This window comes from Legionella santicrucis, from assembly GCF_001468135.1.
Lineage (GTDB): Bacteria > Pseudomonadota > Gammaproteobacteria > Legionellales > Legionellaceae > Legionella > Legionella santicrucis.
In genome coordinates this window covers 363,775-413,903 of record NZ_LNYU01000085.1, presented here as the reverse complement: position 1 = coordinate 413,903, position 50,129 = coordinate 363,775, and the positions used below count along the sequence as shown (strand labels likewise).

Below are 50,129 nucleotides of genomic sequence, written 5' to 3'. Positions count from 1 at the left end.
TGTTCTCTATTGATGGGGCGAGTTCAGTTGGCGCCTGCAGCATCAGCGGGAATCTAGTTTCGTTTGCAAACACAGGTACCTGTATTATTGATGCCAATCAGGCCGGCAATTCAGATTATAATGCAGCGCTGCAAGTCCAACAAATCATTACGGTAAATAAAGCAGACCAAACCATCACCTTTACCAGTACACCGTCTCCCAATGCCACTATAGGGGGGACGTATACCGTAACGGCAACTGGTGGTGCATCCGGAAATCCTGTAGTTTTTTCTATTGATGCAGGAAGTACGAGTGGTGCTTGCAACATCACTGGAAATCTAGTATCATTTACTGGGGCAGGCTCTTGTATTGTTGATGCCAATCAGGCCGGTAATTCGAACTACAATGCTGCCACACAAGCACAACAAATCATTACCGTAAATAAGATAGACCAAACCATAACGTTTACTAGTACGCCTACAGATCCTGCAGTAGGTGGAACCTATACTGTATCTGCAACTGGCGGTGCTTCAGGTAATCCAGTGGTTTTTTCGATTGATGCAAGTAGTTCAAGCGGAGCCTGTAGTATTAATGGAACTTTAGTCTCGTTTACCGGTGTTGGTACTTGTATTATCGATGCCAATCAAGCTGGCAACGCGCAATACAATGCTGCTGCGCAAGAACAACAAATTATTAATCTAGAAATACTTCCCGCTCCATACGCTCCTAGTGCTGTAATGGTAGTTCCCGGCGCTGGACAAGTTACTGTCAGTTGGTCAGCGCCAGCTTATACAGGTGGCTCTCCTATTACTGGCTACACAGTTACTTATGGGCTAACTGGATCACCAACGAACTACAATCTTGTAGCAAACAATTGTAATCCAACTTCTGCTTTAAGTTGTGTAGTTACTGGATTAAGCAATAATACGGAATATTCTTTTAAAGTCACAGCCAGTAGCAACCATGGAACAGCTGCTTATTTAGCAGGTTATTCCAGCTCGGTCATCCCAATAAATGGATTAGCCATAAATCCATCGACATTAGCTCTTTCCAGTTTAGGAAGCGGTGGTATAGCAAGAGTTATTACGCTGACTAATACTTCTAACTCACCTATTACGCTAAGTGCCGTACCTGCAACCTATGCGGATTTTACTCCTAATCTGCCAAATGATGTAACGATTGGAACAACATGTACCACCAGTACACCATTAAATGCCAATGGAGGTTTTTGTACTATCACTATCACACCTGGTACCACTGCCTCCAATAATAATGCGAGTACTCCTTGTACCGGAGGAACTGCTCCGGTTGCGAGCTCTTTTCAAGTTTTGCCCAGTTATTCCATCAATGCGATCGTATTGGGCTATGGATGTCAATATCAAGGAGGCTATCTTTTTTCAGTGGATGACTCGACCTCTTCAACGGCAAATATTGGCGGATCGGTGGCTGCAATTACTCCTCAATCCAACATCGAATGGTCTTTAACTTTAGATAGTATCTGGGGGATTGATGATAGCTCTCTTTCCGCAACACCTTCTCCCAATGATGCATCATTATATCCTGCTACTTTGTCTTTGGGGCAAACAAACTGTAATGGCTCTAATGATGGAGCATGTAATAGCAATAATATATTAGATTTTCCCAACTATGGAACAGGGATCAACTATGCTGCTGGGGTTTGTTATCAATCCATTGACTCAGCTGGAAACTCCCCATGTCAATTCGGAAACAGTTGTTTCTCAGATTGGTATTTGCCTTCCATTTGTGAAATGGATGATCAATTTATCTATCCAGATAGCCAATCGTGCCTTTTAACACAAAGCATGCAAAGCAACATCAATACACTCTTACAATTCGATAACTTTTGGAGCTCTACAGAGTATTCACTCCTTCCTCAGGAAGGAGCTTTTGTGGAACATTTCAATCCGGGTGCTAGTTCAGGCACTTCCTCTCCTTTTTTCAAAACCTCTTTTACGATTGGAGTTTGGTGTGTAAGACGCTTAACCCTCTAATGAGGAAGGTTATACCCAATGCTAATGAGTTTTCAGTTTTTAGATGCCAATAACCTGAAAATTTTTTGTCAGCAGCGTGCTTAATTTATCGTTGTATTGTGCAATATTATCAAAAAACTGCATGGCCTCAGTCCTGAACCCAGCAAACTTTTCATAATATTTATTGTACAAAATTGTTCTGCGCATAAACTTCCACAATCGTTCGATCAAGTTTAAATTAGGTGAGTATGGTGGCATAAAAGTAGTTTGATTCTTGATGTAGCTAAGTACTGACAAATTAATGAATTTTTTTAAAGCTCTGTGTCAAAATAGTTTAAGAGGACACCGATAGAAATTTTTGCAGCAAGCGCATGTTTAATTGGATAAAATGGCGGCGTAATATTACATAAGTTCTAACTTCTCAGAAAAATTTTGCCCATTCTTGGCATTGGACAGAAACAACTTCTTGAAAAGATTGGGTATGGTTTAAAATATTTTTTAAATTCTTCGCATCATTATTTTTATTTTTTACTACTTCGATTAGCAATTCAATAAATTCGTTATTTTGCAATTGTTGCGTATATTTTTTTATTTTTTTTATAGTGGATAATATATCTTCGCTAATTCGTTTCTTAGATCTAGATCCATCAATTAAATGCCCATTGAATCCATATCGGCTTGCCTGAAAATGATTATAATTATATAAAAAATATAAATCTTGATTAATTTTTATGGGGCGCTCTTTTAAAAGATAAAGAGATAAGGATTGAAGATAAGCCGCTATTAATACTACTTTTTCTAATGTTAAAGGGGTATCGCATACTCTAATTTCTACCGTTCCAAACTCAGGTTGTATTCTAATATCCCACAAAAAGTCATTAATACTTTTTATAATCCCTAATTCATATCTTTCATAAAAATATCGAGAAAATCCGTTCCAATTTTTTAAAAGAGGCATTGCTCCACTGAAAGGAAAAGCTTTAAACACAGTAGATCTTGAAGAGACAAATCCTGTATCAATGCCCTGATAAAAGGGTGAGGACGCTGAAATGGCGATAAAGTGAGGAACATAGCGACTAAGCGCATGAGCTAGATAAAGAGCATCTTCTGGATTATTACATCCTATATGCATATGTTGACCAAATACAGTGGCTCTTTTTGCAAGAAATTCGTATTTTTTTGCAAAACGCGTATATTCTTTTTTTTAAAAAAAATATTTTGAGTCGTCCATTTTTGAAAAGGGTGAACTCCTCCGCCACAGAAAAAAACGTTCAACTGTGAGCCTGTCTGCAATAAAAAATCATATAATTGATGTAAATCCTGATACAGCTCTTTAATCTCATGGTGAACTGAAGAGTTAATTTCAATCATACTTTGCGTCAATTCAGGTTTAATTTTTTGTTGATAATTACTTTTTTGAATATTTTTTAAGACATCGTTTGCACGAGAGACTAGAGAAAAAGAGTCAGGATCAATAATTTGAAACTCTAATTCAACTCCGATTGTGACTTCTGAGGATTTATTAAAGTCTAATTGTTTCATCATTGCCCCTCAAAAGAGAATGAAATTAACTCCTGAAAAATCTTTGTTACTATTTATTGCTTTTATTCAGTTTAGAAGAGAAATAAGTTAATAAATTTAAAAGAATAATTATTTTTGAAAATATGTTAACTAATTTACCAGATATTTTAGCTATTCTAATTATTATTTCCTAAAATAATTTATATACCTATTTTGAGTAAAGAAAATGTGCAGATTTGTTGCCTATATAGGGAAAGAAAATATTTTATTATCTGATCTTGTAATTAAACCAAAAAACTCCCTTGTAAAACAAAGTCTTATTTCTCAAGAATCACATACGGTGACCAATGGGGATGGTTTTGGAGTTGGATGGTATACTTCATTTGATAAAAACCCGGCATTATTTACTTCGCTATTTCCTGCATGGAATGATAAAAATCTTTCTTATTTGGCAAAAAAAACAAAATCATCGCTTTTTTTTGCTCATGTTCGAGCAGCAAGTACAGGAGGTATTTCTCAATTTAATTGTCATCCTTTTATCTATAAAAATTGGTTATTCATGCATAATGGTTGGATTCCCTATTTTGAAAAAATAAGACGTCAAATTCATCATTTGTTGGAGGATGATATTTATAACTGGATAAAAGGAACAACTGATTCAGAATTGATATTTGCTTTATTTTTGCAATTGTCAAAACAAAGAAAAATTAAAAATTCTCAGGATATACATACAGTATTATTGGAAACTTTGACTCTTATTAATAAATTAGTAAAAACAAATTATCCAAAAGCCGTGTGCTACTTTAATATTTGTATTACTAATGGAAAACATGTAGTAGCATTTCGTTATTGCACTTCTGCTCAGGCTAAACCAGAAACTATGTATTTTTGTAGGGATAAAGATTCTATTTCAGAATATGTCATAATCGCATCCGAAAAGCTTTCTACAAAAGGGTTTGAATGGAAAATCATTCCTCGGAATCATAGTTTATTGATTGAATCTGATTTTCATCTTTCTTTACAAGAAATTTGAACAGTATTTTTTTGCAAAACTGAATATTGCGCATTATGCACTGATTATAAAAAATAAATCTAAATTATTCCATAAAGGAAAACTTTTCCCGATTTAAATAGGCGAATTCAATTATTCTGTATCTATGCTCTGCCTATTTCCAGGACTCGCTCAAGTTTATCCAGTGTTTTTGTATTTGTACAAACAAAAAATGGATTCCGAGTTTCGCATCTTGCTCTCTCCCCAGGAAAAAATTTAGTGCTGTCGGGGTGAAGTAAACAGCTTTGGCATCCTTCACTACAGCAGTTCCCGTCGTTTACTCAATAAAAGAGGCATGTAATAGCAAGTCTAAAAACCATAGATATAAGGAAGCTATCATCCTGAACAAGCAAGTTGTCGTTTGTACCTGTTGGAATCAGCAAAAGCTCTTTAACTAAACTAGAATATAATTGTATCTATATTTCTTTCTGGAGAAAATTATGAGGGAGAAGCACATTGTTTTAATGGAGCAACAAGCATGTGAGTACTTTGCATTAAGTGGAAAAGAGATGAGTGATCGAGACTTACATACAGAATTTACTGCACTAACTAATAAACTAGCAGATGATTATACACAATATGAAACGATATTATCATTTGCAGAGGCAGCTGTTGTTGGGGATGATGAATTTTCAAAAGAATCACCTTATTCACTACATAATTCCGAAAATAAAGAGCGAGAAGAAGTACCACATCTTAAAACTGCTATAAGTATAGGCCAAAAAATGATTAAGAAAAAAGAATTAAAAGAGGCGTACTTAAAAGCCGCTAAAGAAGGAAATCAATTGGAAGCTGAAAACAATAGAAGAGAATATAACCATGTTTCAGAGGAGTTGTCAGAATTACTCGAAAAAAATCCAGAAGCGGAAAAAATAAGGCAAAAGTATGCTCTAAAGGAAATGGTGAGTTTTGCTAGAGGTAATAATCTAGATATAAAAAAACTTAAACCACTGCCCAAAGTCGGTTCAAAAGAACTAAGGGAGCTAAGAGAAAAAAATATGAGTGAGATTGTCAAACTTCAAGATAAGGATTTGATAAAAATTGAAGGCGCAAGGGTATTTGTAGGTGGTCTTTGTACTGGTAATCAAATAATTCCTGAGCATTATTTTGTTGAGTTATATTATGGCAAAGATGATCCAAGAAACATGACCTTAGATACATTTATCAATCAACGCGCTCCTGTGATTGTATCAAAAGCAGTATTGCCTGGGGAGCCACATCATCCTGGATGTGAAGGAAGTCCATCTTCTGCTGAAAATGTGGTGCTTGTGGAAGTAGATGGCTTAACCCAAGGACAATTAGACATAATTACTAGAAAAAAAAGAGAGTTTGATGTAATTGAAGCAGCAAAACATTATCATCAAGAAAATTATAAAAAAAATTCAAGGTATGATAAAGACATTGACCCGACAAAACCGCAATTTATTTTAAACTGGGATAATCGTAAACATCCTAAAAGATTAACAGAGGAGGAGCAATTAAAGATCGCAAAACAATTAGAATCTCCTAAAGTCGAAGAGACGGCACTAAGAATAAAAGCTCGCAAATTGGAAAAATTAAAAGATGGCTTTAAAGATTATATTAATACGCTTAACAATAGAGACAGTAATTATTCTTATGGAAAAGTGGAATCACTTTTCAGTTATGTGGGACTATCCGGATACAGTAAGACTCAAAAGTTAGACGCTATAGAACATCTAATTAATCAATTTGAATATGAAGATGCAGAACCATTAAATAAAACTGATATAGGTGCTTTAACTTCAGGAACTCTTGGTAAAGTAGTGGAGACTTTGTTAAGCGATAAGGAACTTGGAGCTGATTTAAAAGATAAATTAAATCTAAAAAGTGGCCCAAATTTATCGATCTAGAGTTTGGTTCAACTTAGCACTGGATATGGTCAAAAAGTAAGGGTATAAAAACGAAGATCAATTTGAACTGTATAATAGCCATTCTCAGATTCACAGTTGAATACGGATTTAGCATTCGATTGTGAATCGATTCATAATTGCGATGATATAGGCATTTAGTTGAAAAGGTAGATTAATTTGAATTTGTTTAGGCCTACTCTGATATAATTGCTTGAAAAATTGAGAGTTTCCGGAGTTGATGGAAGTGCGAAGTTTAATCAATCAAAAGAAAAACTCGCATAAATGGAATTTTCAAGAAAAGTAGTGAATACCGTTAAAAATTGTTTAACTTAATCTATTTTTTAACGGTATTCACTACTTTTTTTCACCGCGCTTAAACCAGCCGCGGTTTACATAGAGTTGATGCGACAAGTGGGGATTCATCCGCGAATAGTAGTTCAATATCCTGGACCGCATTTTGGCTGATTTCATCAACGATTTTACGATACCTGCTTTTTTCGCAGCATCGGTAAGATGGGATTCAATCACAGGCGCTTTCTTTGCAAGACGGCCTGGTTTGTTTCGAGTCGCTAATCCTACCACTCCATTTTCTATATAACGGTGGGGCCACAACCTGATTGTATGTTCATTCCGGCTTAGATGTTTTGCTATTTCTGAGACAGAGTTGCCTTCATTAGATAGTAATACATAATGCGCTCGCTCACCTATCTTTGAGCTTTGATTCAGTCGCAAACGATTTAGCACCGCTTTTCCTTCTTCGCTGAGGAATATCCTTACCATCTTTTTCATTGGAGTTAAAATGGGTGCAAAAATAAATTATATCCACTGTTTTTTCTAGATATTTAATTAGACCTGCTTAAATGGTATTATCGCTTAGACTATTCATAAGCCAAATTAATATATTTTTGCGCGCGATCGCAAAAATATAACCCATATCATTTAATTCATGAGCATATTGTGCTAATTTATTTATATTTTATAGGCAATAACTGGCATAGTGAAGGATAAAAACATGGTTAAATCAGTTCATGTTCTAATAGTCGGTGGTGGTATCTCGGGATTGACTTTGGCTAATTTATTAATCCATGGTAATAAAAATGTTAAGTTTCATATAACCTTATTCGAATCTCGGCCATTTTGCGATAGTAATGAGCAAAGTATTGGTGGAGGAATAGGCATTTGGCCACCAAGCCAGACTGTCTTAAAGAATATACCCAACTATCAAAATTTTATAGAACAATTTGGTTATATCATGCCATTTCCGAGCTACCGAAATGCAGATGGCAAAATATTGGCACGAGCAAATGAAGATTTTGGCGACCGATTCCCTGTCCAATGTTTAAACCGTGATGATTTAATCAATATGCTGTCAGCAGGTTTAAAAAATCGAGATGATGTTGAAATCATAACGTCACAAAAAATTAGCGGATACGAAAGAGACAATGATCAAATTGTGGTTAATGTTGATGGTACTAAGTATAAAGGTGATTTACTCGTCGCTTGTGATGGTATTCATTCAAAAATCAGAAATTGTCTGATGTCTGAATTAGAACTACCTCCAGTCCTCGAGACCGATCTTGGTTATACATATTTTCGGGCAAATACTCAACTTCCTGCAGATACCCAACATAAATGGTGGTCCCAAGCATTCGAAACATGGGGAAACGGCACTTCTAAAAAGTATGGAAATCATGAAATTCGCTTTGGTTATGTTCCACTAAAACCACCAAATGCCTTCTGGTTTATTGCTGTTAAAACACAAAAAGATCACAAATATTTATCGCCAATTAACGGTGTTCAGGTAGTTAATGAGGATACCAAGGAATTTCTGAAAGAGTTGGTTAAAGAATGGAAACCTATTCGAACAGATTCTGGTGAGATTGTAGTTGATTATGAAGAATTAATTAATTCGACGTACAAAATACTAAGAACAGATATTGCTAAAATTCAAGGAGTTGAACAATTTCCTTGGACATCACAAGACAACCGAGTGGTGTTGATGGGGGATGCTGCTCATGCTACTGCACCAAATATTGCTCAGGGAGCTGGTTTATGTATCGAAGATGCGGCGTGCTTGGCTTCTAAGCTCAACCGAGTTGATTATTTAGAAGGCATATCTGAGTACGAGCAAGAACGAAAACCACGTGCTAAAACAGTGCAAAATGTTGCGGATTTGATTGCGTCTGTAGGACAAGTTCAAAATCCGCTACTTAAAATGATAAGAAATGGGGTAATGCGGGCTGCAAGTAGTATTTTTCCTTCGCTACAGCGAAGTATATTTGAATATTTTGTATCGTTCAGCTTAGGTGGCTCAACGAAGTTAAGATATTGGCAGGCCCCTCGCTTATCAATAACTGATGATGCGCCATCTTCTGTATTCGGCAGCGTTTTTCCTAAACTCAATCAACTGGATAATCATGTAAAAGAGTTTAAAACTTCAAGTATTGGTGGTAGTGGTACAGGTGTTGTTACCGTAGAAAAGCCTTCATCTTTTGCAAAGATACTGGGCGCTTTTGCAGGTTTTCCCCGTAATATGAATCAGCAACCATTTTATGCACAAGTAGTCAATTTATCTAAAGACGTACAACGTTGGAGTAGGGCATTTGGCTATAACACTCCTCAACAGAAAACCTATTCAACCACACACTCGGTTTATCGCGGGTTTAACCAACAAATGTATTTAAGTGAGGGTATCGGTGGTTTTCTAGATAAAGCGTTTCGATTTATTTACCAAATAAAACTTCAATCCGATAAATCATTAAAATATGAATCTCAAGGTTTGACATTCTTTGATTCATTCCAAATACCATTACCGACGTTTTTATTACCCAAATCAGAGTGGATCGAAAAACCAACAGAAGATGGGTGGAAATTTGATGGCAAAATTTCTTTTCCTATGATTGGTACGTTATTGCATTATTATGGTCACTTCCAAATTGACAAAAAGGATGTTGCAAAGGATAAAAGGATTATTATAGCAGGTGGTTCCGGAATGATTGGCCAAGAGGTTTGTTTGGAGTTTATCAGAAAGGGATATGACGTCTATTGCTTAAGTCGTTCTGCACAGACACAACTCAACATTGATGGAGTCAAAGTCAGATCTATTAATGATGATTGGTCTGATTTAATTGACAAAAATACAATTATATTAAATTTAAGCGGATCAAATCCGGGTGCTAATAGATGGACTTCTTCAGTAAAATCAGATATAGCCGAATCACGTTTTCAAGTAATTGACACCATAATTCAGAATATAGATAGAGCTCGCGAAAAACCATTAAAATACCTACAAGCCTCAGCAGCAGGATTTTATGGAAGTGCTGGCGATACGATTTTGACTGAAGGCAGTGAGCCCGTTTTGGGTAGCGATCCTGGAACAAAATTCAGAGTAGACGTATGTAAAGAAATCGAAGAAAGAGCAAATAAAGCAAATTGTAACGTGGTTAATTTAAGACTTGGACATGTTCTCTCTAATACAGGTGGTCTTTTGCCTTATTATCGCCTCTCTGGTTTTTTCGGTGCAGGTCGATTTGGTTCGGGTAATCAATTTGTTCCCTTTGTACATATCAAAGACGTTGCGAAAGCTATTGAATTTATTGCTAACAACGACACGCTTATTGATGGCTCAATAAATATAACTGCTCCACAACCCTGTAGTAATTCTGAAATGCTGAGAGAGTTGCGATTAATTAAGTGGGCGCCCGGGGTGCCTCTACCTGAATCTGTATTAAAATTACTAATCGGCGAATCCTCTGTTATCTTAACAGATTCTGAACGAGTACAGCCGAAAAGATTACTCGAGAGCGGATTCCAATTTGATTACAATACCATAAATGAATCCTTGCATGGATTGCAGTAGGAGTGCTTTTTACCACGTTGCATGGGGTTAATTTACTCTAATGGTCAAACTAATAATAGACGCTGAGTCAGCAAGTGTTCGTGATACATGTCATTTCTTTGGGCATCAGGATAAAAGCTAGTTGTCATTGAACGAAAGTGAAGCAATCCAGCAACCTAGGCCTAAAGAGCATGTGCTCTAAAGACTGCTGTAGTTACTGGGGCGATGTGCTGCATGAGGATGGGGTTCACAATAGAGAACCCATCTTTCGTATATAAATTATAGTGTTTTATAGTTATCTTGGTGTATAAAGCGAGCCTTCATGAGCTGAGTCGATTGTTGCCTTTTTGATATGATCTCGGAAATAATCGCGCACTGCCAATAAGCGTTCCGTTTCCTCTCGAGTGGGCTTCAATACCGTAGCTGCTTCAAAATCTGTAACGTATTTTTCAACTCTTGCTAGCGCCTTGGCTTGTAACTTCGGGTTATATCCATACATCTCAAACTGTCCTTGAATTTCAGCTAAGGTTATATTTCTACATCCTCCAGAAACAGGACCTTTGCACGTGATGGCAGGAGGAGACCAAATAGGCTTATCATATATATAGGCATATACATTTTTGAGTAAAGAATCATACTGTGTCTCAAATAAGCCAAAAAAAGTTGGTTTAAATTTTGATTTTAAATGATCTTGATAGGTTGCTTTCATTTACAATTCTCCTAACATATTAAAAATATTTTTTGGAATCTAGTTGTTTCTGTATGGAATAGATGAGAAAGGAGGATTATAAAATTAAATTAATTAGTTCATTATTATGCTTAAAAGAATAATATTCATACATTAAATTCCATTATAGAATAAAGTCGAGTTAGGTTTACCTAGAGTAAGCGTGTGTGATGATTAACCTTTATTATTAGATATTTCCCACTTTAACGATCCTTTCGCAATGGAGCCTTTGTCTGTGCAAAAAGTTAAGAAATTTTTTCTAATATTTTCGAAAAATTAATAGTAGTTTCCAATAAATTAGTTTTGCGGTGAGATTTACAATCTATTTTTCTAGGCTTATGATATTTGTAACAATAATCAAAAAATACATTATTATGACACCGAAGCGCAATAAGGACAGGAGTAGGCGGACCCAAAAGAGAGCTTTTTTAAGATGTTTGCTCTAATTGATTGTAATAATTTTTATGCAAGCTGCGAACGTTTGTTTCGTCCTGATTTAAAAGACACCCCCATTGTGGTGTTGTCCAATAATGATGGATGTTGTATTGCACGTTCAAATGAAGCCAAAGCGTTAGGGATTGCCATGGGCGAGCCTTATTTTAAAATTAAAGACCGTTGTGTACAGTATGGCATCAAAGCTTTTTCTTCCAATTACACATTGTATGGCAATATCAGTCATCGTGTGATGTGTACGATTGAAGAAACTTGGCCCCATGTAGAGGTTTACTCCATTGATGAGGCTTTTTTGGATTTAAGCAGTTTATCCACCAGTCTTCATGAAGGTTTTTGTCAGGAATTACAAAAGAAAATTTTAAGGTATACGGGAATATCTACATCCATTGGCATTGGAGCGACAAAAACATTAGCAAAAGTGGCCAATCATTTATGTAAAAAGGTGTTTAAAGTCCCTGTGTTTCACATCTCTTCAAATCGAGAACAATTGCTTCAGCAAGTTTCAGTAGGTGATGTTTGGGGAGTAGGGCGGCAATGGGAAAAGAGGTTAATGACACGAGGAATCCACACTGCCTACGATTTGGCAATGACCAATCCTCATCTTTTGAAAAAAGATTTTAATGTTATTTTGATGCGTACTGCCATGGAGCTTCAAGGAATTTCTTGTGGGGGCTTAGAGGAGGTAGAGCTGAAACAAAACATTATGTCTTCAAAAAGCTTTGGTCAGATACAAACCCAATTTTCTTTTATTGCTGAATCGGTGAGTAGTCATTGTGCTAGGGTGGTGGAGAAAATGCGGTATCAACATTTGGTTTGCCAGCGTATAGAGGTTTTTGTTCATACGAATCGATTTCGGAAGGATTTAGCGCAGCATTTCCAATCGATAGAATTTAAATTCATTAATCCAACTGATGATTTACAATTAATTACTACAATTGCCAAGCGATGCTTAAGGCGTATTTTTAAACTGGGGTATTATTATAAAAAAGCAGGAGTGTGTCTTAAAGACTTAACTCCCAAAGATCTACGTCAATTAGATTTGTTTCATCAGCCTAGTGACGAACAACTTCATCACACTGAACAGTTAATGAGTGTTTTTGACCAAATCAATCAAAAATACGGTCGTAGTACGATTCGTTTGGCTGCTGAAGGCTATTCCAAGCCTTGGGCCATGTGTGCAGAGCTTAAATCACCGGCCTATACTACCCGATGGTCGGAGCTGCCAAAAGTTCGAGTGTATTAATATGATGTTAATTATTAGGTGAGTTGATCGTTAATTATCAACACGCCCTAACATTAATGCGGCAATGCGATCTAGAAGCCAATTTCTTGGGTTTAATAGCATTCAAACGAGACTATAAGTTCATTAACCTGGGCCAGTATATTCATTTCCCTTATCAATCTCTTCAATTTTATCTTTTCCAACTCCAGTATCTTTTAATTCTCTAAGTCCCTCCCTAATATCCTGGTTTTTAGCAAATTTAGTTGTATCATATTTATAGGGTTCAGCCCCAATAAGTTTCAAGAAGCCATTAATTGCTGGCGCTATAAAATTCCAGAAAGTTGGCTCACGAGATACTCCTTTTATATTTTGCACTATAATTTGGTGACAATTATCATTAAAAGTACTTACACGTTGGTTATAATCATGGCTATCTTTTTTTATATGTTTCGTGTCTGCCAAAAAAGCTTTTAGTTCTCGCTCAAAACCTTCTGCTATTTGTTGTGCATAATAGGCAGTATTTTTACCGTCATCAAATCCGTTTTTTGTGTCATATGATTCTATTTTATTCAAAAGTTTGGCAATGGCCCTAACTGATGCTGCATGATCTGGTACTTTTTTTCTATTAATAAGTCCCTCAGTCTTTTCGTGAAGAGCCGCTTTTATTGCTATTTTTCGCGCTAATTTGTTAACTTGGCCTTCACCTTCATATATATGTACCATATTCATTCTCCTCTGGTATCATTAGCTCTATTTATTATAGCGCAAAATACCATCCAAATGATTTAAATGAAATCTGGTTGTTTCAAAATGATTCTTATATAAATTCTCCAGAGCATGTATGTTCAATTGGGAATCAATCGAAAATTCAAAAAACATCATAAAATAGATTGGTCGTATCCTAATAAAACCAAAAATATCAAAATTTCTATTGCTATACCTGTATGCAAGGGGATGGTTTTTCACATAAAAAGGGGACTCTGCCAAAGAATTTTTATGCAGTGTATTGTGGCAAATCAATTTTAATGTCTGTTTCCCATGTTAATCTCAAAGCATTCATTATCGCCAATATATCAATAATTTCCTGAAGGATGGCTCCTGTTACAGGTGGAACATAGCCCAGTGCAGCAAAAAACATTCCAATGATGCTTAAGAACATACCACCCACAGCACTTTGTAAAACAATTTTCCTTGTATTCAGACTAAGATGGATAAGTTCATCGACCTTATTAAAGGTATTTTCCATAATAACTGCACCCGCAGCTTCTGCAGTAACATTACTGAACTCCCCAAATGCAATGCCAACTGTTGCAGCAGTCAAAGCCGGAGCATCATTAATACCATCCCCCATGAACACAGTAGGCGCTTTTTCTACCTCTTGACGAACGATGGTCAATTTTTGTTCTGGGGTTTGTGAGGCATGAATTTCAGTTACACGTAATTGCTGTCCAAGATAAGTAACTTCTGATTCCCTGTCTCCAGAAATTATCATAACCTTGTTAAATTGATGGGCCGGTTTTAAATGTCCTATAAAAGGCTTACTTTCGGGTCGAGCTTCGTCGTGAAAGTGAAGTGTTGCCACAATGTTATCATCAATAAGTACAATACACTCAAGGCCTTCTTTCTCATCAGATAACATGGACGTGAATTGCGGGTGTGTATTTAATAATTTTTTTCTACCGGTTATGTGTATTATATGATTATTAATCATCCCTACTAATCCCTGACCAGGGATTTCAGAAATATTGGATGATTGAAGTAGTACAAGATGTTTTTTTTCAGCAGCATCTAAAATAGCCGAAGAAAGAGGATGCTTTGAATAACGCTCAAGGCTTGCGGTATATTGAAGCACATACTCTTTGGTGTAATGAGAGGTGGTCGTTATCTCTGTGAGTACTGGTTTGCCATAGGTTAACGTTCCCGTTTTATCAAAAATTGCAGTTTTACATACAGGCAATTGTTCAAGCACTGTCGGATCTTTAATAATAATAGATTTTCTAGCCGCTTTTGATATGGCACTGATAATTGTAATAGGAATTGCAATAAGCAGAGGACATGGAGTTGCTATGACTAAAACAGCCAAGAATCTTGTTGCATCTCCAGTAAAATACCAGGCTGCAATTGAAAATATTAACGCAATAGGTCCAAATAACATACCTATCTGATCACCAAGTCGCCTTATTAAAGGACGCTTCTGTTCTGCCTCCTCTAAAACTTTTACGATTGAGGTATAGCGGGAGTCAGAGACTAGACGCGTAGTTTTTATCACTAATACTGATTCGCCATTTATCGCTCCGGACAAAACAAAAGCTCCGGGAGCTTTTGATATTTGATAAGGTTCTCCTGTAAGATAGGATTCATCCATGGATCCATGACCTTCAATAACGATGCCATCAATAGGGCATGTCTCATGCGGATAAATTGCAATTTCGTCATGGAGGCGAATATTGTTTAAGGGAATATCTTCGATATGATTATTTATTTTACGATGTGTTATGGAAGGCATACGCTCAGCAAGCGTTAATAATACCGAAGATGCTTTTTTCATAGCATAACGTTCTAACGATTGGCCACTCGAAAGCATCAAAATAATTATTGCCGATGCGAGATACTCATGTAAGATGACACCACTGATGAGTGCTAATGCAGCTAATAAATCAGCACCAAAATTTCCATTGAATAATTTGAAGATAATTTGTGCTAATAATGGGATTCCACAGATTGTTAATAACAAGAATAAAGGGATGTTAGCATAAGCGGGACTAACGATTTGTAAAATGAGGTATAGCCCCAAACCTGCTAGTGCAAAATAGGTGATGAATAATGGCCATTGTTTTTTTATATTCACAATTACTCTATTTTTTCCTTACTATAGTACTATTTTGGACTAGTTGTTATAATTCAGCCACAAAGATGTCTAATTCTTAAGATGGTCGCCAGTCTATCGTTTTATCTTTCTGATAGAATTCACTAGAATCCATTGTATTAGTGAGTTCTAGAAATTGTTTGTAGCCTATTTGAAAACCATTTTCTGCTAAGCCACATCCGTTTTTATTCATATTTCTAATTTTTTCAAGTGAATCTTCAAATGCTGCGAGTATGAGTTTCGCGGTATTTGAGCTAATGCCAGTTTTAGATCCAGAAAATGGGGATTCTTTTTTTCGAGCATAAACAGCAAGATGTTGAATAATATCAAAATTACCAACATGATAAGCATCCGATAAAAGTTGCAAAACAGCAATTTTAGTGTCACGAAATTGATCTTGAAAATAAAATCTAATTGATTTATTCCGGTCTCTTTTTGCACGCTGCAATTGTTGATCAATACTTTCTTTAAGTGCTCTATCAAATTCAAATTGTTGTAAACATTTACTTTGAGAAAACGCGACTTTATGCTGTAAATCTTGTTCTTTTTCTAATTGAACATAAATTTCAGAAGGTCTTCCTGGTTTTAAAAGACCTAATTTAGGTAAGAAGACTAACTCTCTGGATATAACAGAATCATTTAAACGAACCCAGCAACCTAATGCATTGCTTAGTTTTATTTGTGCCTGTTGGCGATGATATATTCCTTCATGGGTATGGCGAGTGCCAAAGAAAAAATCACTTCCCCAAAATATACGCACATCTTGGTGCTCTTGAATAAAACGACGAGCCCAATAAATAGGATTGTTTTTATCATGGGTTGCGTCGGCTTTATCATAATGTCGCGCATGGCTAAAGAAAACATTCAATCGACCTAAATTATCTCTACCTGTAATGGCCAACCCCATGCATCCAGTAAGTCCTGCAGTCCAAATCATCTTAATTGGGCTATTTTCAATGTTATGTAAGATACAAAAGGGGCCTTGGCCAGGTTCATTGCCATTGAGTCCAAGGACGCCATTTATGTTTGTTTCCAATGCCTCTGATTTTCCAGAAAAGTGGGTTATTTGACTTAAATCCACCTCTTTTCCCCAATGCCGACCACATTGTGAGAGGTTGCCTATATTACTTAACAAATCTTCTACCATGGCTCATCTCATAAAATTTTCTGTGTTATCTGTTTAAATCGCATATATTATAAGTTTTTTTGTATTTATTGTCTAATATTTGATCATTTAGATATTGTGGCGATCTAAGTGGTTGATTTATGTTATATGAAATTTTGACTGTATTAAATTGAAAATTTGAGACAAGTGTTGGGTTTAGTGTACCCAACATCAAAGAGGGGACGGTACTTATATGCTAGGTTGAATTTTGTTATTCCTTAGTGCTTTGTATTAAGATGAGACAAAATAATTCAAACTTCTTAATTTGATAATATTGGCACTAAAGCACTAGAAAATGAATAGGGTGTTCTTGGACCTTTATCATCGGAAGCTTTGCTATCTTCATTGATGCTCCAAGTCATCGCACCGCCAAATGAGGGTAATCCCTTAATGTTTTGATATTCATTGGCTATTTCATTGTAGGTTCCATGTTCTAACGCGCCACGCCCTGCGCTTTCGCTCGAATTCGCAGGCTCTCCTACCATGATTTTTGTTTTAGATCCTTTAGGCAACAATTTTTCTAAGCATGGGGCAATTTTGCTAATAAACGTAGGGTATGTTTCATCGCCCACATTTTGCCATTGTACAACACATTGGTTGTCAACTGTAAATCCAGGCGTGTTATATGCTTGTGCAAATATATAATCAAAGAGATTATTACTTATTGCATCGTTATACACTGTTTCAGATCCAGTGTTAACAAATTGTATTGCTGTTCCAGAGGAACCTTGTACTGGGTTTATTTGAGGTGCGCTAGTTATTATCAGTTTATTGTTAAGGAGTTTTATTTGTTTTATTAAAGCAGATAAATACTGTTGTCGCTCGGTTGAATTTCCAGGAAAATCAGTTGTTGAGATATGTTCTAAGTCAAAATCTATGCCATCTAAATTTAGACTTTCTAGATAGTGTACTATGCTCTGTGCAAGTGTCTCACTATTCGTTGTTCCAGGTTTAAAGGTGTTATTAGCGCCACCAAAAGAAAGTAAAACTTTTACACCTTTGCTGTGAGCAAATGCAACACTATTTGTAAAGTTTGGTATCCAATCGGGTGGTTCAGGCCACCATCGTACAGATGGTAAAAAACAACCATCAGGCATAGTTGGACCACAGTTTAAATTCATGCCTATTTGATCGCCATCAATAGTGCCAAATGCGATGACAATTACATTATAGTTATTAGCGATTGCCTCTTCTATGCCTATCTTCCCCCAAGATTCTAAATAGCCTACCATGCTGTATTTAAGTGGAACCGTTGTTTGAGCTGATAATCGCTCAGCAAATTTTTCGGCATGCTGTATTTCTTCTTTCTGTGCATTTTGTGTGGCAATATAATTATTTTGAGCGGAGGCAGTTCTAGGTATCAAAAGTGTGGGCAGGATAAAATCCAACAAAACTATGGGTAATACTTTAATAATTAACTTGTTCATAACTAACTCCTGGGATGATAGTTATTTGGACAATTTCTTTTATATTTATATTACTATAGCTTGTTTTCTTAGCTTCCCCTTATTTTTCTTCATTTTTTTCTAACTTGTGGCCGTCTAGAAATCGTTCGCTACGCTCATTATCTTGTTTCTCTATCTGCTTTTCTTTTTTGGTCCTTCCGAATTTAATGCGATTTTCAGACGCTTTTTTTTCATTTTCTAAACGATTTTTAGCCTTTCTTTTTTTATTAAGATTAATTACGTTCATCATAGTATGCTCTGTTATGTAATGTTGTTTATACTATAGCGCATAATACGTGCGTAAATCATCTAAATAAACAAATACATCAAAAGTGTCTCATCGATATAAATATTGTTGTCAGGATCATGTTATCTAATTCATAAAGAGAAAAAAAAGTTATTACCATCCTCATTCTTTAAACACTGTTATGTAGCATTGTTTGTTCATGAGAATCGGGCTCAGCCATAATTTTACGTATTTGTGGATCTTTATATAAATTAGAGCGGATAGTTGCAAAGGTAGTTGAGGTAGGGTTATTAAATATAGATCTCAATGAGTGAACATGGATATTTTCATCTGGCTCAGGTTCCATTTTAGAAATTCTCTTAATTTCAATGATGCTTTTTACAATATTCATTTCGTTATTATGATCTATTCTTCTAAGAATAGTTCTTAACTCATTAATATAGCGAGAAGAAGTTTTATCTTCATTCTTAAATAATGGATCAGATGATAAATTAAAAACAGCATCTATATTGGCGCGCCGATCCAGAGGGTCAATTTTCATCACATTAAGATGAACTCTTGATAAAGAGGTGTTACATTCAGCGGGCTGACTTAAGCTTTTTATGTATTTTAGACCATCAACAAAAGCCATATGTGTTGCATTATATAACTTTAGTGATTTGTTTAATTTGAGGCAAAGCTCAGAAGAGGATAACTTAAGCTGCTCTCCTTTATTGGGATCAAAAAATGAATACGTATTATCCTGGTTTTTTTTTATTAGCATGGAGTGTCCTTCCATTTTTCCATAAGATTTAGTAAAAACCATAAATTTTATATAACAACCAACCTCAAGTTCATCTAATTTTTTGGTGAATAAGGTGGCATCTAGCTGTTTACTATCCTTACTTACATCCGATGAAGAAAAAAGAGAGTAAGGGTATTGATTTAATAGGTAGGCTTTTATTTTTGCAAGATTGCTGCTGGTATCCAAAATATGGCTGCTTAGCACCCAGTCAGTGTTCAATTGATAGAGTCCTGCCAATAAATGAATGTCATTTAAATTTTGGGGCAAGATTCTATTAAAGTCACCTAAGGATTCACTCTGAGAGGATATCCCCATTAAATCTTCCTTAATAATATAATTACAAATTAACTCACAAAGACCTGAAAATCTTAGTCGAGCATTATTAAGCGCTCGATAATTATTATCTTCTTTCAGTTTTGCAATAAAGTCACCCTGATTATAATATTTTTTTATTGGTGCGGCAGGTGAGGTGGGATTACTCCCTGGTGCTTTTGTATCATAAATGGAAATAATTTTTTGAGTTAAAAAATCTAAAACATGTTTAATGGATTCTACACTTTCTTCATTTAGTGATTCATCCTCATCCGCATTTTTTTCTAGAAAGTCACGTAATTTATTAAATAAATCAATTTTGCTTTCTTCAAGAGATGCGGTATTTATGTAATTTGTTACAGCGGATAATAGTCGTGGCTTAAGTTCATGCAAAAGAGGGATTGCTTTAATATAAACATCTGTAAAATATAATAAATTTTGCTCTGGGCTTGTATTTATGGTTAACTCATCTCCTAATTTGAATTTAATAAGTTCTAGCGAGGCGTTATAAATAGTTTCAAGTTGAGTGGGATTCCATATTTTTTCATCTTTATTATAAAATTCTTGTTGCATTTCTCTTAGCACTCTAAGCATGCCATGAAGATCATTTTGGGATTCTGCATTTTTTAATAAAATAAGATAGGCGTTTTTTATTCGTTGATTTCTTTTTAATAATTTCTCTATTTCTACGACACTGTTATCTGAAATTTTTTCTTTGTCAAAATCAATCGAAGTAATGCTGATATTATGTTGCAAACAGTCACATAGACACTGAGCTGAATCAAAATTGTTTTCGGTTAAATCAAGATGAACCAGTGTATTATTTTGTTGAAGTGCCTCGCTCAAATGCTTTAAACCTTTATTACCTATTTGATTTCTTCGTAAAACTAAAGTCGTTAGGGAGTTATTACTTGGAATGACACCCGCTAAATTCTGAAGAGCCTCGTCGCCCATGTGATTAGCGGTTAAGTTTAAGTATTTAATAGAGAAATTATTTTTAATTATTTCAGTAGCTAGGGGGTATGTGTCAGAGTTAAGCCCATTAGAGGATAAATTCACATAAGTTAAGGAAGGATGACTATTTAAAACTTCAGCTAAAGACTGTAATCTTCCAGGAGCAGAAGTGTCTAATGCACAAGACGATAAATTTAATTGCATTAAATTTTTATTCTTTTGTAAACCATCCGTTAAGTATTCTAAATTATAACTACCCAAATCGTTCTTGCTCAGGTTTAATTTTTTTAAAGACGTACTCTCATTCAAAAGCTGAGATAAACCCGTATAAAATTGTAAAGAACAATCTCTAACGTTAAGTTCTTGGATGGATTCATGTGTGCTTAATATCTCGAATAAATAGTTTGTAATTCCTCCAATATAACAACCTTCTAGATCTAATGTTTTTAGACCTCTATTTTCCTGAAGGGCAAGGGCAATTGTATTTATTCCTACATCATCAATAGCAGTATAACTTAAATCGATTTCTTTTAATGCTGGGTTAGATTTTAAGATGCTCGCAATATAAGGGGCTTCTGCATTTCCAATATAATTATTTCTTAAACTCAAAGTTTTTAAATGTGTATTTTGAGATATAGCAGCTGTTAATAGTTTTATAAATTCACCAGTTACTTTTTTTTGAGGTAATTTTTGGCACCATAAATATTGTATTTGGGAGTTGTTCGCTAACGTTGGTATAACCAATTGCCATACAGAAAAATCCTTTTCCAGATTGGATAAATCAAGAGTGCAGTTCGTCTTTTGCAAACTTTGTGCTATTGGAGCTTCATAAAAATAGTATGAATAATAGCTTTGTATGAGAGAGTCAAAAAGCAATATTTGTGCAGTAAACATGGAGTTCTCAATGTATCAATCTAATATAAAGTATAGAGGAATCTAATTGCTTTTATCGTGGTGAGTGGATTAATAAGCTAGATGCAAGCAAATGGCTCGATACTGTGTTGATGGGGAAAATCTATGGCATGAATCATAACGACTTAGAGTCAAAAATAGATTTTTTTGATTTATTATATTGGCAACGTAGTTGCTGAACATTATTTCAAATATTCACTTGTTATTATATTTCGACTTAAGTTACTATAGCTTTTGCAATGGTATCGGTATGCAATCACTATTCTCGCTCCTTCCCGAGTGGTTGCCAAAGCCAATATCTGCCGAAGGATCCTGATACCTTAGGAGGATCCAATGCAGATACAAAGTACTCATGTTCAAAAAATCCAAAACGAGCTCGAACTCAAAATTGATGACTACCCTGGGGGTATCGCAATTTGGGGAGCCCTACCTGCGCTGATTGATACTAGCCATCAATCATTTGACAGAGGTGTACATGTTCATGCTCGTCGCAGGGATGGCCAGAAGAAAGTAATCGATCAAACCTATGGTGTTGTACATTGCTATTATCAAAACCATTATTTTACTATCACGGAGCTTGATGCTGTGGCATTTACCATGGCCTCTATTTTCAATATTAAATTACTTGCTTTACAGTGTGAGTGGTGCAAGTCTGACATCATCGCCCATGGTTTAAATTCGGTTATCCCAAGTCATCAGCATGGATGCCAAAATTGTGGCCATACCAACTATACAATTGATTATTGTATTGCCAACCCCCTAGTGAAACTGAAATTTTTACTAAACGATCTGGCTATACAAAGAGAAGTGCTCATACCTAATCGGGTTATTAATCTTGATTTACGCTGGTTTGAAGAAGGATTTCAAATCTGGGGCTCTAATCCTGCAATTATTTGGACTTCTCCAAAACCCGAAGAAAGTGCTCTGCATGTCCACGGCTTTGAGCAGGGAAATAAACGTGTCGTTGATAATACTTATGGTGAAGTGATCTTGCATGGCGAATCATTAAATATTCAAATGATTCGTGTCTTACAAATACAAATGAATCTAAAGCTCATTTATTCACAACTGGATACTATTCATTGTCCTCGTTGTAATGAACCTATATTTGACACCGCTCTAAAAGCTGTGATCCCAAGTACTGAAAAGTTTTGTACTCAATGTGAATATAAATTTGCAACTCATAAATGTATAAGCAATCCATACTACTACCTATTGGAGGCATTCAATGAAGCATATTCTTAAAGCTGGTGCGATCATAATGCGAGATAAAAAATTATTAGCAGTGCATAAAGCGGGAAAGCCTTATAATGAACTCATCGTCCCAGGTGGTAAAGTCGAAAATGGGGAGTCCTTTGAGGATTCGCTCAAACGTGAACTAGCTGAAGAATTGTCTATTAACTTAACTCATGCAATACCATTTCAAACCTACCGGGCTAAAGCTATCTATGAGCCATGTTTAGTAACCATGATCACCTATTTTGTGCGTTATGAAGGACAGTGCTTCCCCTCCTCTGAAATTGATCGTTTGGAATGGATTGATAGCACTACAAAACGATTTAAACTCGCTTCAATTTTAGGTATGCAATTATTACCGAGTTTAAAACGATTAGATTTTATAGGATAAACAATATGACAACAGCTTGTCCTTTTGGATACGAATTACAACGATATTGGGATAAACGATTTGACTATTTTTCAAAATTTTCCAGCGGGATCCAAATGGATGCTGAAGCTTTGCACACCGTTGTACCCGAATTGATTGCACGACAACATGCATCATTGATCCCTGGTGACAGGATACTCGATGCTTTTGCAGGTGTGGGTGGTGCCAGTATTGCCTTTGCTTGCGAAGGTAAACAGATTATTGCAGTGGAATACAATCAACAGCGATTAAATATGCTCATTCATAATGCAAAGATTTATGGTGTTGCATCACAAATTACCCCTTTGTGTGCTAGTATATTTGACATTATTGAGTCATTGCAATTCAACAGCGTCTACCTTGATCCGCCTTGGGGTTGGCCTAGTCGAAATAAATCCCATTGCTATGCGCTTAGTGATTTTCCTATCGATATTCGTGCGTTATTATCTCTTTGTCGTTCTGAATGCATACCCGTTTTTTTACGTACACCAAAACACTTTAGTGTACCTACAAATGAAGGGGGATGGCTTTTTCAGCATGTTCATACAGATTGCTTCGATAAACGGGTGATCTCTTTGTTGTTTAAAGTAAACACTATAGTCAGTTAGTTTCTTTTAGGAATTTTCCTATCATTACTTGTGTTTTTAAATGAATTCTGAAAAGAAACAAGCTTGAGAACATAAAAAGGGTAGGTCTTTTCTTTTTCCATTTTACTAAATTGCAGAATAGCGTAGATTACTAAGGCAAAAAGAAAGACCTGATCCCCGTGATTTGTGACTTCGTGGCACACTGAAAATTCAGATATACCTATCTCTCTGCTTTGTGATCAAACTACAAAATAATAACAAGATGTAATTTTAAGATTTAATTTTTTTATTCTGAGCTATCAAGAAAAATGATAATTGATATGATAAATTAGTAAATTGATAAAAGACAACTTGTATGAATGCATTATATGATTCACTCCTTCATACCAGTCAAAACAATTGCTAAAATAATCTGAATTAATATGCACATGAAAATACATTTTCGTGTGCATGATTTTCCCTGCAGGAAATTTAAATAATTAAAACCTTAGCTCCAGGATTAGCTTTTACCCAGTTAGCCACATACTCGATATAGTTATTTTTGCCAACAGCAATGCATCCACGCGTTGAGTATGGTAAGTTGTTTAACCAACTAAATGCACTAGATGATTGAGTGGGCCCATGGATCCCTACATCTCTACCTGTATATCCTGCAGCTGCTTGCTTTGTAGTCGGATAGAGAATTGGAATAAAGACTTTAAATTGATTGGATTTTCTTGGATGAGCTAATCCATATAAACCAATTGGAGTTTTATTATCACCAGCATGTTTTTTACCGATGCCTTTGTATCCGAGAGCTACTTTAAAAGTCTTAATTACAGTGCCGTTTTTACAAATGCTCAAAATTCGCTTTGTGGTGTGTACATTAATTCCGCTTGATAAAGGACAAGTTGTCGTACCAGCGAATAAAACGACAGGAAAAAAAATAGAGATCATTAAATAAATTGCTTTTATTTTCATACGAGTAGATTAATATTGTTAAATTTGGACAATAATTATTCCATAGTATTATATTTATTCATAGAGTTTATAGGCTAAATTTTTCACAACAGTAGTAGCGAGAAAACTTTATTGGAGTTAACTTTTTGATTTTAAACAATACACCGAGAGGGATTTGCGATCAAAAATGAACAATAGTATGACTTATCAGTTCTGGATGAAGTCGCCTTGGCATTTTTTGCTGTTGTACTTAAAAGATTTACTGGCTTTTGTTATCCAAGGATCCCATTGTTTTTTATCTGCCTTGGGATAATAGAGCAAAAAATAAAGGTGTACGTAACATGAGGAAACAAATACTTTTTTTAAATAGACTATTTGATTATGACTCGTACCTGAGATAACAAAAATATTTTTGTGCAAATAAGTGTAGTCTAGTGTAAATCCTTTTTGTTGGAATTGTTTTTTTTCATAATTAAATTCTTCATCAATATTGTATTTGTCTTGATTTGTTTGAGAATCAAGATTAGGAAAAAAAGAACCGTAAACTATTAATTCTGCTTTATTCCCAATAAATTTTTGTCCATCTCCGTTTTCAGATTCGCCCTGAGGAATTAAAAATGAGGGATAATTCACTTGATAATTATAGCGGATATTGGAATAGCTTCCGAACGAAACCTCTTTGGCAAAACTAAAAGAGATTAAAAGAAATAGTAATAAAAGTAAAGAATATTGTTTTTTCATATTACTATTCCTTGTTTAACCTATCCACGAAATGTTCTTTCATTATTTTTACGAAACAATTATAAGTTTAGACTAGATTTTAAACTTTAATTAACTGTGGATAATGATCTAATTCCATACTTTCAATAGGTTATGTTATTTGCAAGGAATATTAACCCATTGAAAATTAATTTGAATTTAAAATAAAAAGCCGTACGGGCGGCTAAAGCGCGCTTATATCTTGACTATCGTCTGTGCTCTTTAACGATTATGTGATCGAATTTAGTTTTTATCACCTCTGAAGCAGATACTTGCTTCCATTAATTGTATTTTTCAGCTTTTTGTAACCTGTTCATTTTTGACAGTTATGTTCAATAATCAGATAGATTAAAATATGCGCATATTGAAATGATGTGAGCCATTTTTTGGTTTTGTTGCACTGGTTTACTTTTAGTGAACCCCTATGCGGTTAGTAAAAAGCTGATTTGGCCACCTCACATAATCCAACCTAAGAGAAAAAAATATGCCACCCTTGCCCATGCTGGATATTCTACAAGAGCTCCAAACCATCCAGGGATTAAAACAAAAATCACTCGTCTTTAGTGACAAAGCCAATGAGCTCATCGAGCGCATTCACCATGATTATGGTGAAGAAGCTGCTTCTTTCATAAAGGCTACATTACAGCAATGGGGATTAGGTGACTTTAGAGCAGAAAATGATAAGGGACTTTCTCATCCTGACTGTTATCAAAAAGTACTTCCTTTATGCCAATTAGCCCTTATTGTGGAACACAATGGAGTGGCTGAAGACCACGCTTTGAAATTAGCTACGATTTTTAAGGATGAAAAAGCGGTATTGAATTATTTGCTCCAATTTAAAGACCAAAATGCCTGCAACTACCTGGTTCATGATGCGTGCTTATTTGAGCTGACTAAAGCCGATACGTGTGCGTTTCCGCAATGGCTAAAATTGGCCAACCTCTATCTTGCCAACCCCCGTTTTCGCGCTCTTTTGCCGCATGCAGAAGCCATTGAAGCCCTGGGAAAAATGGGTAAGAAAGCAACGAAGCAAGAAGACCAAAAGTTCGATGCACAAATAAGAGATAAAATTCAAGAGGTCAAAAAGGAACTGTCTCAGGTATCAAGACAATATAAGACTCTTAAGAAAAAGCCCTTGACCAACCCCGCAGCACGAATGGCGCGCGAGGAACAGCTGAAAGTATGCAGTCAACGCCTATTTGAGCTGCAAACCCAACTCGTCTTTCTTTGCCAAGGACGATTACCTTTGGCAAATATTGACATGATTGTTTTGGAAGCCTTTTATGCCAAGTACCAACAAGAAAGCAGTGCGGCCCAAAGCATCTTAATTCAAAACGGCATCAGCCCCCAAAGTAGGGAACAATTTTATGCACTCAAGCGCGATAATGCAGAGAAGGCGATTCCTGATGTGATTATTGATGGCAAAGACATCGGCTATCATGGGATTTATATTAAAAAACTGGATACGACCACTGATCAAGGAGCAGCACTTGCGGCCTGTCTTGGGAAAATAACGCAGTGCTGCCAGTATCTTGGTGGTGTGGGCAGTGAGTGTGTGGTTCATGGCATCACCTCGCCCAATGGTGGTTTTTATGTTTTATGCCAAGGTGAGGCACAAAATCCCTCCCTGGATGATGCCATTTTGGCCCAAGCTTGGGTCTGGAAAGGGCAACAGGGCGCTTTGTGTTTGGATTCAATTGAGTCTACAGTGAAAAAAGAACAAATCGCGCCGGTGGCGGATATGTTTCGGTTTCTGGGTCACACCTTGTGTCAGGAGCATCACATCCCCCAGGTCAATACCGGCGCACAAAGCGGCATCACGCGTCAAGTGGCCTGCAAAGATTATCCCGCTATTAAAGAGCACTTGCAGAATTATGCAGGGTACTGCGATTCTAAATCGCAACTTCCCCTTGCCGGTGCGAGCATGCCATACCTGTTCTATGGCAAGGTGGCCTCTTCCCAATTGCAAGCCAGGATTGCAGAGGAGACGGAACGCTTTTTTCAAGAATTATTCAGTACCCAAGAAGCACTGCAAAACAATGAGGCATTGCAACAAGTCATTGCTTTTGCTCTCTCTACCAAGAACGATGCGTTACTGCAGTTATTAGGTGAATACGCTGCCAATCACCAAGAAGCCTTTGACGCGCTGCTCGCGACCAATCGGTATTATCTGCAACAATTAGACCAAGGAATCATCGCTTTTGACGCTCTGGAACAAGGTGCCTCTATTAATGCGAGGAACAAAGAGGGGCAAAGCGCCTTGCATCTTGCGACCTTAAAGGCAGATAAGGAGAGTCTCAGCAAACTCATTGCGCGCGGGATTAATGTAAATATCCAAGATAAAGACGGCAATACCGCTTTAATCCATGCCCTGGAAACAGTGCTCTACAAAAATAAAACCGAAGTTGGACGCGACATTGCCAAGCAATTGATTGCAGCGCAGGCACAACTTGATATCAAAGATGATGATGAAAATACACCGCTTATCATCGCCGTTCAAAACCAGGACTTAGCCATGGTGAACTATTTGCTGGAACACAGAGCTTGTCTTGAAACCTTTGATGCCCACATGAAAACTGCCTTATTTTGGGCGGCTGAGAACGGAGATGAGGCCATTTTTGATGTGCTTCTGAAACACGGTGCTAACGTCAATATAGTCAGTTATCCTGAAGAAAATACACCGCTGATGGCTGCATTAATCGATAACCATTTGGGTATCGTACAAAAAATCTTGTCACAAGAAGAGGTGGCAATAACACAAAAAGACAAACATGGCGAGACAGCACTTCATCTGGCTGCTGATAATTTTGAAATCCTAAAGGCCATTCTAGCGTTATTGCCGGAAAATAAACGCTTAGAGACGATAAAGGTTAAAAACGAAAATGGCGAAACAGCACTTCATCTGGCTGCTGAGCATCCTGAAAGCCTAAAGATCATTCTCGAATTATATCCAGAAAATCAGCGCCTAGAGGCGATGATGATTCAAGACGAAGATGACAGATCAGGGCTTCATTATGCTGCTGACAACCATGAAAGCCTAAAGATCATTCTAGAATTATTGCCAGAAAATCAGCGCTTAGAAGCGGTGATGGTTCAAAACAAATATGGCGAGACAGCACTTCATCTTGCTGTTGATAATCCTGAAATCTTAAAGACCATCCTCGCATTATATCCTGAAAGTCAACGTCTAGAGGCGGTGATGGTTCAAAACAAAGATGGCAATACAGTACTTCATCTGGCTGCTAAGAATCCCGAAAGCCTAAAGACTATTCTCGCATTATATCCAAAAAATCAACGTCTACAGGCGGTGATGACTCAAAACAAAGATGGCAATACAGTACTTCACTATGCTGCTGATAATCCTGAAATCCTAAAGACCATACTAGAATTATATCCAGAAAATCAACGACTAGAGGCGGTGAGGATTAAAAACGAATTTGGCAAAGCAGTGCTTCACGATGCTGCTAACAATCCTGAAAGCCTAAAGGCCATTCTCGCGTTATTGCCAGAAAATCAACGTCTACAGGCGGTAATGATTCAAGACGAATTTGGCAGAGCAGTACTTCACGATGCTGCTAACAATCCTGAAAGCCTAAAGGCCATTCTCGCGTTATTGCCGGAAAATCAACATCTAGAGGTGGTGAGGATTCAAGACGTATATGGCAGAGCAGTACTTTACTATGCTGCTAACAATCCTGAAAGCCTAAAGACTATTCTCGAATTATATCCAGAAAATCAACGCCTAGAGGCGGTGAGGACTCAAGACGAATACGGCAATACAGCACTTCATCTGGCTGCTGATAATCCTGAATGTTTAAAGACCATTCAAGCGTTATTGCCTGCAGAAATTGACCATAGTAATGAAAAGAAGCATATTTTAATATCCCAAAACAGCAACTCATTTTTCGCGACTGCTAAAGACAATAAGAGTGATAGAGATTTGCTGTATCACTCTAAAGAGAGTATTACTAAAAAATAATAAATGAACTGTAGGCAAGGCTTTGTTCCGTTACAACAGGGACAATTCCTTAAATAAACTGGCCATTTTTCAAACCAACCACAAGATTTTCACGAGCAAAACACTTACCTAACTATATGTAGACTTTACTGTAAAAGAAATTATAGGATGTTCACCTTCGCCACTTGTAATGACGACATTAGCATTGTTTCTCTTTATTTTGGATAAACCAGAAGACTATCCGCTGCTCCATGCAATTTCTGACCAAAATTGCTCAACTACACTACTTCATAACGTAAAGTCCCTATGAAAATAGGTTTTTCAGTATGCATCATTATTCTATCTGGTTCTCTTGTTTGACTGATTATTCAAATTTTATTATTCATTACAAGCCCAAAATACTCGGAATTTTTCAAAAAATATGCTTTATTGTGTACTATAATTATCGCAACGCACTATTTAAGGACAAAATAATGCGATTTCTAAATACATCCATTAGCTTAATTTTTCTAATATTTTTATCTTGTGTTGAAGCAAAAGAATCATCAACTTATAGCCAATCTATAGGGATTACTCATAATCTTTCGAAATCAGATTTGTCTGTATATATTGATCAAAACAAGATATTGAAAAATATTTCCAAGTTACAGAAAAAGGGAATAGTAGATAGAAATCTCACAAATACCGAAATAAGCTTCTATGAAACACAACTAGCGGCTATGTCTTCAATACCTTATGTAACTCAAGTAATTAAAAATCTCTATCATTCAAATGATAAAAAAAACCAAATACATGTTATCTCATATTTGCTTACTACAGATTTATACGGCAATAAAATTAAATTATTTTGTTATTCATTTAATTTTAATCGTCAACTGTATCAAAAAATAAATTGGAAGAATTTTCAGGCGAACAATATTGTAAAAATTGCTCCTGATTTTACAGTTTCTGAGCAGTGCAAAGTTCTAGAAGAAACAATCTCCCCTTAAGTATTTAACAATTCATTTGCTAAAAAGCAAACGCACGTTGAGATTAGACATTAGTGTCTTCTAAACTGTATTCATCTATAGCTAACAATATTTTTTCCTCAAGTGCCTTAGCTTTTTCTAAAGGTTTATTTACTCCATTGATAATAATTGAAAAAATATATGTTTTCTCATTTGGATTTACCATAAAACCTGATAAAGAAGAAATATCATGCATTGATCCAGTTTTTGCATATACTTTTTTATCCAATATCGTTTTTTTCATTCTTTCTTTTAAAGTTCCTGAAACACCAGCCTGAGGTAATGCATTTAAAAGAATAGATTGAATGTCTTTGTCATAATAAAGATCAGAAAGTAATATGACCATTTGCTCTGCTGTGACCAAATTATAGCGAGTTCCTTCACCATCAACGAGCTCTATCTGAGACATATCAAGATGTGTATGTTCGGAAAGTACTTTTTTTATTGCATAAGCACCTTCTTTATGCGTCCCTTTCCCAGTTAATGAGTATCCTAATTTTTTAGTAAGGCTATTTGCGTAAAGGTTATCTGATTGTTGCAACATATGAGTAATTAACTTATCTAAAGTTTTTGAATAAAAACTTATAACCGTTTGGGCATCAACAGGAGAAACTCCAGTAATTATTTCTCCCTTCAATAAAATACCGTTTTTATCCAGTACTTTTTTAATGTTTTGTTTGACTAACAATACGGGATCAGGAATTGCAAGCTCAATAAGCTTGGGATTTTTTCCTTGAACCATGCAACCAAATAAACGAATTGTATTGTCAGGTTTAATTTCAAGATTCAAACTACAATGCCCTTTCTCTTCTTCCTTGCTCACTGTAGTCACTTGATTAATGAGCCTTAAGGCTTTTGGCATTGATTTAGCTTTAATTTGTGCTGGTTTTCCTAATTCCTTTGCGCTAATTAGCTCAAATGATGCTTTATTTTCATTTAATATTACTGCTGTATCGGGAGCAGCATAATACCATCCAAGATCATCATATGAAGTACCGCTTGGATAGTTTGGCGCTTGGTATTGAGAGCCATCAATAATTATATTTCCGCTAACGGTACTTACATGGTTCTTTTTAAAACTTAATAATAATTCCGATAAATTCTCTTGAGTAAAAGAAGGTGAACCAGTGAATGTAATGTAATAATTTTGATTTTTCTGAAACAGTGTTGTTGCAAAACGAAAATCAGGCTTTAATTGGTAAAGTGCTGCAGCAGCTGTAAACAGCTTCATACTGCTGGCTGGAGATAACAATTTATCTGCATTTCTTCTGTATATAACTTTACCCGTCTGTGCATCTTTAACAAGTACACCAATAGTTGCATGAGGCAATTGTTGTTTAATAATTTCATCTATTTTTTCTGCGAGAGTTTGTGAGTTTGCAACTTGGTTAAAGAAAAAAGCTGCTAAAAACCATAAACAGTTAGAATAGCGCACTCCATTCATCCTAATAAAATACATAAGCATAGCTTTACCGATTCAAGACTGAAGTGCAAGCCCTCTATGTAAAGTTTTTGCTACACGATTTATCATTACATTGATTGATGAGTCTAAGTCTTTGTTCCAAATGGGGAATCCAAGTAACTATTCTGAAATGAACACAAATGGATGTTGCTTTTTATCAAGCCAATAAAGAAGTTTTAATAAATTGTACTCTTCCATTGCATAAAATAACTTATACCAGCATCTTATCTTTCAAAACGCACACTGGCTCCTCAGATATGGAAGGCACATGTTCATGATTTGCAGGAATTAATAATCTTTGTGATGAATAAAGAATAAAAATACTTAAGGGAAAAAGACAAAATAAATCAAAAGGAAACTTTAAAATTCCTATACCCCCGAAAACACCTAAGTAGGACACGACAAAGATAGTCACCATATAAAATAAAAACCAATATAAGGCGGAACTATTATCCAAAGAATTTTGGCGATGATAAACACAATAAATAAGAATACCAATAAACAAGGCAATATCAAGTTTCCATATGATCGAAAATCCACACCAATACAGCATCAAATTACAAAAATAAAAAGCTAGATGTGAGCAAATCAATGCACCTGATAATCTAAATGGTCGAGGGGTTTGCGGTTGTAATTTACGCATTGCTAAAAGACATATAGGCCCTATGCTGTAAGATAAGATACTCGCTGAAGACAGAAAAGCAACGAGTTTTTGCCAACCAGGAAATGGCAGGAAAGAAAACATACCTACCAGTAAATTTGCGTAAAGAGTAACATAAGGTATCTTATGACGGTTTACCTTTAAAAATATTTTAGGTAAATGCTCGTTTAATGCCATTCCATATAAAATCCTGGAAGTTGCTGCAGTATAAACCAAAGTAGTACCAAAAGGCGAAAAAGCAGCATCGATCATTAATAAAGTTGCAACAATACCAAGCCCTAATAGCAATGTTAAACCAACTAATGGTCCGCTATCTCCTGGATAACTAAGGGCGTGCCAACCATGAGTTAAATATTTCTGGGGAACCGCGACTATAAAACTAAGTTCCAACATAAAATACAGAACAAAGCCAATTAAGACCGCTCCTAAAATAGCGATAGGAATGTTACGCTGAGGATTTTTCACTTCTCCTGCCAAGATTAATCCATTTTGAAATCCAGTAAAAGCAAATGCAATTCCACCAGCAGACAGTGCAGTAAAGATATTCACCCAACTTTCCTTTTCCGATAAATTGATTGCTACATTACTGAATGAGGGAGAAACATGGAGCAATGAAACAATAGCAATGGTGGGTAAAATAAATTTAATAATACTTGCATATTTATTACATTCAGCAAGAAATTTAATACCATATGAATTTAACATAACTACAAAAAGCATGATTGCTATAGCAGCCATATAACCATAGCCTGAAAGCTTAAATGTTGATGGATCATTAGCAATTAGTATGGGAAAAAAATGACTTGAATACTGTAAAATCGCCTGTATTTCTATTGGGGTCATAACAACATAAGAAAGCCATGATGTCCATGCGAATAAAAAACCAACCTCTTTTCCATGAGTAAAAGTTGGATAGTTAGACATACCTCCCGAAATTGGGAACATGGTTCCAAGTTCGCATAGAGGTAATGCAATAAAAAGCATAAAGATAGTGGCAATGATCCAGGAAATTAATGCATTACTACCTGCCATTTGTGCACTAATAAACGGGCTAAATAACCATCCGGATCCAATCATTCCTCCGGCAGAAGCAATAAGAATATTAGTTGCTGAAATATCACGTTTGAGCATAATGGCATCCTTTTATTGCAAAAACATTAAAGTACGATGACTATTTCTTTTACTTAATGGTAGTGCGATAACGCTAAAGCCTAGAAAATTTAGCAGAAAATCCCAGATTCTACTTTACTACACCCAGGCTATAAAGGCTTAAGTTTTGGCATAAGAGTATGCTTTTCAGCATCAACTTAATTAAATTTTCATTTATCAAACAAGTAGCCTGATTGCTTGCAACCAGTAGGACTATGCATCGTAAGCGCTAATAACTCTCACTGATACCTAGTTTTAAGTTTGCACTGCTACAGTGTAACACAGAAATTTATTGTGTATACATAGATGAGAAATACCTAAGCCAAGCAGTAAATTTCATTTTGAATAAACGACTTCTATTTTATTTTTCAGCGATATTTATGCTCTATTAACTCAATTTCTTCAATGATATTTCCATTATTGTCATTTAACGGGGTATTAAACCAAGCATCCAAGATTTCCTTTGCTAAATCTTGAGTTAACAAACGATTTGATAATGCTAAGACATTTGCCCTATTCCAAATTCTTGCTCCTCGTGTTGTTTGAGCATCTGTACATAAAGCAGCTCTTATTCCTGGAATTTTATTCGCAACGATAGAAATACCTGTGCCCGTCCAACAAAAGAAAATTCCTTCATCACATACTCCACTTTTAACCGCCTCAGCAGCAACTCGAGCAGTTTGAACCCATGATTCTGTGTTCCGGGATTTAAGAGCACCAAATAAAATCACTTGATGGCCTAAATGCTCCAGTTCTTGAACTACAAAATCATTTACAGGATAAAGCTCATCGCTGCATACTGCGATTCTCATTGAAATCAACCTCATTTATTTGGATAATTCATCCTACACCCCTGAAAAAAACGTTCTGAACTTATGACTTTTTCCGTTGCATAATTTGCGAAAAAAACTCTGGCTTATTCAGGCCTATAGACGCAAAAATTTGTGGCACTCTATCCCATGCCCCCTCTTGCTCAATACTTGCAACAACTAACTCAAATCCTGTCTTTTTATCGGTTTCTAATCCCCAACCATTAATAAAACAAAGCCCTCGTAACCGCTTGGCAACAACATGCCCGAGTGCAATTGCAGCCGACAGATAAGCATGGGCCTCCTCGAAAAGCTGATTGCATTTTTTCAGATTCGATTCACTCTTAAAAACCCCTTCATTTTCCAAATTTTGTCTGAATTTTGCTTCTTCAAGAATCATTTGGCCTAATTGGTAGTTAGCCTCTGGATCATCAAGCGCAGCAGCTGCTCTGTAACACTCCATATACATTACCTGCGCAAAGGGAAATTTTTTTTTGCCAATCAACTTATGATAGATAGATGCTAATTCATAATAATATGAAATTTCTTTTTTAAGTACTTCATCACCAGGTTGATTATTCACCCGGCTAGCCTGCATTGCTTTTATTTTCTTAACAATTCGTTTGATTTGCCAACGTTTTAAATAAGCCATAATGAGTCCTACCATATTCTATTAAGATTGAATAAGATATTGAAATAAGAAAATAAGAAAAATAAAAAGAATCATTAGACCTAGAATTTTTAATGAAAAAACTGCTGATTCTTGCCTTGCTCTTCTTTTTTCTTGGTTATAAAGATTGACTTGCTTCTCCTCGCTTCCCTGCTCTGTTTTGTATATTCGATTATCAATGTAATTTGATACTACATATGAAATAAGACCTGTAACAATACTCGGGATAAAAAAGATGAACCAAACAATTACTTTACTAGCCTCAATACTGTAATCATATTCCTCTTCAAATAAATTCAAAAGCGCTAAAATGAAATATGGAACATTATAATTTAGACCCCAAATGAAAAACGGTAAAATGTATAAACTAAAAACAAATAACCCCAGGCTAAGCAATAAGCAAACCATCCCTAAGATATAAAGCTTGTGATTATGACTAAATCGATCCTGTTCCATATTTACCTTAAAAACATTTACTCTCCATTAAGTTTAAGATAGCAGATAGATGCAAATAAGTACACTTACTGGTTATATTAACTAATTCATTTTAAAATGGATTATATTCATTTACTTTTAATTAAAGGCATCACATGAAACGTTATGTTTTTATGATCTCAGATGGTACAGGAATCACCGCTGAAACCTTAGGCCATAGCCTAATCACCCAATTCGAAAATATAAAATTCGAACGACTGACTATTCCTTATGTTGACTCCTTAAAAAAAGCGGAACAAGTTGTTCATCAGATTGATAAGGCCTGTAATGAACAAGGAGTTAAACCATTAGTATTTATGACTTTGATTGATCCTGAAATAAGGACTTACTTAAAAAAAGCGAATGCTTGTGTATTTGATTTATTCAGTACTTTTATTGGGCCTATGGAAGAAGAGCTTCATGAAAAATCTTCTTATACTGTTGGAAGAACTCATGGAGTAGTAAACAACAAACTCTATTTACATCGACTTGAAGCAATTGATTTTGCATTGTCTCATGATGATGGCATTAAACCTCGTGGATATGATAAAGCAGATATCATTCTGATCGGGGTTTCACGTTGTGGAAAAACACCCAGCTGTTTATATATGGCCTTGCAATATGGAGTTTTGGCTGCAAATTATCCATTCACTGAAGAAGAAATGATTGGTTTTAAGTTGCCTGAAATACTACGACCCTATAAAAATAAACTTTTTGGATTAACCATTGATCCACAACGTTTACAACAAATCAGAGCTGAACGCAGACCAAATAGCAAATATGCTTCTCCAGAACAATGTCGACTGGAAGTAAGTGAGGTTGAAGCAATGTACCAAAAAGAAAAAATTCCATATATTAATTCGACCAAATATTCAATTGAGGAAATATCTACCAAAATCCTTGCGGCCTCAGGAATACAACGTAAAATTTAATTTTGATATACTAATGTACCGTTAAAACCGAGATTATTGTCCTGTACTAGGAAAATCTGCATTGCAATCGTATCGACTGTCATTGCCTAAAAAAGTTTTACAACTTTGATTAATAGTATATTTTACGGTAGTCGCATCGGGTACGGCTGTATTTTTCTTGGAATACATTTGCCAAATGATTACTCCATCGCTTTCTTTTTGTTGTTGAAGAATTTGATCGACTAATTGATTTGTAAGTTGTAATTGACCATTAATATTTTTGGGGTAGGCAGGTTGATTCACTTCAAAACCAAATTGAATTTTGGATTTAATATTATATTTAGCAGGCAGAAAAGTAACTTTGCCAATATTATCGATTGTTAAAATAGGCTTGCTAATATCCGCTGATTTAAGCCAGTTCATATAGTCTTTCATATAAGCACTGACCTGCCCTGGTAAATCTAAAGGTCCGTTTGCATATGGAGCGCATAAAGCTTGATTATCACCACAAAGATCATAGGTCATTAATCCTAAACTATCAAAACGAGAAACTATCGCTTCATCATAGTTAGCCAAGTTATACCATAAACCTTTTAAATTACCTTTCCACCACAGCCCCCCTTTTGTGTAAATATCAGGTAATTTATCATTAGAGACAAAACCAGTAATAGGACGAGCCCCAACAGGTGGCGCTGCTGTAGCAAATTTAAGATATTTTGCACCGGGATCATCAATAATCGCATGTAAAATAGCATTTACCTTTTCCACGGTTTTGGGCATAACAAAAGAAGAACCTGATCCAGTAGCGTATTTCATTAAATTATTATAAGTCGGTCCCCCTCCTTTTCTAATACTTTGCGCAATATCGGTTGACCATTCACCACTTGCACTCGGACTCCAATTAATTGCAAACTTATCAGCATGCCAAAATTCCTCGTAGTCAAAGTCAATCCCATCTACACCTAGATCATTAGCTAGTTTAATTAAATTAGCATAGGAAGTTTTTGCTATAGAGACCTGAGTTGGATCTGTTGGATCAGGAAACCAATCATAATAATTATTTTTATCAGGTGAAGGTGGAGGGCCACATACATCTTTGTCTACATCAAAATTGCAACTGTAATTCCAACCTCCTACTGACAGAAAAGTTTGAATATGTTTCTCTTTAGATAATGTAATCGCTGCTTTTAATGCCTGAAAAGCTTGGGCTCCTTTTCCATCATGATCTGTGTAATAACCTAATATGCCAGTGGTCGCAAGGTTCTCGGATTGATAGTCAATCAGTGTTGGTCTAACAAACGAAAAAAGAACACGATTAAAATTAGGTTTTTGAATTTTAGCTAAATCATTCACATATTTCTGCAATTGTTCTGGTGTATCAATAAGTAAATAAACAGAAACAATTTTCTCTTCTTGCATAGAATCAATATTCATTAATTCTGTAGTGGTTGGCATAGAAAATAATAGAGGAGAATAAATAAAGATCAATGCAGCATATAATACAGAACAAGAGAAAACTCTTTTTAAGTTCATGATTTATTTGATCCATAAATTAACCTTTATGGTTAAATTATAACCATATATTAGGGATAAGCAAATCAGAGAAATGACAATAAGACAGACAAGGGTGCGTGAAAAAAGTTTTTTAATTTCAATAAAATTTAAAATAATTTTATGTGCAACAAACAGTACGCCCACTTACGTGAGCGTGTATAGATTCGCATGCGTGCCTGAAATAAACTTTCTAGCCATTTTCAAAACACTGGCCATTCTTCGGTGTACACACAAGTGATGAAGATACCATTCACATCCTTTTGATCCTAAATTCCATGCTATGAAATAGGAGTATTATGCAACACTCCATAATTTCATAAAATCATCAACTTTCATCGCAGCAAGTGTATTTGTATCATTCATGATCTGAGTAATTTTTTCTACGCGCTCCGCAGAAAATTGGGTACTTAAATTCTTTTTAAATTTGGATAGTAAAACAGGAATACCCTCTTCGCGTCGACGTTTATGCCCAATCGGATAATCAACAGTGATCAAATCACTTTCACTACCATCTTTAAAAATCAATTTGATACTATTAGCAATTGAACGTTTTTCTGGATCAAGGTACTCACGAGAAAAAAGTTCATTTTCAGTAACATGCATTTTAGCACGCAAAACATCAATTCGAGGATCAGCAGCCACATTGTCTTCATAATGTTCCGCTTTTAAATCCCCAAATAATAAGCCTATAGCCACCATATACTGCAGGCAATGATCTCGATCCGCAGGATTGTGCAAAGCACCCTGCTTACTAATAATGCGAATCGCAGATTCATGAGTCACTAGATCAATTCTAGCTATATCATCAAATCGATGTTTTACAATTGGATGTAACTTCACAGCACATTCTACTGCGGTCTGTGCATGAAACTCAGCAGGATAGGAAAGCTTAAATAAAACATTTTCCATCACGTAGCTGTCATAAGGACGTTGAAACTTAAACGGTTTTTTGCCGAATAATACATCATAAAATCCCCATGTTGGTACAGTTAAAGCGCTTGGATAACCCATTTCTCCTGCTTTAGCAATTAAAGCTAACCGTACTGCTCTCGAGGTTGCATCTCCTGCAGCCCATGATTTTCGTGACCCCGCATTAGGTGCATGCCTATAAGTTCGTAGACTTTGACCATCAACAAAAACTTGGGATAAAGTTCTTAGCATCATATCTCTGTCTGCACCCAAGAGTTGAGCTGCAACAGCTGCGCTAGCAATTTTTACTAAAAATACATGGTCCAAACCAACGCGATTAAAACTATTTTCAAGAGCCAAACAACCTTGAATTTCATGGGCTTTAATCATGGCAGTCAGTACATCTTGCATTAATATTGGTGCTTTACCTTTAGAACAATTTTCTCTGCACATATAATCAGCAACTGCAAGTATGGCACCTAAATTATCAGAAGGATGACCCCATTCAGCAGCAAGCCATGTATCATTGAAATCAAGCCAACGAATCATCGTACCAATGTTAAAAGCCGCTTGAACTGGATCTAACTCATAAGACGTACCAGGAACACGTGCTCCACCAGGGAGTGTAGCTCCAGGCACAACTGGCCCTAACAACTTCGTACATTCAGAAAAATTTAAAGCAAGAATACCGCATCCAAGAGTATCCATCAAACATAATCGCGCTGTTTCATAAGCCAAAATACTGTCAATTTGTTTGTTTAATACGTAATCTGCAATATCTATCATCACCTGATCATAATCAGGCTTAATATTGTCTTCGACATAACCGTGCATATTATCCTCTTATATATCACTATTTTCAGTTGAGTACTTAATTCCGTGATTTGGGAGCAACATAACTAAGCTTTAAGCGCCGATTGCCCGGGAATCACAGGTTACATTTCACCTGCTCCTCCATATGGGCTAATCAAATATTAACCCCGTTTCTCTATTGGAGTAAACTTTTGAGGTTCTGGTCCAGTATACTCAGAAGTAGGCCTTATAAGTTTATTATTTGCTCTTTGTTCAAATACGTGTGCAGCCCATCCTGTAATACGAGACATTACAAAAATTGGTGTGAATAAGAAAGTAGGAATACCGCAATAATGATAAGCTGAGGCACTGTAAAAATCCAAGTTGGGGAATAGTTTTTTCTCCTTCCACATCACCTCTTCGACTCGTTCTGAAATATGATACAGCTGAAGATCATTTTTGTCCTCACCTAAACGAAATGACCATTTTTTAATAATATCAGAACGAGGATCACTCGTTGTATATACCCTATGACCAAATCCCATAATGAGGGCTTTGTTGAGTAACATTTTTTTCAATTCAGTTTCTGCTTCATCAGGATTTTTAAATCGCTCTATAAGCGCCATTGCTGCTTCGTTAGCACCTCCGTGCAAAGGACCTCGCAATGTACCTATAGCACTAGTGATTGCTGAATAAAAATCAGCAAGCGTTGCAGCAGTCACACGTGCAGCAAAGGTTGATGCATTAAACTCATGCTCCGCATATAAAATCAAAGATACATTCATCATCTGAGCTTCTATTTTGCTTGGTTTTTTACCATGCAGCAACGAAAGGAAATGTGCTCCTGTTGTTTGTTCCTCACTTAAACCCGATATCTCTTTATTTTGGAAGTGCCACGCATACCAATAGCACATCATTCCTGGAAACAAAGCTAACAGACGATCCGCGATTTGGTGTTCTTGTGAGAACTGCTCTTCTGGCTCAATATTCCCTAAAAAAGAGCATCCTGTTCTTAAGACATCCATTGGATGAGTATTCTTAGGAATCAACTTAAGTACGGTTTTTAAATTTTCAGGCAATGCTCTAAGGCTAACCAATCTTGCAGTATATTCAGTTAGCTCCTTTTGGGTAGGTAATTTTCCATAGAGTAATAAATACGCAACTTCTTCAAAAGTAGCATATTCAGCTAAATCATCAATTGAATAACCTCTATAATTAAGACCTTTCCCTGCTAGCCCAACTGTACAAATTGCTGATTGACCAGCAACAACACCGGCTAAGCCGCCGCTTTTAACGCTCATTATCTTCCTCCATCAATTGGTCTAGTTTTTGTTCATATTGATAATAGCCGAGTACCTCATATAACTCTTCTCGTGTTTGCATCTTATCAAGCATTGATTTTTGCGTTCCATCACTCAAGATAGCGCGATAGGTATTCAAGGCAGCTTGAGACATTGCTCTAAATGCACTCAAAGGGTATAAAATTAAAGAGACGCCCACGTCTTTAAGCTCTTCTCGACTAAATAAAGGAGTTTTGCCAAATTCAGTAATATTTGCCAGAACAGGTACTTGAACTTTTTGCGTGAAAAACTGATATTCATCTAAGCAAGTCATAGCTTCAGGAAATATCATATCAGCCCCTAGCTCGATGCAAAATAGTGCACGCTCAATTGCTGCACTCATTCCCTCAACAGCGTAAGCATCTGTTCTTGCCATAACCACAAAATCGGGATCTTGCCGTGCATCGACAGCTGATTTAATTCTATCGCCCATTTCTTTCATGGATACAATTGCTTTATTAGGTCTATGCCCACATCGTTTTGCAAGAACTTGATCTTCAATATGAATGGCAGCAACTCCTGTCTTTTCCATGAGTTTTACTGTTCGAGCAATATTAAAAGCATGTCCCCATCCAGTATCTACATCTACAAGAAGGGGTAAAGAACAAGCCTCAGTAATTCTACGGGCATCCTCGAGAACTTGTGATAAATTAGTCATACCAAGATCAGGTAAACCATAAGAAGCATTCGCAACCCCTGCTCCAGAAAGATAGATTGCTTTGGCTCCAGCAAATTGAGCAAGCATCGCAGAATAAGCATTCACTGTACCTAATACAGGTAATGGTTTATATTCTTTGATTATTTGTTTGAAATATTTGCCTTTAGAATCGGCCATCAACTGTCACTCCTTGATCTTTAAAGCATAGTATTATGCTCTAATGAGACATTCATCTCAATCGATTTTAACCTTAGCTCGAATTATATTTTTACGTAAAAACCGCGCAGGAGATAAAGCGTATTGTAAACTTCTTGGCAAAAAGCTTAGTTCATTATTAATTAAAGAAGCTAACCACTCTGCACACAAAGGAATAGAAGTAAGCCCTCGTGAACCAAATCCAGCACAAGCATACAATCCAGGATAATAAGGCCCTGCTTGTGGAATCCAACATTTCGCATTTGTTTCTAATCGGGCATAATGCTTAAGAAAATTTTCAGCATCAGCAACTTTTCCAACTAAAGGAAGATAATCAGGTGTCGATGCTCTAACTCCTGACCAGCGGCCTATTACAGTATCAGACCATAAATTATTAGAGGAAAGCTGCTTTAGCTTCGTTAAATTAGTTTGATCGTCCTCATATTTAATTTTAGCTATAGAAGAATTTAATTCATAAGTAGCACCCACTTGATGCATATCATTCCGTGCAGGAAGCACATGCCCTTCAGCACATAGAGGCACTTTTAACTGAGCACTTTGTTGCGTCGAGGAAATTGCTGTCATTTGACCCCGAATAGGTTTTATGGGTAGATACCCCGTTTCTTTAAAAGAATTTACTTTATGTCCATTCGCTAAAATGACCACCTCCGCTTCCAAATTATCAACGATCCAGCACTTATCAAATTTTAAATCCGTTACTGATGTATTTGTTACTAAAGAAACGCCTTTTGTATTCACTAAAAACTGGCATAATGCGGGCGAATTCATCCACCCGGATAAAGGGATAAATAATCCAGAGTTTGATAATGAAAATCCTGCTAACTCAGATGCTTGCTCTTGTCCTATTAACATGCCTAACTCAGGATAATGAAGAAGCCACGTGCGTAAACTCTCTTGTGCCGCTTTTTCTTTTTCATTATATGCAAGCAATAAAGCCCCATTTAATTCACCAAGTTTGGTCTGATTTAAAATAAACTGATATGTACGCACAGCATATAAAAATGCTGTTAACATAAATTGAGTCAGTGGCGCACTATAGGCAGATAACTTAGGAAATAAAACCGCTTGTTGGTTTGCAGATCCTCCGTTACCCACTTCGTTTAATTCATCAATCACTGTTACCTTCCAACCTTTTTTTGCTAGGGAAAAGGCAGTAAAACAACCAGCCAAACCTGCTCCTATAATAACAGCTGATTTATTAAAAAGTTTTTCGGGTTTACCTGTATGCCAAGGCGTATGTCGTTTTGTAGTTATTGGTTCTGGGGGCTGAATAAAACGACCACATATCATATGTCGTTTTGCTCCAAATCCTTTTCTTTTTTCAATCATAAATCCATGATGACGTAAACTTTTTTTTACAAAGCCTGCAGCAGTATAGGTTGCAAAAGTAGTATTCTCTTTCGACAACATAGCAATTGCCTTTATTAAAGAATCAGACCACATACTTTTATTTTTTGCTGGTGCAAAACCATCAAGATACCATGCATCGATATAAGAAGCTCTCAATTCACGTTCGAGCTCCGATTCACCACAAATCAATAATTGTTCATAGCATTCAAATGCATCACCAAGCATTAAAGTCAGACTAACCCTCCCTTCACAAAATGAAAGATGATGATATCCTGGAGTTAAAATAGGATAATTGGCGATAAGCTGCTCTGCTTGTTTTACCAGTTGAGGCCAGAGAGCAAGACTTTTTACCAAGTCATCAAGAGAAAGTGGATGTTTTTCACAAGAGATAAAATGAAGTCGACATGAGGATGGAGCATATTGCTCCCATAAATGCCAACTTAAAAGAAAATTTAAACCAACTCCAAAACCAGTTTCGCCAATGGTAAAAATCCGCTGAGTGTTCTCAGGAAATGATTGCCAACGCTGAATGAGATTGTTGCCATGAACAAACACATAAAGACTTTGTTCCATTCCTCCATCAGAAGAATGATATACATCATTATATTGAATTGAAATAGGCAGAGCCCCGGACCAATCAAGCTCTGCTTTTTTAATAGGTACAAAAAAATTACTCACATACAACTACTCGATTTGTAGTCATTGCTTTAGATTCTTGTAATTCAACGGGCTTTTTTTCTTGAAGTAACTCCCGTAACTTTGGAATTAAAATAAAAAGCACAATTGAAGAACCAATAGCAAATAACCCTAACATTAAAAATACATGGCTGTAACCACTATTCGTTAGTACAGGCGAAACACTATTTTGTCCAGCAATCATCAAGTTTGAACTATAGCTGGATAAAGTTGCTCCAACACCTGAATTTAACATCCACATCCCCATCATTACCCCTTGCAATGATGTAGGAGCTAAATAGCCTATCATAGCATAACCAATTGGTGAAATTAAAAGTTCGCCAATACTCTGTAAAATATAACTAAAAACAATCCAACTTGGGCTAACCAAACCCTCATAATTAGCATAAGCGATTCCTATGGGCAATACAGCAAAGGCAATACCGATAAAAAATAATGCTAAAGCGAACTGAGTGGGAATATTGATTTGCACCCCATTTTTACGCATCTTATGCAGCAATAAACCCAATAATGGACCACCAATAACAATAGCTACTGTATTAATGTTTTGAAACCATTGCGGTGGAATAACCCAACCGGCATACTCTCGCTGCACATTATGATCAATAAAAACAGTAAGCCCCATAGGCGCTATTTGATAGAGCATCCAAAAAATTGTACCGACAATCATCAATACAGCAAAAGCAATCATTTTATCCTTAGCTTCCTTAGTAGGTTGTTGTCTTGCAAGATAGAGTATGACTCCTAACATTACAATACCTGTAATTAATACTAATTTTTTGGCCCAGTCTGCATACTGCAACATTTGTCCTAAAAAGAAAGGAAGTAATAAAATCAGAAAAATGCCCCACAAAATGGATTTTTTTTGGCTATATTTATCTTTTTTTGAGAACAATGTTTCTCTATCTGATAATTGCTGCCAGCAATATAAACAAATAATTAAGGCAACTAAATTACCTAAACTGCTGAGCAAAAAAAGACGTTCATAATTTTGAGTCAGCTGAAATAGACCACTTAAACTAAAACCAACAAAAAAACCGATATTCATCCCAGCATAATTCATAAGAAATGCTGTTTCACGGCGAGTATCTTCGGGAGAAAAACGCTGGGTAAGCATACAGTTCAAACAAGTAACGTTTAAGCCAGAACCTGTTAGAAAAGCAGCCAAACCGTAATACAAGAATGTTAAATCACTAAATGATAACAAAACACAACCTATAATTTGCGCTACCATTCCTGCGCAAAATAGAGCGCGATTAGATAACAAGCGACCACCCCAAAAACCACCGAGTAAATGTAATCCGTAGTTAAAAGCAATAAAAACACCCATGATGCTATTGGCAGTGCTTGCTTGCAATCCAAGCTTCCCCATCATGAACAAAACCAATGTTGAATAAAGTACACTAAAACTTAAAGTAGATACTATCTGAATAAAAAATAAAGGGATAATCCCTTGTGGCATTGCTTTTAGGAACTCCGTTTTATTTGTCATTATTGACGTCATGACTTTCCTTGTTAACTCAAGAACATTTATGAATATGACATGTGGGAAAATTACTGTCTAGTATTTTAAAAATAAATTTTGCAATCTTGTTATCTAGTTAGTTTAGCGCTTAATCCATATCCTCAGATAAGACGAAATAATGTCATCATTGAGCTTAGATGAGAAGACATATCCATGTTTCATATTTTTAATCTCACCTAAGCGATGAACTATATCATTATTGTTTTAGTTGACTTAGCACCTCTTCAGTCGCCATTTGTGTTTTACGGATTTCCTTTTCTCCATGTGCACTCGAAACAAATCCAGCCTCATACATTGAAGGCGCAAAATACACTCCTTTTTTCAACATACCGTGGTAAAACTTTTTAAATAAGACTTCATTTGACGCTGCTACGTCTGCATAATTGGCAATATATGTTTTTTCTGTAAAACAAAAACCAAACATACCACCTAGTGATGCAGTAAAAAATGGAATATTTAATGCCTCTGCAACGGAGGCTAAAGCTCGTGTTAATGCTTGTGTTGTATGACTTAATTCAGCAAAAAAATCTGGCTTTTCAACTTCTGATAACGTTGCAAGACCAGCCGCCATAGCAAGTGGATTACCAGAAAGAGTACCTGCTTGATAGACCGGGCCTTCCGGAGCTAAAAATGACATAATTTCAGCCTTACCGCCTAAAGCTCCTACAGGCATCCCTCCTCCGATTACTTTACCTAAAGTAGTTAAATCAGGAGTTATATTAAATATCCCTTGGGCACCAGTTAGCCCTACTCTAAATCCAGTCATAACTTCATCAAATATTAATAGAGTTTTATACTGATCACATAATTGACGTAAGCCCTTTAAAAATTCAGGTTCGGGTAAAACAAATCCCATATTTCCAGCTACTGGTTCAAGAATTACAGCAGCAATATCTTCTGGAAATTTTTCGAATAATTGGACAACTTGTTCTAGATTATTAAAGTCCGCAGTCAAGGTATGCTCAGTAACACTTTGTGGGATTCCTGGTGTTGAGGGAATGCCTAATGTCAGCAGGCCAGAACCTGCTTTTACCAGCAAACCATCACTATGTCCGTGATAACAACCATTAAATTTAATAAATTTATTTTTCTTAGTGAATCCTCTTGCTAAGCGAATAGCAGTCATTGTTGCCTCAGTCCCTGAGTTCACCATGCGTATTTTTTCAATTGAAGGAATTAAAGAAATAATTTTTTTAGCCAGCTCTACTTCAAGTTCAGTAGGTGCTCCAAAACTCATTCCACTATAAAGCACTTTATTTACTGCCTCAATGACTGCATGATGACAGTGCCCAAGTATTAATGGTCCCCAAGATCCTACGTAGTCAATATAATCACGATCATCAACATCAATAAGATATGCCCCTCTTCCCTGCTTAAAGAAAATAGGTTCTCCTCCTACACCTTTAAAAGCACGAACAGGTGAGTTTACACCTCCGGGAATTAGTGCCTGGGCTTGATGAAACAAATCTATTGAATGTGACATAAAAATCTCCATAAACTTTGCTATGTATAGTACAGCTATTCTGAAAAATTGCAAAATGAACGGATTAGCTTTACATCTAAGCTTACAGTAGATAAATTACACCCTTTTAACTGAGTGTCATTATGCAAGAATATAAAAAATACATTTGTGTCATTTGTGGTTTTATTTATGATGAAGCTGAAGGATGGCCAGAAGATGGCATAGATCCTGGTACACGATGGGATGATGTTCCTGAAAATTGGTTTTGCCCAGATTGTGGTGCTGGTAAAGAAGACTTTGAAATGATTGAAATTGAATAAGAAGATAAAAGTCGTAAAATGCCCATTTTTTTAATCTTATTCAAAAATGGGCTCATTCACGAATTCTTCTGGACAGTGAAGTACTGAATTTATGGTTTAACCACAACCAAAATAACAATACTTATCAATAATAATGTCGGTATTTCATTGTAAATGCGAAAAAAGCGCACGCTTTTTTGATTCTTATCTTGAGCAAATGCTTTGAGGTAATGACCGCATGACAAATGATAAATCCATAAAAGTACGACTAAACTCAACTTAGCATGCATCCATCCTTCTTTTAGGTAATACCAAGGATTATAACTGATAAGCCATAATCCCAATATGGTGGTTAGAAGAGCTGCTGGCCAGATAATCCCATAGTAAAGTCTTCTTTCCATGATTTTAAAGCGATTAAGACTAATCGCATCATGACTATCAGCATGATACACAAACAATCGAGGTAAATAGAATAATCCTGAAAACCAGGCAACCATTGCAATAATATGAAAAGCTTTAATATACAGCATGCTTATTTTCCTGAAGCTATCTTATTTTTTTGACTTGAGTGTTTTAATAAATTCAAAAACTCAACTGCTAAGGAGAATCCCATCGCGAAATATACATATCCTCGAGGCACATGAAAAGAAAAACCATCTGCTACGAGTATCATTCCTATTAAAATTAAATAACTCAGCGCAAGCATTTTAAGCGTCGGATACTTTTGAATAAAAGCACTCACAATTTCACTGGCAAAAATCATAATGAGAATAGCGCATGTAATTGCAACAGCCATTACCCAAAAACGTGACGTTAAACCCACCGCAGTGAGTACACTATCTAAAGAAAATATAATATCCATTATTGCAATTTGTAAGATAACCATGCCAAATGTTGCTTTAAAGGAACGCACATTTTTTTTAGACTCTAATTGCTCTTCTGTAAAGTCATTATGAATCTCATCTGTTGCTTTCCAAATTAAAAATGCGCCACCTAGCAGGAGAAATAAATCACGCAACGAAAAAGAAAATTGATTTATTATGAACAAGGGCTTGGTTAATTTGATCATATGCACTGCAAGAGCAAGTAACATGAGGCGTGTAACCCAAGAAAATGTTAAACCCCAACGCCTTGCTTTTTTTCGCTGATGAACAGGAAGTTTCTCTGATAAAATAGATAAAACAACCAAATTATCAATTCCTAAAACAATTTCTAATATAATTAATACAATCAAACTTGTAATAATACCTAGAAAATCCATTAAATCCCCTGATATCAAAATATTGGTAGGCTTATGATATAATCTTAGCCTAAGATTTATAAAGGTAAATGATTCCCTTTATTTATTTGCTTGGTTATAATAAATATGTTTCGTCAATCTTTGTGAGATACTGAGATCATCAAGTTCATCAAAAAGCTGTTAAAGAGAAACAGGGCTCACGTTGCACCTGTTGATTCTGCTTATATAATACCTAGAAATAAACATAACATATCCAAAACAGATATTAGTAGCAATGCGCTTAAAGTACTCAACCGTTTAATAGGGGCTGGTTTTCAAGCATACATTGTGGGGGGTAGTGTTAGGGATTTATTACTTCATAAAGCGCCAAAAGACTTTGATGTCGCAACCAATGCGACACCGAATCAAGTCAAAAGTCTTTTTAGAAATGGGCGAATTATTGGTCGTCGCTTTAAATTAGTTCATATACTCTTTCATCGTGAAATCATCGAAGTAGCAACCTTTAGAAGCCATGTAGCTATTGATGAAAATCAAGTAACAAATGAGCGTGGGATGTTAGTCCGCGATAATGCCTATGGTTCTCTTGATGAAGATGCCTGGAGACGAGATTTCACCATTAATTCACTTTATTACAATATTAACGATTCATCGATTATTGACTTTACGGGTGGAGTAAAAGACGTAGAAGAAAGACTCATTCGTATGATTGGTGATCCAATTAAGCGTTATCAAGAAGATCCTGTACGAATGCTGCGCGCCATTCGATTCAGTGCCAAATTAAATTTTAAGTTGGCCTCAGAAACAGCTGCCCCCTTTCCTGAAATTAGTCATCTCATTACCCATGTATCCAGCTCTCGTTTATTTGATGAAATGACTAAATTATACCAATGCGGTAATGCGGAAACAGTACAAAGATTACTTATGCAATATGGTTTGTTTGAACATTTATTTCCGCAAACTCATAAACTATTAGGTAGCGCTTATCCAATAAATGCATTATTGGCAATTGCACTTGAAAATACGGATACCCGTATTCGTGAAGAAAAACCAGTTACTCCTGCATTTTTATTTGCGGTTTTTTTATGGTTTCCAATGGTTGAACATTCAAAACAATTGCAAAGTGCAGGTATTGATCCACTTCCCTCTATAGAACAAGCCATGTCTTTTGTTATTTCAGAACAAAACAAAATTATTTCTATTCCTAAGCGTTACAGTCAAATTATTCGAGAAATCTGGTTATTACAATACCGTTTTGCAAAAAGATTAGGTGGTAGAGCATTTAATCTTCTGCAACATCCACGTTTTAGGGCATCTTATGATTTTATGGCCCTACGTTCATTAGCTGGTGATGAGTCCATGGAGTTAGCGCAATGGTGGACAACTTTTCAGGATGTAGATGAAGCAGAACAAACAAAAATGGTTGCTCAAATTACACCTGATTTTTCTAAACGCAAAAAACGACGTCGAAGACCCAAAACAAGTGATGGTCAATGAATATTTGTTACTTAGGTTTGGGCTCGAATCAGAAGAGTCCCGAACGCCAACTTTGTAAAGCAATCCAATCCATTAGAACATTACGGCTAACAGCGGTTACTAAAATTTCATCATTTTACTGGAGTAAAGCCTGGGGCTTAAAAAGCCAACAGAATTTCTGTAACGCAGTCATTGAAATAAACACCCGTTTATCGCCTCTACAATTACTTAGCGCCTGCCAACAAA

At 36.0% G+C, this 50,129-nt stretch carries 40 protein-coding genes and 1 pseudogene (1 of these 41 running past the window's edge); 14 read left to right on the top strand and 27 right to left on the bottom strand.

Annotated elements, in window-relative coordinates:
* A partial coding sequence (locus Lsan_RS17200; RefSeq protein WP_193392740.1) for a fibronectin type III domain-containing protein occupies positions 1-1,991 on the top strand: 1,991 nt, incomplete at its 5' end.
* 39 nt (positions 1,992-2,030) lie between these two features.
* Here Lsan_RS17200 and Lsan_RS23610 read toward each other — a convergent pair.
* The 3 genes and pseudogenes from Lsan_RS23610 to Lsan_RS23395 all read right to left on the bottom strand — a co-directional run bounded on the left by Lsan_RS23610 (position 2,031) and on the right by Lsan_RS23395 (position 3,512).
* Positions 2,031-2,228, bottom strand: coding sequence for a transposase (locus tag Lsan_RS23610; protein ID WP_083505171.1), 198 nt, complete (start codon positions 2,226-2,228; stop codon positions 2,031-2,033).
* A gap of 163 nt (positions 2,229-2,391) precedes the next feature.
* Positions 2,392-3,111 (bottom strand): annotated as a pseudogene (locus Lsan_RS23400) (YbdK family carboxylate-amine ligase); the annotation flags it as partial.
* Positions 3,093-3,512, bottom strand: a complete 420-nt coding sequence (locus Lsan_RS23395; protein ID WP_272947160.1) for a glutamate-cysteine ligase family protein — start codon at positions 3,510-3,512, stop codon at positions 3,093-3,095. The pseudogene Lsan_RS23400 and the gene Lsan_RS23395, both read right to left, overlap by 19 nt.
* A 205-nt stretch (positions 3,513-3,717) precedes the next feature.
* Between Lsan_RS23395 and Lsan_RS17190 the strand changes: the two genes are divergently transcribed.
* Together Lsan_RS17190 and Lsan_RS17185 are read left to right on the top strand one after the other, a co-directional pair.
* Positions 3,718-4,524, top strand: coding sequence for a class II glutamine amidotransferase (locus Lsan_RS17190; protein ID WP_058515345.1), 807 nt, complete (start codon positions 3,718-3,720; stop codon positions 4,522-4,524).
* A gap of 527 nt (positions 4,525-5,051) precedes the next feature.
* Positions 5,052-6,413, top strand: a complete 1,362-nt coding sequence (locus Lsan_RS17185; protein ID WP_133134342.1) for a hypothetical protein — start codon at positions 5,052-5,054, stop codon at positions 6,411-6,413.
* Positions 6,414-6,767: 354 nt separating this feature from the next.
* Here the strand turns inward: Lsan_RS17185 and Lsan_RS17180 are convergent, their stop codons facing one another.
* Entirely contained in the window at positions 6,768-7,193 is a 426-nt protein-coding gene (locus tag Lsan_RS17180) for a helix-turn-helix domain-containing protein (protein WP_058515343.1), read from the bottom strand.
* Positions 7,194-7,425: 232 nt separating this feature from the next.
* On the opposite strand from Lsan_RS17180, the gene Lsan_RS17175 reads away from it, so the two are divergent.
* A complete protein-coding gene (locus tag Lsan_RS17175) occupies positions 7,426-10,272 on the top strand; it encodes a TIGR01777 family oxidoreductase (protein ID WP_058515342.1) in 2,847 nt (948 codons plus the stop codon).
* 274 nt (positions 10,273-10,546) lie between these two features.
* Here Lsan_RS17175 and Lsan_RS17170 read toward each other — a convergent pair whose 3' ends face one another.
* The gene (locus Lsan_RS17170; RefSeq protein ID WP_058515341.1) at positions 10,547-10,960 is read right to left on the bottom strand and encodes a hypothetical protein; all 414 of its coding nucleotides are present in this window, start codon (positions 10,958-10,960) and stop codon (positions 10,547-10,549) included.
* Between the two features lie 451 nt (positions 10,961-11,411).
* Between Lsan_RS17170 and Lsan_RS17165 the strand changes: the two genes are divergently transcribed.
* Positions 11,412-12,674, top strand: a complete 1,263-nt coding sequence (locus tag Lsan_RS17165) for a Y-family DNA polymerase (protein WP_058515340.1) — start codon at positions 11,412-11,414, stop codon at positions 12,672-12,674.
* A gap of 123 nt (positions 12,675-12,797) precedes the next feature.
* On the opposite strand, the gene Lsan_RS17160 is transcribed toward Lsan_RS17165, so the two are convergent.
* The 6 genes from Lsan_RS17160 to Lsan_RS17135 all read right to left on the bottom strand — a co-directional run bounded on the left by Lsan_RS17160 (position 12,798) and on the right by Lsan_RS17135 (position 21,320).
* The gene (locus Lsan_RS17160; RefSeq protein ID WP_058515339.1) at positions 12,798-13,376 is read right to left on the bottom strand and encodes a hypothetical protein; all 579 of its coding nucleotides are present in this window, start codon (positions 13,374-13,376) and stop codon (positions 12,798-12,800) included.
* 271 nt (positions 13,377-13,647) lie between these two features.
* A complete protein-coding gene (locus tag Lsan_RS17155) occupies positions 13,648-15,501 on the bottom strand; it encodes a heavy metal translocating P-type ATPase (protein ID WP_237762180.1) in 1,854 nt (617 codons plus the stop codon).
* 76 nt (positions 15,502-15,577) lie between these two features.
* The gene (locus Lsan_RS17150; RefSeq protein WP_058515337.1) at positions 15,578-16,666 is read right to left on the bottom strand and encodes a hypothetical protein; all 1,089 of its coding nucleotides are present in this window, start codon (positions 16,664-16,666) and stop codon (positions 15,578-15,580) included.
* 278 nt (positions 16,667-16,944) lie between these two features.
* Positions 16,945-18,111, bottom strand: coding sequence for a glycosyl hydrolase family 18 protein (locus Lsan_RS17145; protein WP_058515336.1), 1,167 nt, complete (start codon positions 18,109-18,111; stop codon positions 16,945-16,947).
* A 79-nt stretch (positions 18,112-18,190) separates the two neighbouring features.
* Positions 18,191-18,379: a DUF4169 family protein gene (locus tag Lsan_RS17140; RefSeq protein ID WP_058515335.1), complete on the bottom strand. Its 189-nt coding sequence runs from the start codon at positions 18,377-18,379 to the stop codon at positions 18,191-18,193.
* Between the two features lie 166 nt (positions 18,380-18,545).
* The gene (locus tag Lsan_RS17135; RefSeq protein WP_058515334.1) at positions 18,546-21,320 is read right to left on the bottom strand and encodes a leucine-rich repeat domain-containing protein; all 2,775 of its coding nucleotides are present in this window, start codon (positions 21,318-21,320) and stop codon (positions 18,546-18,548) included.
* Positions 21,321-21,671: 351 nt separating this feature from the next.
* Between Lsan_RS17135 and Lsan_RS17130 the strand changes: the two genes are divergently transcribed.
* From Lsan_RS17130 to Lsan_RS17120, 3 genes are read left to right on the top strand one after another with little or no spacing between them, the layout of a single operon-like run.
* Positions 21,672-22,583, top strand: a complete 912-nt coding sequence (locus tag Lsan_RS17130) for a hypothetical protein (RefSeq protein WP_058515333.1) — start codon at positions 21,672-21,674, stop codon at positions 22,581-22,583.
* Entirely contained in the window at positions 22,567-22,965 is a 399-nt protein-coding gene (locus Lsan_RS17125) for an NUDIX hydrolase (protein WP_058515332.1), read from the top strand. The genes Lsan_RS17130 and Lsan_RS17125 overlap by 17 nt, the downstream gene beginning before the upstream one ends.
* 5 nt (positions 22,966-22,970) lie before the next feature.
* Positions 22,971-23,591 (top strand): RsmD family RNA methyltransferase, encoded by a 621-nt coding sequence (locus Lsan_RS17120; protein WP_058515331.1) that lies wholly within the window; start codon positions 22,971-22,973, stop codon positions 23,589-23,591.
* 450 nt (positions 23,592-24,041) lie between these two features.
* On the opposite strand, the gene Lsan_RS17115 is transcribed toward Lsan_RS17120, so the two are convergent.
* Both Lsan_RS17115 and Lsan_RS17110 read right to left on the bottom strand, forming a co-directional pair.
* On the bottom strand, positions 24,042-24,530 hold the full coding sequence (locus tag Lsan_RS17115; RefSeq protein WP_058515330.1) for a L,D-transpeptidase family protein: 489 nt from the start codon (positions 24,528-24,530) through the stop codon (positions 24,042-24,044).
* Between the two features lie 186 nt (positions 24,531-24,716).
* Positions 24,717-25,250 carry a hypothetical protein gene (locus tag Lsan_RS17110; RefSeq protein ID WP_058515329.1) on the bottom strand — a complete coding sequence of 178 codons (534 nt, stop codon included), beginning with the start codon at positions 25,248-25,250 and terminating at the stop codon, positions 24,717-24,719.
* 502 nt (positions 25,251-25,752) lie between these two features.
* Here Lsan_RS17110 and Lsan_RS17105 point away from each other — a divergent pair.
* Together Lsan_RS17105 and Lsan_RS17100 are read left to right on the top strand one after the other, a co-directional pair.
* Positions 25,753-29,247 (top strand): ankyrin repeat domain-containing protein, encoded by a 3,495-nt coding sequence (locus Lsan_RS17105; RefSeq protein WP_058515328.1) that lies wholly within the window; start codon positions 25,753-25,755, stop codon positions 29,245-29,247.
* Positions 29,248-29,699: 452 nt separating this feature from the next.
* Positions 29,700-30,215, top strand: a complete 516-nt coding sequence (locus Lsan_RS17100; RefSeq protein WP_058515327.1) for a hypothetical protein — start codon at positions 29,700-29,702, stop codon at positions 30,213-30,215.
* Between the two features lie 43 nt (positions 30,216-30,258).
* Here Lsan_RS17100 and dacB read toward each other — a convergent pair whose 3' ends face one another.
* The 5 genes from dacB to Lsan_RS17075 all read right to left on the bottom strand — a co-directional run bounded on the left by dacB (position 30,259) and on the right by Lsan_RS17075 (position 35,440).
* A complete protein-coding gene (gene dacB, locus Lsan_RS17095; protein ID WP_237762184.1) occupies positions 30,259-31,677 on the bottom strand; it encodes a D-alanyl-D-alanine carboxypeptidase/D-alanyl-D-alanine endopeptidase in 1,419 nt (472 codons plus the stop codon).
* 229 nt (positions 31,678-31,906) lie between these two features.
* Positions 31,907-33,487, bottom strand: coding sequence for an APC family permease (locus Lsan_RS17090; protein ID WP_058515325.1), 1,581 nt, complete (start codon positions 33,485-33,487; stop codon positions 31,907-31,909).
* 386 nt (positions 33,488-33,873) lie between these two features.
* Positions 33,874-34,317 carry an RpiB/LacA/LacB family sugar-phosphate isomerase gene (locus Lsan_RS17085; protein WP_058515324.1) on the bottom strand — a complete coding sequence of 148 codons (444 nt, stop codon included), beginning with the start codon at positions 34,315-34,317 and terminating at the stop codon, positions 33,874-33,876.
* Between the two features lie 61 nt (positions 34,318-34,378).
* A complete protein-coding gene (locus tag Lsan_RS17080) occupies positions 34,379-34,966 on the bottom strand; it encodes an SEL1-like repeat protein (RefSeq protein WP_058515323.1) in 588 nt (195 codons plus the stop codon).
* 21 nt (positions 34,967-34,987) lie between these two features.
* Positions 34,988-35,440 carry a hypothetical protein gene (locus Lsan_RS17075; protein ID WP_058515322.1) on the bottom strand — a complete coding sequence of 151 codons (453 nt, stop codon included), beginning with the start codon at positions 35,438-35,440 and terminating at the stop codon, positions 34,988-34,990.
* 134 nt (positions 35,441-35,574) lie between these two features.
* Here Lsan_RS17075 and ppsR point away from each other — a divergent pair, with 134 nt between their 5' ends.
* Complete coding sequence (gene ppsR, locus Lsan_RS17070) at positions 35,575-36,390, top strand: posphoenolpyruvate synthetase regulatory kinase/phosphorylase PpsR (RefSeq protein WP_058515321.1); 816 nt, start codon at positions 35,575-35,577, stop codon at positions 36,388-36,390.
* Positions 36,391-36,423: 33 nt separating this feature from the next.
* Here ppsR and Lsan_RS17065 read toward each other — a convergent pair whose 3' ends face one another.
* From Lsan_RS17065 to hemL, 7 genes are all read right to left on the bottom strand, one after another.
* Positions 36,424-37,902: a glycoside hydrolase family 18 protein gene (locus Lsan_RS17065; RefSeq protein ID WP_058515320.1), complete on the bottom strand. Its 1,479-nt coding sequence runs from the start codon at positions 37,900-37,902 to the stop codon at positions 36,424-36,426.
* A gap of 315 nt (positions 37,903-38,217) precedes the next feature.
* The gene (locus Lsan_RS17060) at positions 38,218-39,666 is read right to left on the bottom strand and encodes a bifunctional 2-methylcitrate dehydratase/aconitate hydratase (RefSeq protein ID WP_058515319.1); all 1,449 of its coding nucleotides are present in this window, start codon (positions 39,664-39,666) and stop codon (positions 38,218-38,220) included.
* A gap of 140 nt (positions 39,667-39,806) precedes the next feature.
* Positions 39,807-40,925, bottom strand: coding sequence for a bifunctional 2-methylcitrate synthase/citrate synthase (gene prpC / locus Lsan_RS17055; protein ID WP_058515318.1), 1,119 nt, complete (start codon positions 40,923-40,925; stop codon positions 39,807-39,809).
* Positions 40,915-41,799 (bottom strand): methylisocitrate lyase, encoded by an 885-nt coding sequence (prpB, locus tag Lsan_RS17050; protein WP_058515317.1) that lies wholly within the window; start codon positions 41,797-41,799, stop codon positions 40,915-40,917. Before prpB ends, prpC begins: the two co-directional genes overlap by 11 nt.
* Before the next feature lie 57 nt (positions 41,800-41,856).
* The gene (gene mnmC, locus Lsan_RS17045; RefSeq protein ID WP_058515316.1) at positions 41,857-43,866 is read right to left on the bottom strand and encodes a bifunctional tRNA (5-methylaminomethyl-2-thiouridine)(34)-methyltransferase MnmC2/FAD-dependent 5-carboxymethylaminomethyl-2-thiouridine(34) oxidoreductase MnmC1; all 2,010 of its coding nucleotides are present in this window, start codon (positions 43,864-43,866) and stop codon (positions 41,857-41,859) included.
* A complete protein-coding gene (locus tag Lsan_RS17040; RefSeq protein WP_193392752.1) occupies positions 43,859-45,346 on the bottom strand; it encodes a peptide MFS transporter in 1,488 nt (495 codons plus the stop codon). The genes mnmC and Lsan_RS17040 overlap by 8 nt, the downstream gene beginning before the upstream one ends.
* Positions 45,347-45,605: 259 nt before the next feature.
* Entirely contained in the window at positions 45,606-46,892 is a 1,287-nt protein-coding gene (hemL, locus tag Lsan_RS17035; RefSeq protein WP_058515314.1) for a glutamate-1-semialdehyde 2,1-aminomutase, read from the bottom strand.
* 122 nt (positions 46,893-47,014) lie between these two features.
* Between hemL and Lsan_RS17030 the strand changes: the two genes are divergently transcribed.
* Entirely contained in the window at positions 47,015-47,191 is a 177-nt protein-coding gene (locus Lsan_RS17030; protein WP_058515313.1) for a rubredoxin, read from the top strand.
* Between the two features lie 89 nt (positions 47,192-47,280).
* Here Lsan_RS17030 and hemJ read toward each other — a convergent pair whose 3' ends face one another.
* On the bottom strand, positions 47,281-47,700 hold the full coding sequence (gene hemJ / locus Lsan_RS17025) for a protoporphyrinogen oxidase HemJ (RefSeq protein ID WP_058515312.1): 420 nt from the start codon (positions 47,698-47,700) through the stop codon (positions 47,281-47,283).
* A gap of 2 nt (positions 47,701-47,702) precedes the next feature.
* On the bottom strand, positions 47,703-48,431 hold the full coding sequence (locus Lsan_RS17020) for a TerC family protein (protein WP_058515311.1): 729 nt from the start codon (positions 48,429-48,431) through the stop codon (positions 47,703-47,705).
* Between the two features lie 156 nt (positions 48,432-48,587).
* Between Lsan_RS17020 and pcnB the strand changes: the two genes are divergently transcribed.
* Together pcnB and folK are read left to right on the top strand one after the other, a co-directional pair.
* Positions 48,588-49,904, top strand: coding sequence for a polynucleotide adenylyltransferase PcnB (gene pcnB / locus Lsan_RS17015; RefSeq protein ID WP_058515310.1), 1,317 nt, complete (start codon positions 48,588-48,590; stop codon positions 49,902-49,904).
* A protein-coding gene (gene folK, locus Lsan_RS17010; RefSeq protein ID WP_058515309.1) for a 2-amino-4-hydroxy-6-hydroxymethyldihydropteridine diphosphokinase crosses the window boundary here: on the top strand, positions 49,901-50,129 show its 5' portion. 182 nt of this gene lie beyond the right edge of the window; 229 of the gene's 411 nt are visible here — the first part of the coding sequence; its start codon is at positions 49,901-49,903; its stop codon lies beyond the right edge, outside the window. Before pcnB ends, folK begins: the two co-directional genes overlap by 4 nt.

Coding starts and splice junctions, on each gene's coding strand:
- Lsan_RS23610 (WP_083505171.1), bottom strand. CDS start 2,228: ATGCCACCATACTCACCTAATTTAAACTTGATCGAACGATTGTGGAAG.
- Lsan_RS23395 (WP_272947160.1), bottom strand. CDS start 3,512: ATGAAACAATTAGACTTTAATAAATCCTCAGAAGTCACAATCGGAGTT.
- Lsan_RS17190 (WP_058515345.1), top strand. CDS start 3,718: ATGTGCAGATTTGTTGCCTATATAGGGAAAGAAAATATTTTATTATCT.
- Lsan_RS17185 (WP_133134342.1), top strand. CDS start 5,052: ATGAGTGATCGAGACTTACATACAGAATTTACTGCACTAACTAATAAA.
- Lsan_RS17180 (WP_058515343.1), bottom strand. CDS start 7,193: ATGGTAAGGATATTCCTCAGCGAAGAAGGAAAAGCGGTGCTAAATCGT.
- Lsan_RS17175 (WP_058515342.1), top strand. CDS start 7,426: ATGGTTAAATCAGTTCATGTTCTAATAGTCGGTGGTGGTATCTCGGGA.
- Lsan_RS17170 (WP_058515341.1), bottom strand. CDS start 10,960: ATGAAAGCAACCTATCAAGATCATTTAAAATCAAAATTTAAACCAACT.
- Lsan_RS17165 (WP_058515340.1), top strand. CDS start 11,412: ATGTTTGCTCTAATTGATTGTAATAATTTTTATGCAAGCTGCGAACGT.
- Lsan_RS17160 (WP_058515339.1), bottom strand. CDS start 13,376: ATGGTACATATATATGAAGGTGAAGGCCAAGTTAACAAATTAGCGCGA.
- Lsan_RS17150 (WP_058515337.1), bottom strand. CDS start 16,666: ATGGTAGAAGATTTGTTAAGTAATATAGGCAACCTCTCACAATGTGGT.
- Lsan_RS17145 (WP_058515336.1), bottom strand. CDS start 18,111: ATGAACAAGTTAATTATTAAAGTATTACCCATAGTTTTGTTGGATTTT.
- Lsan_RS17140 (WP_058515335.1), bottom strand. CDS start 18,379: ATGATGAACGTAATTAATCTTAATAAAAAAAGAAAGGCTAAAAATCGT.
- Lsan_RS17135 (WP_058515334.1), bottom strand. CDS start 21,320: ATGTTTACTGCACAAATATTGCTTTTTGACTCTCTCATACAAAGCTAT.
- Lsan_RS17130 (WP_058515333.1), top strand. CDS start 21,672: ATGCAGATACAAAGTACTCATGTTCAAAAAATCCAAAACGAGCTCGAA.
- Lsan_RS17125 (WP_058515332.1), top strand. CDS start 22,567: ATGAAGCATATTCTTAAAGCTGGTGCGATCATAATGCGAGATAAAAAA.
- Lsan_RS17120 (WP_058515331.1), top strand. CDS start 22,971: ATGACAACAGCTTGTCCTTTTGGATACGAATTACAACGATATTGGGAT.
- Lsan_RS17115 (WP_058515330.1), bottom strand. CDS start 24,530: ATGAAAATAAAAGCAATTTATTTAATGATCTCTATTTTTTTTCCTGTC.
- Lsan_RS17110 (WP_058515329.1), bottom strand. CDS start 25,250: ATGAAAAAACAATATTCTTTACTTTTATTACTATTTCTTTTAATCTCT.
- Lsan_RS17105 (WP_058515328.1), top strand. CDS start 25,753: ATGCCACCCTTGCCCATGCTGGATATTCTACAAGAGCTCCAAACCATC.
- Lsan_RS17100 (WP_058515327.1), top strand. CDS start 29,700: ATGCGATTTCTAAATACATCCATTAGCTTAATTTTTCTAATATTTTTA.
- dacB (WP_237762184.1), bottom strand. CDS start 31,677: ATGAATGGAGTGCGCTATTCTAACTGTTTATGGTTTTTAGCAGCTTTT.
- Lsan_RS17090 (WP_058515325.1), bottom strand. CDS start 33,487: ATGCTCAAACGTGATATTTCAGCAACTAATATTCTTATTGCTTCTGCC.
- Lsan_RS17085 (WP_058515324.1), bottom strand. CDS start 34,317: ATGAGAATCGCAGTATGCAGCGATGAGCTTTATCCTGTAAATGATTTT.
- Lsan_RS17080 (WP_058515323.1), bottom strand. CDS start 34,966: ATGGCTTATTTAAAACGTTGGCAAATCAAACGAATTGTTAAGAAAATA.
- Lsan_RS17075 (WP_058515322.1), bottom strand. CDS start 35,440: ATGGAACAGGATCGATTTAGTCATAATCACAAGCTTTATATCTTAGGG.
- ppsR (WP_058515321.1), top strand. CDS start 35,575: ATGAAACGTTATGTTTTTATGATCTCAGATGGTACAGGAATCACCGCT.
- Lsan_RS17065 (WP_058515320.1), bottom strand. CDS start 37,902: ATGAACTTAAAAAGAGTTTTCTCTTGTTCTGTATTATATGCTGCATTG.
- Lsan_RS17060 (WP_058515319.1), bottom strand. CDS start 39,666: ATGCACGGTTATGTCGAAGACAATATTAAGCCTGATTATGATCAGGTG.
- prpC (WP_058515318.1), bottom strand. CDS start 40,925: ATGAGCGTTAAAAGCGGCGGCTTAGCCGGTGTTGTTGCTGGTCAATCA.
- prpB (WP_058515317.1), bottom strand. CDS start 41,799: ATGGCCGATTCTAAAGGCAAATATTTCAAACAAATAATCAAAGAATAT.
- Lsan_RS17040 (WP_193392752.1), bottom strand. CDS start 45,346: ATGCCACAAGGGATTATCCCTTTATTTTTTATTCAGATAGTATCTACT.
- hemL (WP_058515314.1), bottom strand. CDS start 46,892: ATGTCACATTCAATAGATTTGTTTCATCAAGCCCAGGCACTAATTCCC.
- Lsan_RS17030 (WP_058515313.1), top strand. CDS start 47,015: ATGCAAGAATATAAAAAATACATTTGTGTCATTTGTGGTTTTATTTAT.
- hemJ (WP_058515312.1), bottom strand. CDS start 47,700: ATGCTGTATATTAAAGCTTTTCATATTATTGCAATGGTTGCCTGGTTT.
- Lsan_RS17020 (WP_058515311.1), bottom strand. CDS start 48,431: ATGGATTTTCTAGGTATTATTACAAGTTTGATTGTATTAATTATATTA.